Source organism: Paraburkholderia aspalathi, from assembly GCF_905220735.1.
GTDB lineage: Bacteria > Pseudomonadota > Gammaproteobacteria > Burkholderiales > Burkholderiaceae > Paraburkholderia > Paraburkholderia aspalathi.
The window spans coordinates 115344-173014 of sequence record NZ_CAJNBA010000006.1; the positions used below are offsets into that span (position 1 = coordinate 115344).

Genomic DNA, 57671 nt, shown 5'->3' on the forward strand with positions numbered 1-57671 from the left:
CGCCGCCGTGTGCGCTATGGTCACTGCGCGGTTTGCTGGGCGCGGCGCCAGTCGGCAATGTCTGGTTGGTATCGCTCATCGCAAATGCCCCGAGGAAGTTGAGGTGCGTCGGCGCGGGATTTTTGAGTTTTGCCTGAAGGTGCGCCGATTCGGCGAAATATAGGCGAGCGGTGGCGCAAAACGAAACGACCATTCGCTCTATGAATATGACTTAAAGGAGTAATGCCGCGAAGCTGTCGCAAAGCGGCCGGCAGCGGGCGTCAGATGTCGAGGGGATCGACTTCGAGATTCCAGCGCAGCACGCCTTTCAGGCCGCGCAGCATCGGCTGCCAGGCGCGCAAAGTGGCCTGCAACGCGGCCCGCGACGCGCTTTCGATCAGCAATTGCGCCCGATGCACGTGCATCACCTTGACGATGGTGAGCGGCACGGCGTCATAGACCGTCACACGCGCGGCGGCCGGGATCTCCGTCAGCGCGGCAGCCGCCTGTTGCAGGAAAGCGAGCGCGGCTTCGAGCGTGCGGCCTTCGGCGCGCAGCAAAGCCTGATAGGCGAACGGCGGCAGATGAGCGTCGCGCCGCTCGGCCAGCGTCGAATTGGCAAAGCCGACGTAGTCATGCCGCCCCAGCGCGTGATACAGCGCATGGCGCGGATAGCGCGTCTGCACCAGCACTTCGCCCGGCAAACCGGCGCGGCCCGCGCGGCCGCTCACTTGCATCAATTGCGCGAAGAGGCGTTCGCTCGCGCGGAAATCGTGTGAAAACAAGGCAGTGTCGGCGTTCAGCACGCCGACCAACGACACGCGCTGGAAGTCGTGGCCCTTTGCAATCATCTGCGTGCCGACGAGGATGTCGACCTCGCCGGCGTGGACATCGGAAAACAGCGCCTGCGCGCTGCCTTTGCGGCGTGTGCTGTCAGCGTCGATGCGTAGCACGCGGGCGCCGGGCACCGCGCTCGCCAGCGTTTCTTCGACGCGTTGCGTGCCGCGCCCCATCGGCGCGATGTCGACATTGCCGCACTCCGGGCACGAGCGCGGAATGCGCGATTCCCAGCCGCAGTGGTGGCAACGCAGCGCGCGCTCAGGTTTGTGCAACACGACGTAGGCGCTGCAACGCGGGCAACCAGCCACCCAGCCGCAAGCGTCGCAGGAAAGCTGTGGTGCGTAGCCGCGCCGGTTCAGGAACACGAGACTTTGCTCGCCGCGCTCGAGCCGCACCTTCAACGCCGCGATCAACGGCCCGGACAAACCCTCCACCGAGGCCCGCCCGCGCCGCCGCTCTTCTTCGAGATCGATCAACCTGACGGTCGGCAGGACGGCCTCGGCAACTGCACGGCGCGACAGCGTGAGACGCTTATAGCGCCCCTGATCCGCCTGCCACCAGCTTTCCAGCGACGGCGTAGCCGAGCCGAGCACAACCGGCAAACCGAGTTGCTTGCCGCGGTAGATCGCCAGATCGCGTGCCGAATAGCGCAAGCCTTCTTGTTGCTTGTAGGCCGGATCGTGTTCCTCGTCGACGACGATGATCGCGAGTTTCGGCAGCGAGGCAAGCACCGCCAGCCGCGTGCCAAGCACGATGCGTGCGCGCCCGGTGTGCGCCGCGAACCAGTTGCGGGCGCGTTCGCCTTCCGCGAGGCCGCTGTGCAACGTGACGATCGAGGTGCCTTCGAGCGCGGCAAAGCGCGCACGGAAGGCCGACTCGAACTGTGGCGTCAGATTGATTTCAGGGACGAGGACGAGGGCCTGCGCGTCGGGCTTCGCCGCCAGAATCTCGGCGAGCGCGCGCAGATACACCTCGGTTTTGCCGCTACCAGTCACACCGTGCAGCAGGAAGGGCGCGAAGCCGTTCGCGTCGCGGATCGCTTCGACCGCAGTCGCCTGCTCGTCTGTGAGCGTGGGCAGGATGGGTGCGGGGGTATCTGGCGATGCGGGGGTGGCGAGCACCTCGGCGGCTTCGATCACCTCAAGCGCGATCCAGCCTTCGGCCAGCCATGCGTCCAGAGTTGCCATGGCTTTGGGATGCAGCGCGCGAGCGTCGGCGGCGCTCAGAAACTCGGCTTCCGCTAGCGCTTGGGCAAGCTTGCGCAATGCGCTTGCACGCGCCGGCAATGTTTCCGGCAACGCGGCGCGACCCTCGGCGGTCAGGCTGTAGCGCTCCTCGGGTGCGAACAGGCGCGACCAGCGCGCTGCGTCGCGCAGGGCTTGCGGCAAAGCGGGCAGGGCCACTTCCCCGAGGCCGCGTTGATAGTAGTCCGCGGCGAAGGCTGCGAGCCGCAGCCATTCAGTCGACACGGGCGGGCAGGCGGTACAGACATGGGTGACCGCTCGCAGGCGGTCAGCGGGTACGTCACTGTGAGTGGTCACTTCGCACACAAGTCCCACCACGTGACGCTTGCCGAACGGCACGCTCACCATCATGCCCGGCGCGACACTTTCGGGCGTGTCGCAGCGGTAGTCGAACAAAGTCGGCAGCGGATGATCCAGCGCGACGCGGACGAATACTTCGCTCACGCGGCGGTGTGAATCGGGTGAATGGATGCGGCATGACGCCGCGTCACGGTGCACATTGAGCAAACGGCGAACCCATCGAAGTTAAAGTAAAACTTCAATTTCGGCGCTAAGTTTTGGATTCGGCTGAACAATTGCAATCGGTCCGCTTGCCTGTGGATAACTTTGTTGAGAACTTCGTTCAGATGGGCCGGGAACCGCGCTGCAGCGGCCTTCTGTGGGTTTCCGCACATTTTGCCGTGAACCCTTGAAACCCTTGCCAGACAAGGCTTAGATCAAATGCGCCTGCAATGTGCAAGGGCTAGGGCACGACGAAAGCTTCTACCGCGCCGCAGCGTGATTAATGTGCATAAGTCAAGTCTTGACTTTCACAGGACCGCCATCTGACGGCCTGCCGACTACAAATATTCCCTTAGAGCGAGAGCCCAGTTCGCTGCATTGCAACAAAAATGGCAACGTTTTCGGCGTCAGCTTGGTGCATGCGCGCCGCTGCGAATCGCCCGGCTATGACGATGGACTTCATCCACGAGTTCAGCAACATTCTCCGGCGGCGTGAACTGCGAAATGCCGTGGCCGAGATTGAAAACGTGGCCGGGATGATTACCGAAGCTGTCGAGCACCGCGCGCGCTTCCATGCGGATTGCGGCCGGCGGCGCAAACAGCACCGAAGGATCGATATTGCCTTGCAGCGCCACCTTGCTACCTACGCGCTCGCGCGCCTTGCTCAGGTTCACGGTCCAATCGAGACCCACCGCATCCACACCGATATCGGCGATCTCGTCGAGCCACAACCCGCCGCCCTTCGTGAAGGTGATCACCGGCACTTTTTCTCCGTCATGATCGCGCTTCAGCTGGCTCACGACCTGCCGGATGTACTGCAACGAGAAGCGTTGGTAGATGCCGTCAGCGAGCGCCCCACCCCATGTGTCGAAGATCATCACAGCTTGGGCGCCGGCTTCGATCTGCGCATTCAGGTACGCCGCAACCGACTTCGCGTTGACGTCGAGAATGCGGTGCATCAGGTCCGGACGCGCGTACAGCATCGATTTGACGGTGCGGAAGTCCGCTGAACCGCCGCCTTCCACCATGTAGCACGCCAGTGTCCACGGGCTGCCCGAAAAGCCGATCAGCGGCACGCGCTGACGGCCTTGCGCGTCGGTCAGCGCGGTGCGGATTTCGCGCACGGCGTCGGTCACGTAGCGCAGCGTGGCGTCGATATCGGGGACGGCGAGGCGCGCCACATCGTCTTCCGTACGTACCGGGCGAACGAATTTCGGGCCTTCGCCGGCGACGAACTCGAGACCCAGGCCCATGGCGTCAGGCACGGTGAGGATATCGGAGAACAGGATCGCGGCGTCGAGCGGATAGCGCTCGAGCGGCTGCAGCGTGACTTCCGTTGCGTACGCCGGGTTCTTCGCCAGACCGAGGAAACTGCCCGCGCGACCCCGCGTGGCGTTGTATTCCGGCAGGTAGCGGCCAGCCTGCCGCATCAGCCAGATCGGCGTGTAGTCGGTCGGCTGGCGCAGCAGCGCGCGCAGGAAAGTGTCGTTCAGGAGTTTATGGGCCACGTTGCGTACGACTGAAGGCAAAGGAGCATTTTACCGGACCCGGCTGCCCGCATCGCGCTTGATGCGGGCAATAACTGTGGCGCACCTTGTTTGCGGCCGGCTATTTTGCTGCCCGGTGCGGCGCCATGACTCAGCTGAACGGCCAATGTTCAAGCGTGAATTGCCGGGCTATCATCCGACGGCCTTACCAAACAATTACGCGCAACCAAGGAGACTCGATGAACAAGGCAGCACTCGCACTGCTCGGCGTTTTGACCGGTGTTTTGGTGCATGCAGGCGTGGCTCGGGCGCAGACCGCTGCCACCGCCGCGGCGCCCTCGCGGCTTGACGAAATCCTCGCGCGCGGCACGCTGCGCGCCTGTACGACCGGCGATTACAAGCCGTACTCGTTCTACAAGGCAGACGGCCAGTTCGAAGGTATCGATATCGACATGACCGAGTCGCTCGCCAAATCGCTCGGCGTGAAGACAGAATTCGTCAAGACGTCCTGGTCGAACCTGATGAACGACTTCGTGGCGAAATGCGACGTCGGCGTGGGCGGCGTTTCGCCGACGCTCGAGCGCCAGAAGCGCGCGTTTTTCACGCAGGCGTACATGATTGACGGCAAGACGCCGATCGTCCGGTGTGACGACGTCAACAAGTATCAAACGGTGGCGCAGATCGACCAGCCGGCAACTCGGGTGATCGTCAATCCGGGCGGCACCAACGAGCGTTTCGCCAAGCAGTATTTCCCGCATGCGAACCTGACTGTCTATCCGGACAACGTAACGATCTTCAAGCAGATCCTCGCCGGCAAGGCCGACGTGATGGTGACCGATGCGTCGGAGACCTTGCTGCAACAAAAGCTGAATCCGGGCCTTTGCTCGGTGCATCCGGACAAGCCTTTCCAGTATGGCGAGAAGGCGTGGCTGCTACCGCGCGGCGATGCGGCGTTCCAGCAATACGTGGATCAGTGGTTGCACCTTGCGCGAGCGACCGGCGAATATCAGGCGATCTCGGATAAGTGGCTGAAGTAAGTTGCACGGGCCGGCTGCGTCCCGCTCAATCGGAAAAGCGAAGTAGTTCGATTGATTAATAGGTCCGCATGGCCGGCACAATCATGTAACCAGACCCCAAGGTACTACGCAAAACTCGAACAATGCGGTTGAACAAGGGTCCAACGAACCGGCTGCTTACATGTCGGTTACCCGAGCGCGGGGTGTTGCAGCGCAGCGCACGTGTTCATCCAGGAATCGAGGGAGTTCGTAACGCTGGAAAAGCGCCTGTAATACAGCCGATCCGTCCAGAAAAAGATGCGCATGCAACTATTTCATGCGGAATCGACTGAACGGATTACGCCGCAGTATGCGTCGCGAATAGCATCAATCAAGCGTATGAAATTGCGTAACAGTCATCGGTAAAAATTACGTTTAAAACGTTTCGGATTGGAAATAAGTCCCGCAGCGCCTTATCTGGCGGGCGTTACAACCTGAAACACTTTGTTACCGCGCTCGTAGGTTAATTCGCCCACAATGCCCTCAACGGTTTCAACACGGATGTGGCTGGGTGCGTGGTGTGAGCGGATACGATGCACTTGCCGGTCGGCGTTTGCCGAAGCCCTGTGAAGGGGCATCCCTGCTGGGGCCGTAGTCGACGCAGGGTCGTCGTCTCAGTTGGTTCCATCTTTGGTCTCCTCGCGCTAACCCCGTAGCGTGTGGTTTTTAGCGGGCTCCAGGCCCGCTTTTTTTTCGTCTGGTTAAACGTTTGCGAGCTTCCCGACGGGTCGATTTTCGGCCCACGGGTTCATTCGATGGCAAACGGTTTTCCCCAATATGCCGGCCGGCGCTGCGCGAAAAATCGCGCAGCGCCGAACCCGCTTCGCCATCAGGCTGTCTTGTCTGCCTGAATCTTCAATTCGCTGATCATCCGTTCGCGCATGACGAATTTCTGCACCTTGCCGGTCACCGTCATTGGCAATTCGTCGACGAAGCGGATGTACTTCGGCACCTTGTAGTGTGCGATCTGGCCCTGGCAGAACTGCTGGATTTCCTCAGCTGTGGCCTGCTCCCCTGAGCGCAATACGATCCACGCACACACTTCCTCGCCGTACTTTGCATCCGGCACGCCGAAGACCTGCACGCTCTGGATTTTCGGGTGGCGGAACAAAAACTCTTCGATCTCGCGCGGGTAGATGTTTTCACCGCCGCGAATCAGCATGTCCTTCAGGCGGCCGACGATGTTGCAATAGCCTTCGGCATCGATCGTCGCCAGGTCGCCGGTATGCATCCAGCCGTCGACGATGCTTTCCCGCGTCTTCGCTTCGTCCCCCCAATAACCCTGCATCACCGAATAGCCCTTGGTGCACAGTTCGCCCGTCTCACCGACCGGCACGATCGCGCCGAGCGGGTCGACGATCTTCACCTCCAGATGCGGCTGGATACGGCCGACCGTCGTGGTGCGTTTGTCGAGCGGATCGGTGGTCGAACTCTGGAAGGACACAGGGCTGGTCTCGGTCATGCCGTATGCGATCGTGATCTCGTTCAGATGCATCTTCGAGACGACCTTCTTCATCGTCTCGATCGGGCACGGCGAACCAGCCATGATTCCGGTGCGCAGGCGCGAGAAGTCATAAGTGGCGAAGCTCGGATGATCGAGTTCGGCGATGAACATGGTCGGCACCCCGTGCAGTGCGGTGCACTGCTCTTCGGCGACTGCCGCCAGCGTGGCGGCTGGATCGAAGCCCTCACCCGGGAACACCATATTCGCGCCGACCGATACGCAGGCCAGCACCGCCAGCACCATGCCGAAGCAGTGATAGAGCGGGACGGGAATGCACAGGCCGTCCTGCTCCGATAAACGCATTGCCATCGCGATATAGCGCGCGTTGTTGACGACGTTCCTGTGGGTAAGCGTCGCGCCCTTCGGATTGCCTGTCGTGCCGCTGGTGAACTGAATGTTGATCGGGTCGTGCGAGGAGAGTGTCGCACCGATGGCGTCGAGCCTGGCGATGTCGAGTGTTGCGCGGCCCTGCTCGATCACGTCCGAGAAGCTCAGCATGCCGGGCGTTTCCGTGTCGCACATACGGATCACGTAGCGCAGATCGGGCAAGCGCGCGGCGCGCAGTTCGCCCGGCGTCTGGGTCGCCAGTTCCGGTGCGAGCTCCTGCAGCATCTCGAGGTACATCGACGCCTTGAAACGCTCTGCGGCGATGATCGCCTTGCAGCCCACCTTGTTCAAGGCGTACTCGAGTTCCGCGAGCCGGTAAGCCGGGTTGATATTGACGAGCACGGCGCCGATGCGTGCCGTAGCGAACTGGGTAAGCAGCCATTCCACCCGGTTCGGCGACCAGATGCCGACGCGGTCGCCCTTCTCGATGCCGAGTGCGAGAAGACCGGCCGCCAGCACGTCGATTTCCTCGGCGAACTCCTTCCATGTCCAGCTGATTCCCTGCTCACGAAACACCACGGCTGGGCGCTCAGGGAAACGCGCCGCAGTGTCGCGCAGAAACTGGCCTACCGGGGCTTCGCTCAACGGAATCTCGGTCGACCCGCGAACATACGACAGATTGTCTTTGGGTTCGATGAGTGCGCCTTCGCCTGACATGTGAGTTGCCATGGTGTTGTCTCCGTGAGCAGAAGCTCGCCCAGTCTATTGAAATGAAATTGAAATCGATTGTGCCACCGGCGTGTGTCCGTACGGCATCAAGTCTTACCCGCAGCGCACTTTCTGCCATGGCTGGAGCCTGTGCTAATAGCACACGTCGCGTCGCCTGTCGGCTTACGCAGCGCGGCCACTGCCACGAGTTGCGGACAGCGGGCCGTGAGCGTTAAGAACAAAAACCGAATTTCTCTTACCTTTCCGTAAACGTCAAGTTAAGGTCAAAAAAAAGCAGCCGCAAGGGCTGCTTTCTCTCTGATACGTGATGCTTAATTCTGACCGCGCAGCTTGCGCAGACGCTGGATCGCAGCGAGCTGAGCCGTCGCGTACGCCAGTTCCGCTTGCGCGGTGGCGTATTCGAGGTTCGAACCCGTGTTCTGCAGCGCTTCTTCTGCGCGCTTGCGTGCATCTTCGGCCTTGGCTTCGTCGAGATCCTTACCGCGGATCGCCGTGTCGGCGAGAACCGTCACAGCGCCAGGCTGGATTTCGAGGATACCGCCGGCGACGAACACAAACTCTTCTTCGCCGTTTTCAGCTTCGATGCGCACTGCACCCGGACGAATCCGCGTGATGAGCGGCGTGTGGCCCGGCAGAATGCCGAGCTCACCTGCTTCGCCCGGCAGCGCGACGAACTTCGCCTGGCCCGAGAAGATCTGCTCTTCCGCGCTGACGACGTCTACTTTAATGGTTGCCATATCGACTCCTGTGGCGACCCAAATTAGCGCTTTGGCGCTTACTCGGGTCCCATGCAAGGCTGGATTGAGTGTAGTAAGAGGCGCCGGTTCTACGTTCCAATACTGCTTGGGTATCGCTACGCGCGAGCGGCGCCCGCTTCGTTACACCCGACCTTTACTGGATCTTCTTGGCCTTTTCGAAGGCTTCGTCGATCGTGCCGACCATGTAGAACGCTTGTTCCGGCAGATGGTCGCACTCGCCTTCAACGATCATCTTGAAGCCACGAATGGTTTCCTTCAGCGGCACGTACTTGCCCGGCGAACCCGTGAACACTTCAGCGACGTGGAACGGCTGCGACAGGAAACGCTGGATCTTACGAGCGCGCGCCACGGCGAGCTTGTCTTCCGGCGCCAGTTCGTCCATACCCAGAATCGCGATAATGTCGCGCAATTCCTTGTAGCGCTGCAGCGTTTGCTGCACGCCGCGCGTGATTGCGTAGTGCTCTTCGCCGATCACGTTCGGGTCGATCTGACGCGAGGTCGAATCGAGCGGGTCCACTGCCGGGTAGATACCCAGCGAAGCGATGTCACGCGACAACACGACGGTTGCGTCCAGGTGGCCGAAAGTCGTAGCCGGCGACGGGTCGGTCAAGTCATCCGCAGGGACGTACACGGCCTGAACCGACGTGATCGAGCCGGTCTTGGTCGACGTAATACGCTCTTGCAGCTTACCCATTTCTTCAGCCAGCGTCGGCTGATAGCCCACTGCCGACGGCATACGGCCGAGCAGTGCCGACACTTCCGTGCCTGCCAGCGTGAAACGGTAGATGTTGTCGACGAAGAACAGCACGTCGAGGCCTTCGTCACGGAAGTGCTCAGCCATCGTCAGACCGGTCAGCGCGACGCGCAGACGGTTGCCCGGCGGCTCGTTCATCTGGCCGTACACCAGCGCGACCTTGTCGAGAACGTTCGAGTCCTTCATTTCGTGATAGAAGTCGTTCCCTTCGCGGGTACGCTCGCCAACACCGGCGAACACGGAGTAACCACCGTGTTCCTTAGCGATGTTGTTGATCAGTTCCATCATGTTCACGGTCTTGCCCACACCGGCGCCACCGAACAGGCCAACCTTACCGCCCTTGGCGAACGGGCAGATCAGGTCGATAACCTTGATGCCGGTTTCGAGCAGTTCCGTCGACGGCGACAGTTCGTCGAACGCCGGAGCCTTCTGGTGAATACCGCGAACCACGTCCGAGTTGATCGGGCCGGCTTCGTCGATCGGGCGACCCAGCACGTCCATGATCCGGCCGAGGGTCGGCTTGCCAACCGGCACGCTGATCGGCTTGCCGGTGTTCTTCACCGTCGTACCACGGCGCAGACCGTCCGAGGCACCCAGACAGATGGTGCGGACGACGCCGTCGCCCAGCTGTTGCTGGACTTCGAGGGTCAGTTCCGAACCGTCGAGAATGAGCGCGTCGTAAATCTTCGGCATGTGGTCACGCGGGAATTCCACGTCGATCACCGCGCCGATGCACTGTACGATCTTGCCTTCTACCAAAGCAGTAGTACTCATCGCTTTTCCTTTAGATACTCAATTCTTCACTCGCGCAAAGGCGCAGTTTCGGTGGGTGCGCCGCGAAGGGCGCACACGAAGCGGCGTACCTGACCTTTATGGTCAGACTGCCGCCGCGCCACCGACGATTTCCGACAGTTCTTTCGTGATCGCGGCCTGACGGCTCTTGTTGTACACGAGCTGCAGTTCGTTGATGACCGTCTTCGCATTGTCCGAAGCGGCCTTCATTGCGACCATCCGTGCCGACTGCTCCGATGCCATGTTTTCCGCGACGGCCTGATAGACCAGCGCTTCGACATAACGCACCAGCAGTTCGTCCACCACTGCCTGTGCATCCGGCTCGTAGATGTAGTCCCACTGCGTGCTCGGCGTCGTGCCGTCTTCGTCCTTGCGCTCGAACTGGTCTGCCGACAGCGGCAGCAGTTGCTCGATCACCGGCTCCTGCTTCATCGTATTGACGAAGCGCGTGTACGCGAGGTACACCGCCGAAACCTTGCCTTCCGAGTACAGGTCGAGCTGCACCTTCACCGCGCCGATCAGTTTTTCCAAGTGCGGCGTGTCGCCCAGATGCACGACATTCGACACCACCTTGGCGCGCAGACGATTCAGGAAACCCAGACCCTTGGTACCGATCGCAGTCGCTTCGATCGTCTTGCCCTGGCCTTCCAGTTCCTTGAACTTCTGCAGCGACGCACGCAGCACGTTGGTGTTCATCCCGCCGCACAGACCTTTATCGGTCGTGACGAGGATGATGCCGGCCGCTTTCGCGCCTTCGTTCGACACCATGAACGGGTGACGATACTCCGGGTTCGCACGGCTCATGTGCGCAGCGATATCTCGGACCTTATCGGCATACGGGCGAGCAGCGCGCATGCGCTCCTGAGCGCGGCGCATCTTCGATGCGGCCACCATCTCCATCGCTTTCGTGATCTTGCGCGTGTTTTGCACGCTCTTGATCTTGCCGCGAATTTCCTTCATTCCAGCCATTGCTTGCTCCTTGATCGAAGCAGCGCGGGTTCAGTTGCCTGCGGCCCGCGCCGCTTCAAGGTCCGTTTATGCCTTGCGGATCATTCGCGGATCAATAAGCGCCGGACTTCTTGAAGTCTTTGAGAGCCGTATGCAGCAGGGCTTCGTCGTCCTTCGAGAGTTCCTTGGTATCTTCGATGCGCTTGATCAGGTCAGCGTGCTTCGACTTCAGGTAATCGCGCAGGCCCTTTTCGAACGGCAGCACTTGCGCGACTTCGAGGTCGTCGAGGTAACCGTTGTTCGCAGCGAACAGCGCGACAGCCAGTTCCCACACTTGCAGCGGCTGATACTGCGGCTGCTTCAGCAGTTCCGTCACGCGGCGGCCGCGCTCCAGCTGCTTGCGGGTTGCTTCGTCGAGGTCCGATGCGAACTGCGCAAACGCTGCGAGTTCACGGTACTGCGCGAGGTCGGTACGGATACCGCCCGACAGCTTCTTCACGACCTTGGTTTGAGCCGCACCACCCACGCGCGAGACCGACACACCGGCGTTAATTGCCGGGCGGATACCTGCGTTGAAGAGGTCGGTTTCCAGGAAGATCTGGCCGTCGGTGATCGAGATCACGTTCGTCGGAACGAATGCGGTCACGTCGCCTGCTTGCGTTTCAATGACCGGCAGCGCCGTCAGCGAACCGCTCTTGCCCTTCACTTCGCCGTTCGTGAACTTCTCGACGTACTCTTCCGAGACGCGAGCAGCACGTTCCAGCAGACGCGAGTGCAGATAGAACACGTCACCCGGGTAAGCTTCACGGCCCGGCGGGCGGCGCAGCAGCAGCGAGATCTGGCGGTATGCCCAGGCTTGCTTGGTCAAATCGTCATAAACGATCAGGGCGTCTTGACCGCGGTCGCGGAAGTATTCGCCCATCGTGCAGCCGGCGTACGGTGCGAGGTACTGCATCGCAGCCGATTCCGAAGCCGAAGCGGCCACGACGATCGTGTATTCCAGCGCGCCGGTTTCTTCCAGCTTGCGCACCACGTTCATGATCGACGAAGCTTTCTGGCCGATCGCGACGTAGATACAGAAGAGGTTCTTGCCCTTCTGGTTGATGATCGCGTCGACTGCGACTGCGGTCTTGCCGCACTGGCGGTCACCGATGATCAGCTCACGCTGGCCACGGCCAACCGGCACCATCGCGTCGATCGACTTCAGACCGGTTTGAACCGGTTCCGAAACCGACTTACGCCAGATCACGCCCGGAGCGATCTTTTCGATTGCGTCGGTTTTCTTCGCGTTGATCGGGCCCTTGCCGTCGATCGGGTTGCCGAGTGCATCGACCACGCGGCCGAGCAGCTCCGGACCCACCGGCACTTCGAGAATGCGGCCCGTCGTCTTGACGATGTCGCCTTCCGAAATGTGTTCGTACTCACCCAGAATCACGGCGCCGACCGAGTCGCGCTCGAGGTTCAGTGCGAGACCGAAGGTGTTGCCCGGGAATTCGAGCATTTCGCCCTGCATCACTTCCGACAGGCCGTGGATACGCACGATACCGTCGGTCACGGAGATCACGGTGCCCTGGTTGCGAACGTCTGCGCTCGCTTCAAGGCCCTGGATCCTGCTCTTGATCAGCTCGCTGATCTCAGAGGGATTGAGTTGCATTATTCGCTCCTGATAGTCAATTCTGTTGCGTGCCAGCCGCTTCAGCGCTTACGAAGCGCTTCAGGCCGTCAGAGCCGTCTGCATGCTGGCAAGCCGCGCGCGGACCGAGGTATCGAGCACTTCGTCACCGACCGTCACGCGCACGCCGCCGATGAGCGACGAGTCGACTTCGACCGTCGGCTTCAGCTTGCGCTTGAATTTGCGTTCGAGACCTGCGACGAGTTCGTTCAACTGCGCGCCTTCGAGCGGGAATGCGCTGACGATCAGCACATCTGCCGCCCCTTCGCGGGCGTTCTTCAACTCTTCGAACTGCGTGGCGATTTCCGGCAGCAATTGCAGGCGATGGTTATCGACCAGCATTTGCACCAGATTCTTCGCTTGCACATTGTCCTTGAGCGGCGACTTGACCGCGGACAGCAGCAGATCGCTGACCTGTGCGCGGCTCACTTTCGGGCTCGAGGCGATCGACAGCACTTCGGGCAGACGCGCAACCTGTGCCAGCTCCTGCACGAGCGTGGACCAGGCGGCGATGTCACCAGCTTCGGCCACGCCAAACAGCGCTTCTGCGTACGGACGGGCGATGGTTGCAAGTTCGGCCATGATCAGAGCTCGGCTTTCAGTTGATTCAGCAGGTCAGCGTGAGCTGCCTGGTCGACTTCGCGCTTCAGGATCTGTTCAGCGCCCTTCACTGCCAGTGCAGCAACTTCGCCGCGCAGCGTTTCGCGGGCTTTCACGACTTGCTGTTCCGCGTCGGCCTTCGCTTGCGCGATGATGCGAGCGGCTTCAGCTTGTGCTTGAGCCTTGATTTCGTCGGCGACTGTCACTGCGCGCTTTTCTGCGTCAGCAATACGTTGCTGACCGTCGTTGCGGGCCTGAGCCAGTTCCTGGTCGACGCGCTTGTGGGCGGCTTCGAGTTCAGCCTTGCCCTTTTCAGCGGCAGACAAACCGTCAGCAATCTTCTTTGAGCGCTCGTCGAGGGCGTTGATCAACGGCGGCCACACGAACTTCATCGTGAACCACGCGAGGATCAGGAACACGACCATTTGCGCAAACAGGGTTGCGTTGAGATTCACGGTGTTTCCTTAAACGTTGCTAGTTCGGAAAGTGAAACGGCAAGGCGCTCATCGATTCTGTATTCGATCAGCGCCCAAGTGCCCGTTCCGCCCTGCGCCTTTACCAGTTATAGCTCAGGCGCAAACTTCCGAGGAACCTCAGCCTGCCAGCTTCGACAGCAGCGGGTTCGCGAACGCGAACAGCATTGCCACACCAACGCCAATCAGGAACGCAGCATCGATCAGACCAGCCAGCAGGAACATCTTGGTTTGCAGCGGGTTCATCAGTTCCGGTTGACGAGCACATGCTTCGATGTACTTGCCACCCATCAGGCCGATACCGATACAGGCGCCGATTGCACCCAGGCCGATGATGATGCCGATACCGATGGCGGTCAGACCCTGGATGTTGGCGATGAAAGCTTGCATGATCACTCCTTTGTGAAAAGTCTTTTAGAACTGGTTGGAACTGGGATTTAATAAAAACAAAACTAAAACAATTCGTCGTTCGACACGCCGTGATTAGTGGCTGTCGTGTGCCTGTCCGATGTACACCAGCGTCAGCATCATGAAAATGAACGCTTGCAGCAGAACGATCAGGATGTGGAAGATCGCCCAGACCGTGCCTGCAATGACGTGGCCGATAAAGCCGAGCACTGACGCGTCCGCGCCGAAACCCCACATGCTGCCGAGGAGAGCAATCAGCAGGAACAACAGCTCGCCCGCGTACATGTTGCCGAACAGCCGCATGCCGAGCGAAACCGTCTTTGCGACGAACTCGATGATGTTCAATGCAAGGTTCGGGATCCACAGCAGCGGATGCGCGCCGAACGGAGCCGACAGCAGTTCATGCACGAAGCCGCCTGCGCCCTTGATCTTGAAGTTGTAGTAAATCATCAGCGCGAACACGCCGAGTGCGATACCGAGCGTACCGTTCAGGTCGGCCGTCGGCACGATGCGATGGTGGGGGATGGCTTCCGACAAACCCAGCCAGCCGATTACGCGGCCCGGCAGGTCGACGGGGATGAAGTCGAGCGAGTTCATCAGCGCGACCCAGACGAACACGGTCAGTGCCAGCGGTGCGATGAAGGTACGCGAGCCGTGGATCATCGACTTCGATTGATCTTCGACCATCTCGACCAGCATTTCGATCGCGCACTGGAAACGACCCGGCACACCGGACGTTGCCTTACGAGCCGCCAGATGCAGGATGGCGATCGTGGCCAGACCGCAAACGATCGACCAGAAAAGGGTGTCCAGATTCCACACGTGAATGTCGAAAATCGACGTCTGGTGCGCGGTGGAAAAGTTCTGCAAGTGGTGCGCGATGTACTCGGACGGATCCAGAGCGCGCGTGCCTTCGCTAGCTGCCATATCGTTAATGCCACCCAAATTGTCGAAAATCGTCTTAGGCCGTTCCCGCCGCAATTCTCTATTGCGGGAACACGCCGGGTGCGGATCGTGTCATATCCGCACTCCTTACGCCAGCGCTGCGCGCCGGCCTGAATTTTGTGTTGCTACTCTCTGCTCCTACCTTAGCGCCACGCGAGGGCGATCCAGTATGTCTTGAGCGCGATGAGGTAAGTCACGAGCAGCGGCACCCAGCGTACGTCGTGATACCAGAAGGCGATGGCTACAAACATCGCGATCGTTGTCCCCATCTTGAGCGCTTCGCCGATCATCCAGCTCATCACTGTTTCGGCGCCGCTCAGCGTTCTAAGTCGTGCCGCGAACAACGCGCCCGGCACCCAGCAGATCGCTCCCCCCAGGAACGCGGACAGCGCAGCAGCGCCCGGCGGCTTGTAGAACAGCCACCACACCAGCGTAGCACCCAGGGACAAAACCATTTGCGCCACCACGACCTTGAAAGGCGTGACGCGCGATGGACGACTCACATTCGGACCAAACAGCTTTTCAGCCTCAGCCCGCGTGAGCGGAACGATATTGTTATCTTGTTGCTCGACATCCCACGCATCGTCAGTTGTAACGTGCTGACCGGTGGACGCAACGGAAACGGTGCGTTCAGCGCGGTGGTCGTCACGCCCATTCTTCGGCGCTTGATTCGACGTTTTAACCGCCATCGCAGTGTTCCGAAAGTCTTGTTCCAGCCCGCGAGCTTACGCTGCGCTTACGGGGTTGCCGTGCAATTAAATCCGGGCGATTGTAAGCGATAGTTGCAGGCAATTCAAGACTTTAGGCCGTTCAATAACCAGCATGAAAACGGCCGCCACGATGCGGGAACGCGAACTCGGGCGGTGTGTACACGGCAAATGTAAGGCGGCCGGGGGATGGCAAAACATGCGCGCTGAGTCAGGCCGCTTGAAGCGCTCGGATGCATCGTTTCGACGCTGCTACGGACGTCTCAAAAATGCAACAGACGATGTTTTTTGCCACGTTTGGTAGACATGGAGGACGGCGCCGGGTAGATGCGCGACGGCGACTGCAGGCCTGGTCCCTCCCATGGCGAACAAACATCGCCGGAGGTTCACCCTCTGTCAGGACGGTCGACCCAACGTGCAGTCAGGCGCCTGCAACGTCATCCCGACCCCGCCCTGCCCTCGCACCTTAACAATCCCCGCGTCGGCACCCAACACCCGCTGCCGAATCCCAGCACGTGAGGACGGAGCATGCAGAACCCGTTGCAATGCCGCAGCAATATGGCTAAGCCTGCGCGAGCAGCTCAAATCGCAGCGCAACCCGGCCACATCTGCGTCACCACGAAAATATCCGCGCAGGCCGATAAATCGCAATCCTTATTATTAAACGCGACATATAGTTAGGTATCCAACTGATATCCAAGCAGGTTATCGATCGAGCAGAGAGACCATCAAACGAGCGATGCGAGGGACAAATACGACCACTGCCCCACCGCTTCCGCCGAAAAACACACCAGGCGCGCCAAACAGCTTGCGAGCGAGAACCGGGAATCAGCCCACAAGCATGCCCGACATCCTTCCCATTCAACCCGCCACGATCAGGCCGTAGCGTTACCGCGCAACCGGACGAGAATCCCTTCTAACGCGTCCAGATCGCCGAAGTCCACCAACACCTGGCCACGGCCGCGTCGGCCGAGCTTGATCTTTACCGTTGCGGCGAGCAGATCCGACAATTCCTCCTCAAGCCGTCGCGTATCGCGGCCGCCGTCCTGATTCGCTCGCGCCTTGACCGCAGGCGCAACTTTAGTCGTCGTCGTCACCAGCTTTTCGGTTTCGCGTACCGACATGCGCTTGTTGACGACCTGGTTGGCCAACGTGATCTGCGTCGCGGCGTCGACGGCCAGAAGCGCGCGTGCATGCCCCATGTCGAGATCGCCGGCCAGCAGCATCGTCTGCACCGGCGACGCCAGGTTCAGCAAACGCAGCAAGTTCGACACAGCACTGCGCGAACGGCCAACCGATTCGGCCGCCTGCTCGTGCGTGAAATTGAACTCGTCGAGCAAGCGCTGAATACCCTGCGCTTCTTCCAGCGGATTCAGATCTTCGCGCTGAATATTCTCAATCAGCGCCATCGCAGCGGCCGCCTGGTCCGGCACGTCCCTCACCAGCACCGGCACCTCATTGAGACCGGCGATACGTGCCGCACGGAAGCGCCGCTCGCCGGCGATGATCTCGTACTTATCCGCCGACACCGGCCGCACCAGGATCGGCTGCATGAGCCCCTGAGCACGGATGCTGGCGGCCAATTCCTGCAACGCGCCCTCGTCCATGCGCGTACGCGGCTGGTACTTGCCGGCCTGCAGCTTACTGAGCGGCAGCACGTTCGGTGCACCCTCGATCACGACGGCCTCGGTAATATCCGCACTGCCACCCAGCAATGCTTCCAAACCGCGACCCAACCCTTTCTTTCTTGCTACTGCGTTCATCGTGCTTCCTCGATCCGCTTAGGACGCCTGGGGCGCGTCATTCAACGTGCGCACCCGCTCAATCATCTCTGCACCGAACTGCACATACGCCTGCGCACCGCGCGAGGCCTTATCGAACACGACGCCCGGCAACCCATAGCTCGGTGCCTCGGCAAGGCGTACGTTGCGCGGGATCACCACGTCGAACACCTTGTCGCCAAAGTGCTCTTTCAGTTGATCCGAAACTTGTTGTTGCAAGGTGATGCGTGGATCGAACATCACGCGCAGTAGGCCGATCACCTTCAGGTCGCGATTCAGGTTCGCGTGCACCTGCTTGATCGTGTTGACCAGGTCGGACAGTCCCTCAAGCGCGAAGTACTCGCATTGCATCGGGATCACTACGCCATGGGCGGCGCACAGACCATTGAGTGTCAACAGCGACAGAGCCGGGGGGCAGTCGATCAGGACGAATTCATATTCGCTCTCGACCTCCGCCAACGCGACTTTCAGTTGACGCTCGCGGTGCTGCACGCTGACCAATTCGACTTCGGCACCCGCCAGTTCACGGTTCGCGGGCAGCACGTCATAACCGACGGCTTCCGGACGCACCCGCGCATCCGCCACGGCTACGCCATCCACAAGCACTTCGTAGACGGTGTTCGCACACGCAGCCTTGTCGACACCGCTGCCCATCGTGGCGTTGCCCTGCGGGTCCAGATCGATGAGAAGGACTCGCTGTCCCTGCGCTGCCAGGCTCGCGGCCAGATTGACTGCCGTCGTCGTCTTGCCGACGCCGCCCTTCTGGTTCGCAACGCAGAAGATTTTTGCCATCGTTGGTGTGTCCCTTTTGCTGCTTGAATAAAGTAGAAAGCGCTCGTGGTATGCGGTGCGTGCCTGGCACCTACTGGTGGCGGCCCTCACCTACGCTCGTCCACCCGCACCTTGATCAGATGCCGCTCAGCGTCGAGCGACGGCACATTCAGCCGGATGATCTGCTCCACATGGGCACCCGCCGGCAGGCGCTCGATCTCACCATCCGGACGCACCCCCTTCATCGCCCAGATCGCACCGTGCTCTGCAACGAGATGACGGGCCAGTGTAACGAAATCCGCGAGCTCTGCGAATGCACGCGACACGATTACGTCGAACTTTGCCGGTACTTCGGCGCCCGACCGCAAAGTCTCGACGCGGCCCGTGACAACCGACAGATTCGCAAGGCCGAGCTCGGCTTTGGCCTGGGCCTGAAAAGCCGTCTTCTTGTGCACGATGTCGTTCACGGTGACGGTCCACTCAGGCAGGACGATGGCCAGCACGATACCAGGCAAGCCGCCACCGGAGCCCACGTCCAGCACCGAAGACGCGCCGCGCGTAGCGAGATGGGGCACGATCGAAAGCGAATCCAGGATGTGCTGGATCAGCATCTGCCGCGGATCGCGAATCGCCGTCAGGTTGTAGACGGCATTCCATTTGGACAGCAGCGCAACGTAGTCGAGCAGTTTGTCGAGTTGCGCGTCGCTGAGAGCGAGGCCGAGCTCGCGGACGCCGTCCGCTAGCAGCGGCGCCAATGCCTCATTACCGCTTCCCTTCTGACTCACCGTCATTGCACCACCGGCGTGCTCTCCGCGCCGGGTTCGGCGGGTTTCGTCGAACGGCGTCCCAAGCCACGCTTGAGGTGAACCATCAGCAGGGAGATCGCCGCCGGCGTAATGCCGGAGATACGCGATGCCTGGCCGATAGTTTCAGGGCGGAATTGCGTCAGCTTCTGACGCGCTTCAAACGATAGCCCTCTTACCTCGGCGTAGTCCAACCCCTCCGGCAAACGCGTGTTTTCGTGCGACTCATTCCGCTCGATCTCATCGGCCTGGCGGTCGATATAGCCCTGATACTTGATGCCGATCTCGATCTGTTCCTTGATCTGGGCGAGCAGAACGTCGTCTTCGGCTAGCGTCTCAGGCGCAGCACATGCACCCTCGCGCAAACCGCAGACACCGTCGTAAGTCACACCCGGACGGCGCAGCAGATCCGCCAAACTGTATTCGTGGTCGATCGGCTTGCCGAGCAATGCCGTCGCTTCTTCGGCCGGCAGCGTCTTGGGGTTGACCCACGTCGTGCGAAGACGCTCTGTTTCACGTGAAACAGCATCCCTCTTGCGGCTGAATGCGTCCCAACGGACGTCATCGACCACGCCGAGTTCGCGGCCGATCTCCGTCAGACGCATATCGGCGTTGTCTTCGCGCAGGCTCAGACGGTATTCGGCGCGGCTCGTGAACATGCGATACGGCTCGGACACCCCTTGCGTCACCAGATCGTCGACCAGAACACCCAGGTAGGCCTGATCGCGGCGCGGACACCATGCGTCCTTGCCCTGTACGTGCAAGCCGGCGTTGATCCCCGCCAGCAAGCCTTGTGCAGCCGCTTCCTCGTAGCCGGTCGTGCCATTGATCTGTCCCGCAAAGAACAACCCGCTAATCACCTTGGTTTCCAGCGATGCCTTCAACCCACGCGGATCGAAGTAATCGTATTCGATCGCGTAGCCCGGCCGCAGAATATGCGCGTGCTCCAGGCCACGCATCGAACGCACGAGTTCCAGTTGCACGTCGAACGGCAGGCTGGTGGAAATCCCGTTGGGATAGAACTCGTTCGTCGTCAGCCCTTCTGGCTCGAGGAAGATCTGATGCGATTCCTTCGACGCGAAACGGTGAATCTTGTCTTCGATCGACGGGCAGTAGCGCGGCCCCACCCCTTCGATTACGCCGGTGTACATCGGTGAGCGGTCGAGACCACCACGGATGATGTCGTGCGTCCGCTCATTCGTATGCGTGACCCAGCACGGCACTTGACGCGGATGCTGCTCGACGCGCCCCAGAAACGAGAAAACCGGCACCGGATCCAGATCGCCCGGCTGTTCTTCGAGTTTCGAAAAGTCGATCGTCCGACCGTCGATGCGCGGCGGCGTCCCGGTCTTGAGGCGGCCTTGCGGCAGCTTCAACTCCTTTAGACGACCGGACAGCGACACCGCTGCCGGATCGCCGGCACGGCCACCGGTGTAGTTGTTCAAACCCACGTGAATCTTGCCGTCGAGGAACGTCCCAGCCGTCAGCACGACTGCGCGCGAGCGGAAACGAATCCCCACCTGCGTCACCGCACCGACCACCCGGTCGCCTTCCACCATCAGATCGTCGACCGCTTGCTGGAACAGCCACAGGTTCGGCTGATTCTCCAGCCGATGCCGGATCGCCTGCTTGTACAGCAGACGGTCCGCCTGCGCGCGCGTCGCGCGAACGGCAGGCCCCTTCGACGAATTGAGGATGCGGAACTGGATCCCGCCCTCATCCGTCGCAGCCGCCATCGCACCGCCGAGCGCATCGACTTCCTTCACCAGATGGCCTTTGCCAATGCCGCCGATGGACGGATTGCAGCTCATCTGACCGAGGGTTTCGATGTTATGCGTCAGCAGGAGCGTCGTATTGCCCATGCGTGCTGAGGCCAAGGCGGCCTCAGTGCCAGCATGACCGCCGCCGACGACGATTACGTCAAATTCTGTGGGAAAAAGCATCGCGGATCTCACGCCAGATCGTCGCGTGAGCCTTTCAAAGGAAAATGTATGGGCGAATTATAACGGGTTCGGTTTAGGCCCGAATTTCGTCCGAATGGCCAGGCAAGAAAAAAGCGGTGTGTTTCACGTGAAACACACCGCTTTGAACCGCAGCGATCCGACCGAAAATGAAGAACTAAGCCACTTTCTTAGCCAGCCCCAGATATGTCTCGATCACGCGCGGATTCTGCGCCAGATCCGCGGCCGGCCCTTCCAGCGCCAGTTCACCCGTTTCAAGCACATAGCCGTAGTCAGAGATCTGGAGCGCGGCGCGTGCATTCTGCTCGATCAGCAGCGTCGCCACGCCGGTCTGCCGCAGCGCACTAATAATGTGGAAAATTTCTTTCACGATCAGCGGCGCGAGGCCGAGGCTCGGCTCATCGAGCATCAACAGATCGGGTTTGCCCATCAACGCACGGCCCACCGCAAGCATCTGGCGTTCGCCACCGGACAACGTCCCGGCCGCCTGCTTCCGCCGCTCTTTCAAGCGAGGAAAAAGCGTAAAGACCGGCTCGAGCTGATCGAGAAAATTGCGCTCCCCTGCCCGCTTACGCCGATACGCGCCGAGAACCAGATTGTCTTCAACAGTCATCGACGCAAACAGTTCGCGCTTTTCCGGCACCAGACACATGCCGCGCGCGACCCGCTTTTCAACCGGCACCGCGCTGACGTCTTCACCCTGATAGAGGACCGCGCCTTTCGCATGACCCGTGGTCGGCAATGCGCCCATGATCGCGTTCAGCAACGTGGACTTGCCCGCCCCGTTCGGACCAATCACCGAGACGATCTGACCAGGCCGCACCTTAATTGCCGCGCCGTGCAGCGCTTCGACCTTGCCATAGCGGACCGACAAACCGTTCACGTCGAGAATCGGCGCAGCATCATTCATCGTGTTCTCCATCACTCCACCCCGCCCAGATAGGCTTCGAGCACAGCCGGGTCTTGCTGGACATCCTGCGGCAAGCCTTCGGCGATGCGCGTGCCAAACTCCATCACCACCAGCCGATCCGTGAGATTCATCACGAAATCCATATCGTGTTCGACCAGCAGCACGCTCATGCCTTCGGCTTTAAGGCGGCGCAGCAAGTCCGCCAATTGCAGTTTTTCCTGATACCGCAGACCGGCGGCAGGTTCGTCGAGCAGCAACAGGGTCGGGTCACAGCACAGCGCACGGGCAATTTCGAGAATCCGCTGCTGCCCCAGTGCCAGGCTACCGGCCTCGTCGTACATATGCTGTTCAAGTCCGACGCGACGAATCTGGCGAGCAGCTTCCGCCATCAAGCGCGCTTCTTCCCCACCGTTCAGGCGTGCGACGCTGCGCCAGACACCGGCCTGCCCACGCAGATGCGCGCCGATCGCTACGTTCTCCAACACCGTCATGCCCGGCAGCAGCTTGACGTGCTGGAACGTTCGGCCAATGCCACGTTTGACGATTTCACGTGAACTCAGCGAATCGATACGCTCGCCGCAAAACGTGATTTCGCCGCTCGTTGCCTGCAGCACACCCGTGACCAGATTGAAGGTGGTCGACTTGCCAGCGCCGTTCGGCCCGATCAAACCGATGATCTGCCCGGCTTTCACCTCGAAGCTGACGTCGTTCACCGCGACCAGCCCGCCGAACTGCTTGCGCGCCTTGTTCACCGTTAGCAGGCTTTCGCCCGCCGCCGGCTTGCTGCGCTGCGGCAACGGCTCCGCATGATCCGACAGATGCGCACGCGGCCCCTTCGGGAAAAACCGCGCGACAAATGGCCAGACACCCTGGCGAGCGTATTGCAGCAACAGCACCATCAAGATGCCGAACACGATCACTTCGAAGTTGCCGTTCTCGCCGAGCAGCTTCGGCAACAGGGTTTGCAGATAATCCTGCAGCACGGTCAGGATTGCCGCACCGAGCACAGCGCCCCAGACATGCGACACGCCCCCCACCACCGCCATGAACAGAAACTCGATGCCGTGGTTCAGACCAAAGGGCGTCGGATTCACCGCGCGTTGCAGGTGCGCGTACAGGAAGCCTGAAATCGACGCCAACACCGCGGCGTAGACAAAGATCACTACACGCATCCAGCCCGTATTGACGCCCATCGCTTCGGCCATCATGCCGCCGCCGCGCAAAGCACGGATCGCCCGCCCCGGCCTGCTATTAAGCAGATTTTGAACAGAAATCACCGCGCCGAGCACCACCACCCAGATCAGGTAATAGATATGACGGCCGGACTCCAGGTTGATACCAAAAACATTCAGCACCGGAATCCCATTGATGCCGTCGTACTTGCCGAGCATCTCCAGGTTGCCAAACAGATAGAACAGCGCGAGCCCCCAAGCAATCGTGCCGAGCGGCAGAAAGTGACCCGAAAGCCGCATCGTCACGAGCCCGAGCATCAGCGCGATCAGCGCCGTTACCACCACGCCCGCGATCAGCGCGAGCCAAGGCGACACACCGTACGCCGTCGTCAGATACGCGGTCGCATACGCGCCGATGCCGACGAACGCCGCCTGCCCGAAGCTCGTCATCCCGCCGATACCCGTCAGCAGCACGAGACCGATCGCGACGATCGAATAAAGGCCGATGTAGTTGAGCAACGTCACCCAGTACTCGGGCACATGAATCGGATGCGGCAGCACCGGCAACGCGAACAGCACGACGAGGAACAACCAGAAGAACTTGTTTTGCATGATCCGTTTCATCGTGTCACTCCTCTTCCTCTTCCGAGTGCGGGCTGGCCAGACTCCGCCACAACAGCACCGGGATGATCAGCGTGAACACGATCACTTCCTTATAGGCGCTCGCCCAGAACGACGAATACGACTCCAGAAGACCAACGAGGATCGAACCGGCGGCTGCCAGCGGATAGCTGACCAGCCCGCCGATAATTGCCCCTACAAAACCCTTCAAACCGATCAGGAAACCCGAGTCGTAGTAGATGGTGGTCAAGGGTGCGACAAGGATGCCGCACAGCGCACCGAGGCCCGCCGCGAGCGTGAACGCGAGGCGCCCTGCCTGCGTCGTGCCGATGCCGACGAGCCGCGCGCCGAGCCGGTTCACGGACGTTGCGCGCAAAGCCTTGCCGGAGATCGAGCGATCGAAATACAGATACAGCCCGCCGATCAGCACCACCGCCGTGCCGACCACCCACAGGCTTTGCCCGGAAATCGACAGCGTGCCGAGGTTGAAGGTCGCATCGGAGAACGCCGTGGTGCGCGAGCCTTCCGCACCGAACATCACGAGCCCGAGGCCGACCATCGCAAAGTGCACCGCCACCGCGACGATCAACAGCAGCAGCGTGGTCGCCTCCGCGATCGGCTCGTACGCGAGCCGGTAGACGAAAGGCCCCATCGGAATCACGATCAGCAGCGTCAGCGCGATCTGCGCGATCATCGGCAGCGGATGCAGGAAAACACCCTGCGTGAGCGCGTACACCGCAATCGGAAACAGCAGATATTTGCCGACCAGCATCACCAGTGTGCGCGCCGCATGCCGGCGTCTTTCGGGATGCCGCACCAGCCCCGCTATCTCGACGACAAAGCATGCCGCGCCCATCGCCATCAACAACCAGCACGTGGCCGGAAATTTTTGTGTTTGCAGTGCGGCGAGCGTCAGCGCGCCGTACGAAACAAACTCGCCCTGCGGGATGAAGATCACCCGCGTGACGGAGAACACCAGCACTAGCGCAAGCGCGAGCAGCGCGTAGATCGCGCCGGTGGTGATGCCGTCCTGTGCGAGGATCGCCGCAATTGATAGATCCATACTTCCTCGTCCTGAAGCGTCGAAGTCAAAACCGGGAACAGTCGTGGCGGCAGAACTCGCGGCCGGCCACTAACCAGCGATGCCTGAAAAAGCGACCGCCGCGCCGGAATACGGCGCAGCGGTCGTTGCCATTGTCATCGAACAGAATGGCAATGCGGCGTCTTGCGCCGCATGCTGCGCGAGAGGCGCGTATCGTTTTTGTTGTTAGTCGTTCAGCAGCTTCCACTTGCCGTCGACGATCTGCACGATCACGCGTGCGCGCTTGTCGAGGCCGTTGTGGTCGGTCGTCGTGGTGTTCATGATGCCGTGCGAAACCGGCAGCTCCTTGATGTTTTCAAGCGCGCTGCGCAGTGCCATGCGGAACGCTTCGCTGCCCGGTTGAGCGGTCTTCAGCGCGACCGGAATCGCAGCTTGCAGCATCTGGCCGGCGTCCCATGCGTGACCGCCGAAGGTCGCCACCGAGCCCGCGCCATACGCTTTCTCATACGCGTCCTTGTAGGCTTCCGACGACTTCTTCACCGGATTCGAATCCGGCAGCTGATCGGCTACGAGGATCGGACCAGCCGGCAGGAGTTCGCCTTCGCAATCCTTGCCGCACACGCGCAGGAAGTCGTTGTTGGCGACGCCGTGCGTCTGGTAGACCTTGCCCTTGTAGCCACGCTCCTTGAGCGTCTTGGCCGGCAGCGCCGACGGCGTACCCGCGCCCGCGATCAACACCGCATCCGGGTTCGCGCCCATCGTCTTCAGCACCTGGCCGGTCACCGAGGCATCGGTGCGGTTAAAGCGTTCATTGGAGACGATCTTCAGATGATGCGCGGCGGCGGCCGCGGTGAAGACGTTGTTCCAGCCGTCACCGTACGCATCCGCGAAGCCGATGAAGCCAACCGTCTTCACGCCGTGACGCTCCATGTAGTCGGCGATCGCGTCAGCCATCAGGCTGTCGTTTTGCGGTGGTTTGAAGGCCCATGCGCGCTTGGCGTCCATCGGCGAAATGATCGCAGCCGATGCCGCCAGCGAGATCATCGGCGTCTTGCCTTCGGCCGCTGCGTCGAGCATCGCCAGCGAATTCGGCGTGACGGTCGAACCGACGATGGCGTCGACGTGGTCTTCGTCGATCAGCTTGCGCGTGTTCTGCACGGCCTTGCCGGTGTCCGATCCATCATCGAGGATGATGTATTGCACGGTCTTGCCGCCGATCTCTTTCGGCAGCAGCGCGATCGTGTTCTTTTCAGGAATCCCGAGCGATGCAGCCGGCCCCGTGGTGGACAGCGTGACGCCGATTTTCACCTGCGCGAACGCAGCGCCCGCGCCACACATCAACGCCATCGCGATACCGGTGCGTACCCATTGCTTTGTCTTTTTCATGCAAGTCTCCAAACGCTTTGAAGCGCGTATCTGTAATCCGGCGCACGGGCCGGGTGTCTGAATCTAGTTATAGGGTTCTGGCATGCCAAGCATGGTTTTCCCTGCTCAGCATCAACGCCGTCGCCGTTCTGGTGCCACTCCCCTGCTGCGAACCACTACTGCGATTTCTAATGCGCGAAACACTAACATGTTAGTAGTATTGCGTTCTGCATCATTCACGGTCAATAGACTGTCGCCCGAATGCGGGTTTGTCCTGAAACGGGCCGCTTAGGCCGCGCTTCGACCATGTTTCATCTCCGATCCTTCGCCTGTCCAACGCACTTCAAGCTCCACCAGTCATCAAATGCGGGCAATAAAAAAGACGCGGCAACTGCACGCGTCTTTTTTGAGTAGGTCCCGTATCGCTTCGCCTTCGCTCAGTCGCCGGACAGCTTCCACTTGCCGCCGGCGATCTCCACCATCACACGCGCCCGCTGGTCGAGACCAGCGTGGTCGTTCGCGCTCATGTTGAAGATGCCGTGGGAAGCGGGCATGTCTTTCGTGTTTTCGAGTGCCGCACGTAGCGCTTCGCGGAACGCAGGCGTGCCCGGCTGACCTTTCTTCAGCGCAAGCGGGATCGCGCGTTGCAACAGCAAGCCTGCATCCCAAGCGTGACCGCCGAATGTCGAGACCGAACCGGCGCCGTACGCCGCTTCATACGCATGCTTGTAGGCGAGCGCGGACTTCTTCACCGGGTTCGAATCGGGCAATTGGTCAGCGACCAGCAGCGGACCAGCCGGCAGATAGGTGCCTTCGCAATCCTTGCCGCACACGCGCAGGAAGTCGTTATTGGCGACGCCGTGCGTCTGATAGTACTTGCCCTTGTAGCCGCGTTCCTTGAGGGTTTTCTGCGGCAATGCGGCCGGTGTGCCCGCACCGGCGATCAGCACCGCATCCGGATTCTGCGACATGATCTTCAGCACCTGGCCGGTCACCGAAGCATCGTTGCGCGCGAAGCGTTCGTTCCCGACGATCTTGATCTTCGCGAGATCGGCCGCCTTGCCGAACTCCTTGAACCAGCTCTCGCCGTACGCATCCGCGAAGCCGATAAAACCGACCGTCTTCACACCGTGATTCGACATATGCTGCGCGATCGCGGTGGCCATCAGAATGTCGTTTTGCGGTGTCTTGAAGACCCACGCGCGCTTCGCATCCATCGGTTCCACGATGCTCGCCGCGGCGGCCATGGAGATCATCGGTGTGGTGCTTTCGGAGGCGACGTCGATCATGGCCAGCGAGTTCGGCACGACGGTCGAGCCGATCAACGCATCCACATGATCTTCGCTGATGAGCTTACGTGCGTTCTTGACGGCCTGGGTTGAATCCGTGGCGTCGTCGAGCACGATGTAGTCAATCTTCTGCCCTGCCACTTCTTTAGGCAGCAGCGCGATCGTGTTCTTTTCCGGAATACCAAGCGACGCAGCCGGCCCTGTTGCCGACACCGTGACGCCGATTTTCACGTCCGCGAATGCCTGGCCACTCCATGCCGCGGATACCCCGGTGGCGACCAATGCCGCGCTCATCCAACGCAATGCCGACTTCATCCCGCTCCTCTGTCTACCCCGTTATTCATTTGAATCCAAATCCGCAGACTTGAATCACCGACCGCTCGGTCGGTGAATGGCAAGTTTAGCGGACGAAAGCCCCGCGCTGCAAGCATTTTGCAGGGTAAGGGCAGATGAAATCGGGGGTGGCTCGGTGAATAAAAAAGGGTCACCGAATTAGCGGAGAGATTGAATGGCGAATAACGAAAAGCACAAATAAAAAGCGCTGTTGGATATCAATCCAACAGCGCTTTCGTCTGGGCACTGAGTGCCTCATTGTCTCCTCGTTCTCCACCTGCAAAATTCGTGGTGCATCAGAACTGCATGAAGATTAAACGAGCACCCTCCCCCTTACAACTAGCAATTACCCTAGTGGTGCACTGCGGCACAAATGTGGGGCACGTTTTGTTCCGATTTAGCGCGAGGCCGGCCTGCGCGCAACGCAAGATCCAGCCTGACCGATTTCACGAGCGCCGAATTATATCGGATGCCAAAGCAATTTGAAATTCATTGCCGCCTCATTGCCGCCTCATTGCCGCTTCAGGCCCGCAATGGCCGCACTCTCGCGATGATCTCGCCGACAATACCGCGCCGGAACGCCAGCACGCAGGCAATAAAAATCACGCCCGTTACGATGGTCACGGATTCGCCCAGCGAGCGGAACCATTCGACGCCTGTCGACGAAGCCAGCGCCGTGCCGATATCGCCGAGCCGGTCTTCGAGCGCAACGATCAGCGCCGCGCCGAGCAGCGGCCCGAACAGCGTTCCCATGCCACCCACCAGCGTCATCAGGATCACGAGACCCGACATGGTCCAGTACGCGTCGCTCAGCGTCTCGAAGCCCTGCACCAGTACCTTGAGCGAGCCCGCCAGACCGGCGATCCCAGCAGACAGAATGAACGCCAGCAGTTTGAAGCGATCGGTATCGTAACCCAGCGACACGGCGCGCGGCTCGTTCTCCTTGATCGCGACCAGCACCTGCCCGAACGGCGAGTGCACGATCCGCACGATCAGCAGGAATGCCAGCACCATCACGGCCAGCACGACAAAGTACAGCGTCACGTCCGACGACAGATCCAGCAAGCCGAACAGTTTGCCGCGCGGCACGCCTTGCAGGCCGTCCTCGCCGTGCGTGAACGGCGCTTGCAGGAACACGAAGTAGACCATCTGCGCGAGCGCCAGCGTCACCATCGCAAAGTAGATGCCCTGCCGGCGAATCGCGAACAGGCCGACCACCAGCCCAAGCAACGTCGCCGTGGCGGTGCCCGCCAGCACACCGAGCTCCGGAGAGAAGCCGAGCGTCTGCATCGCATAGCCGGTGACGTAACCGGCCGACGCGAGAAACATTGCGTGACCGAACGAGAGCAGCCCCGTGTATCCAATCAGCAAATTGAAGGCCGCGGCGAACAACGCGAAGCACAGCACCTTCATGACGAAGAGCGGATAGATGCCGAGCACCGGCACCGCGAGAAGCGCGATCAGCAGCAGACCGTAGAGCACTTTTCTCTGCATCATTTTTCCTTGCCGAAGAGACCCGCCGGGCGCACCAGCAACACGAGCGCCATGATCACGAAGACGACGGTCGCCGACGCTTCCGGGTAAAACACACGCGTCAGCCCTTCGATCACGCCAAGCAGCAGGCCGGTCAGGATCGAGCCCATGATCGAACCCATGCCGCCGATCACGACCACCGCGAACACGGTGATGATCATCGGCTGGCCCATCAACGGCGAGACCTGAATCACCGGCGCGGCCAGCACGCCGGCGAACGCGGCCAGCGCGACGCCGAAGCCATAGGTGAGCGTGATCATCAACGGCACGTTGACACCGAACGCCTCGACCAGTTTCGGATTCTCGGTGCCCGCGCGCAGGTAGGCGCCAAGGCGCGTCTTCTCAATCACGAACCACGTGGCGAAGCAGACCACGAGCGACGCCACCACTACCCACGCGCGATAGTTCGGCAGGAACATGAAGCCGAGATCGGTCGCACCGGAGAGCGCCGACGGCACGTCGTATGGCTGGCCGGACGACCCGTAAATCGAGCGGAACACGCCTTCGACAACCAGCGTGAGCCCGAAAGTGAGCAGCAGCCCATAGAGGTGATCAAGCTTGTACAGCCAGCGCAGCATCGAGCGTTCGATCACGATGCCGAACACGCCGACGATCAGCGGCGCGAGCACCAGCATCACCCAGTACGGCAGGCCGAAATACGACAGGCCCATCCACGCGAGCATTGCGCCGAGCATGAACAACGCGCCGTGCGCGAAATTGATCACGTTAAGCAAGCCGAAGATCACCGCCAGACCCAGGCTGAGAATCGCATAGAACGAGCCGTTCACGAGCCCCAGCAGCAACTGGCTCAGCATCGCCGGTAGCGGAACGCCAAAGATTTCCATTGAAGCCTTAATCCCTTAAGCCAACGTCAGGGTGAGATCGGTTACGTATGATCCCGCCGGCGCGCGGCCGGCGAGCCATCCGCTCGATCGCGCGCGGCACATGAAGCAGCTGACCATCAGTCTGTGTACCAAAACGGCGCTATATATTTCCCGCCAGAAACGGCTGACAGACGGTCAACTGGTTATCAACCTACGCTTATTTCCACATCGCGCAGCGCGTTTCAGCCTTGGTCGTGAACGCCTGTTCGCCGGGAATCGTCGCAGTGATCTTGTAGTAGTCCCACGGCTCTTTGGATTCGGCCGGCGTCTTCACCTGCATCAGGTACATATCGTGGATCATGCTGCCGTCCTGACGGATGTAGCCCTTCGCGTAGAAGTCGTCGATCTTGGCCTTCTTCAGTTGCGCCATTACCTTGTCGGAGTCGGTCGAGCCGACCGTCTGCACGGCCTTCAGGTAGGTCATGGTCGCGGAGTAGTCGGCAGCCTGCAGGCTCGACGGCATCTTCTTCATCTTGTCGAAGTAGCGCCGCGCCCACGCGCGCGTAGTGGCGTCCTTGTTCCAGTACCAGCTGTCCGTCAGCACCAGGCCCTGGGTCGTTTCCAGACCCAGACTGTGGACGTCGTCGATAAACATCAGCAGTGCGGCCAGCTTCATCGTCTTCGTGATGCCGAATTCCTTGGCGGCCTTGATCGAGTTGATCGTGTCGCCGCCCGCGTTAGCGAGGCCGAGGATCTGCGCCTTCGACGCTTGCGCCTGCAACAGGAAAGACGAGAAATCCGATGCCGAAAGCGGATGACGCACAGCGCCCAGCACCTGGCCGCCGTTGGCCTTCACGACGTCCGACGTATTCTTTTCGAGTGCCTTGCCGAACGCATAGTCAGCGGTCAGGAAGTACCAGGTCTTGCCGCCCTGCTTCGTCACCGCCGAGCCCGTGCCCTTGGCGAGCGCCGTCGTGTCGTACGCGTAGTGGATCGTGTACGGTGTGCACTGCTCGTTGGTCAGGGTGTCGGCGCCCGCGCCGATGCTGATATAAACCTTGTGCTTCTCACCAGCCACCGTGTTCATCGACAGCCCGGTTGCCGAATTCGTGCCGCCGATCAGCAGATCGACGCCATCCCGATCGAACCATTCGCGCGCCCGCGACGCCGCGATGTCGGCCTTGTTCTGGTGATCGGCATAGACCACCGAGATCGGCTTGCCATTGACCTTGCCGCCGAAGTCGGCCACGGCCATGCGGATCGCTTCGAGACCGCCCTGGCCATCAATATCCGCATACAGACCCGACATGTCGGTGATGAAGCCGATCTTCACGGCATCGTCAGCGGCCTGCGCGCTGCCCATCGTCAACGCGGCGCCGGCGGCAACCGCGAAACAGAGTGTGGCAAGCCGCGCGAGTGGGTTCTTTTTCATTCCTGTCTCCTGGTTTCTTCGCTTGTGGTTATCAGAGGCAATCGGACGTTTCTCGTTACTTCCTGTCTATACGCCCAGTAAGTCGTGCAGCACCGGCATCTTGCTTTCAAGCTCGCCGGCCTCGAAGTGTTCGACGATCGCACCATGCTCCATCACATAGAAGCGATCGGCGAGTGGCGCGGCAAAGCGGAAATTCTGTTCGACCATCACAACCGTGTAGCCGCGCGCCTTGAGCGTCATGATCATGCGGGCCAGCGCCTGCACGATGACTGGCGCCAGGCCCTCCGAGATTTCGTCGAGCAGCAACAAACTCGCGCCGGTGCGCAGAATGCGTGCGACCGCCAGCATCTGCTGCTCGCCACCCGAGAGCCGCGTGCCCTGGCTCATGCGGCGTTCCTGCAGATTCGGGAACATCGAATAGATTTCTTCGAGCGACATCATGTGCGCCTTGTCGCCGACGGGCGGCGGCAACAGCAGGTTTTCCTCACACGAGAGGCTCGAAAAAATCCCACGCTCTTCCGGGCAGTAACCGATGCCGCAGTGAGCGATGCGATGTGTGGGCAGGTTGATGGTTTCGCGGCCACTAATGCGGATCGAGCCGGTGCGCCGGCCGGTCAGCCCCATGATCGCGCGCAGTGTGGTGGTGCGCCCCGCGCCGTTACGGCCCAGCAGCGTGACGACTTCGCCGCGGTTCACCGTCAGATCGACGCCATGCAGGATATGGGACTCCCCGTACCATGCCTGCAAACCCGTGATCTCCAGCGCGGGGGCACCGCCAGCCGTGTCGCTCACTTCGAGACTTTCGCGCTCCGCAATCGTATTCATGCGTGGGCTCCGGCGAGCGCCGCGTCGGCGCTGCCCATATAGGCTTGCATCACGAGCGGATTCTTCGACACTTCGGCATAGCTGCCTTCCGCGAGCACCTCGCCTCGTTGCAGCACGGTGATGGTGTCGGAGATGCCGGCGATCACGTTCATGTTGTGTTCGACCATCAGGATCGTGCGGCCGCTCGATACCTTCTTGATCAAGGCCGTGACGCGATCGACGTCTTCATGGCCCATGCCTTGTGTTGGTTCGTCGAGCAGCATCAACTCGGGCTCCATCGCGAGCGTGGTGGCGATTTCGAGCGCGCGCTTGCGGCCGTAGGACAGTTCTACCGTGAGCACGTCGGCGAAATCGGTCAATCCGACCTGGGTGAGCAAGTCCATGGCCCGATCGTCGAGCTGACGCAGCGTGCGTTCGCTCTTCCAGAAATGAAATGCCGTGCCGAGCACACGCTGCAAACCGATGCGCACATTCTGCAATGCTGTCAGATGCGGAAATACAGCAGAAATTTGAAACGAGCGGATGATGCCGCGCCGGGCGATTTGCGCCGGGCGTTCACTGGTGATGTCGATTCCGTTGAAGACGATCTGGCCCGCGGTCGGTTCAAGGAATTTGGTGAGCAGATTGAAGCAGGTGGTCTTGCCTGCCCCATTAGGGCCGATCAGCGCATGGATCGAGCCACGGCGCACGCGCAGGTTCACCCCGTTCACGGCGATGAAGCCTTTGAACTCGCGGGTGAGGCCGCGCGTTTCGAGAATCGTATCGCCGAGAATCATGTTCCCTTCCATACGGAGTAAGGCGAAGCATTACGATCTTCCGCGCGAACGGCTGCGCGACTTTTATGTGTGACGGCGGCACCCCGTGCCGCTCGTTGGCGTACTGCACCAATCCGGACGGTAATCCATGGGCGGCACGCAGCATGGCTGCCATTGTCGCGCCAATGATGCAGCGCATTCATTGGGATTTGCACTTAGTGGATGACGACTGTTTGAAGCGGGCCCGAGGCGTGCTCAAGCGGCACGCCACCCTTACTCGGGGCGCCTGAAGGATGCGCACGCGATGCGTCAACCTTGCTCGGCAGGCGCCAGGGGGATCCGCGAGCGCTGCTTCCATCACGCTCGAGGCATGCCAGGCAAAGTCCGAGGCACGCACCGCGGCTTCGGCTCCCACAGTCACGCCGAGTGTCACACGGCTGACATGGACGGCGCACCGCTAGTCTGAACCAGCACATTGCCGCCCGAGCGTGCGCGACGGTCTTCGCGGATCATGTCGCTGGCGCGCTCGGCGATCATCAGTGTCGGCGAGTTGGTGTTGCCCGAGGTGATGGACGGCATGATTGATGCGTCGACCACCCGTAAACCGTCAACCCCGATAACTCGTAGGCGATTGTCGACGACCGCGGCGGGATCGTCGGCGGTGCCCATCCGGCAAGTGCCGACCGGATGAAAGATGGTGGTACCGACCGCGCCCGCGGCCTGCTGAAGTTCTTCTTCGGTCTGATACTGGATACCGGGCAGAATCTCTTGCGGCCGATAGGGCGCGAGCGCAGGCGCCGCGGCAATGCGGCGCGTCAGACGCAATGCGTTGGCAGCGACGTGCCGGTCGTAATCGGTGGACAGATAGTTTGGTGCGATCAACGGCGGCGCCGACGCATCGGGCGATCCGACGTGAATACTGCCACGCGAGGTTGGCCGCAACTGACACACCGACGCGGTAAATGCATTGAAGCGATGCAACGGTTCCCCGAAGCGATCGAGTGAGAGCGGCTGCACGTGATACTCGAGATCGGGACGCGTGAGCGAGCGGTCATTCGGATCGGACTTGGCGAACGCGCCGAGTTGCGATGGTGACATCGACATGGGGCCGCTTTGAAAGAACGCGTACTGCATGCCGATCATCAGCTTGCCCCACCAATGCGCGGAAGCGGTATTGAGCGTACGCACGCCGTCGACTTTATAGGCCATGCGCAACTGCAGATGGTCCTGCAGATTTTCGCCGACGCCGCACAGATCCTTCACAACCTCGATACCGAGATTCTGGAGGCGCGCACCATTACCGATACCGGAGAGTTCGAGCAATTGCGGCGAGTTGACCGCACCGGAACTGAGGATCACTTCGCAACGGGCTTTGGCGAGATAGTCCGTGTTGTCGCCGCGATATTCGACGCCGGTGCAGCGACGTCCCTCGAACACGACGCGCTGTGTATGGGCACCGGTGATAACGGTGAGATTGGGTCGCCTAAGCGCCGGACGCAGAAAGGCTTTCGACGCGTTCCAACGGATGCCGCGTTTCTGATTGACGTCGAAGTAACCGACACCGGTGTTGTCACCGCGATTGAAGTCATCGGTAGCGGGTATGCCGGTTTGTTGTGCGGCTTGTGAAAACTCTTCGAGGATCTTCCATTTCAGGCGTTGTTTTTCGACGCGCCATGGGCCGCCTGCTCCATGCGATTCGGACGCGCCGGCGTGGTGATCTTCGCTGCGTTTGAAGATGGGGAGGACAGAGTTCCAGGACCAGGAGGCGTCATTGGTGACGCGAGCCCATTCATCGTAGTCCTCGCGTTGGCCGCGCATGTAGATCATGCCGTTGATGGAGGAGCTGCCGCCTAGTACTCTGCCCCGCGGGTATGAGAGGGAGCGGCCGTTCAGGCCGGGTTCTGACTGGGTTTTGTAGAGCCAATCTGTGCGGGGATTGCCAATGCAGTAGAGGTAGCCTACCGGTACGTGGATCCAGTGGTAGTCGTCTTTGCCGCCGGCTTCCAGCAGGAGGACCTGCACCTCTGGATCTTCCGATAGGCGGTTGGCGAGGACGCAACCTGCTGTGCCGGCGCCGACTATGATGTAGTCGAATTCGCCTTCCAGGCGGCGGGTTTTTGTTTGTGTGTTTTCTGGGGTGTTCATCGTTTTGTCTCCTAAGCTTTTTTGCTTTCGCGGCGCTTATTGTCTGTGTTCTTACGGCGTTGGCCTTTCCTTGTTCTGGCTTTGGTGCCTTTCCTTGCTTTGTTAGTGGTCTATTAGCGTTGCCCCTGTGCGGGGCGGCACCTACTTCTCTTTGCTGCTGCAAAGAGAAGTAGGCAAGAGAAAGCAGCTCAAACCGCTAATGCTAAGTGGGCACCGTGGTCTGCAACGGGTAGTGGTGCGACTGGAATCTGGGTTCGTGCCGCTGCACGTGCTTGTGACAAGGGAGTCATACTTCCGGCGGCGCTACGCGCGCCGAAGAGTAGTTCATAAAACCATCCGTTCACTCAGGCCTACCCCACTCGCAATCGCTGCCTTCACATCGAGCGCCTAGCACGCGCCACTAACTAATCAAGCACCTCGCCGAGGCGAAGCCGACGGCCCCCACAAACCTCAACCGAAGCCCGTGGTTTCCCATGCATACCCGTCCGCGACGCACGTAGTGCGGAGTGGGAGCTGATGACTCCTTTGTCACTAACGCGGACTGTGCGAGAACACGGATTCCAGTCGCACCACTACCCGCAGCAGACCACCGTGCCCGCTTAGCAGGGGCTTCTAGCCGCTTTCTTTTGCCTACTTTTCTTTGCGGCGGCAAAGAAAAGTAGGTGCCCCCCCGCACAGGGGGAACGCTAATAAACCAAAAGCAAATCAAGGAAAGGCCAAAGCCCCAAGAACCCTGACAAAAAGCGCCGCAAAGGCAAAAAAAGTCTACTTCGCTACTGGCATAGTGAACTCAGCCCCCTTCCCGATGCTATCGGGCCACCTCTGCATGATGCTTTTATAGCGAGTATAGAAGCGCACGCCTTCTTCCCCATACGCATGGTGATCCCCGAAGAGGGACTTCTTCCACCCACCAAAAGAATGCCAAGCCATCGGCACAGGAATCGGCACATTAATCCCCACCATCCCAATCTGGATCTGCCGCGAAAACGCCCGAGCCACACCACCATCAGAGGTGAACAACGACACCCCATTAGCAAACTCGTTAGCGTTAATCAGCTCAACAGCAGAAGCAAAATCCGGCACCCGCACAACACACAACACCGGACCGAAAATCTCCTCGCGATAAATCTTCATATCGGTCGAGACATCATCAAACAACGTGCCGCCGAGAAAGAATCCCTTCTCATGCCCAGCCACCTGATGGCCACGCCCATCGACCACCAGCTTCGCACCCGCCGCAACGCCGGCATCGATATAACCGGCCACTTTCTCGCGATGCGCCGCCGTCACCAACGGCCCCATCTCGGCTTCCGATTCCATGCCGTTCAGAATCTTCAGGCTCTTCACGCGCGGTGTCAGTCGCTCGATCAGTTCATCGGCAATATGTCCGACCGCAACCGCCACCGAAATCGCCATGCACCGCTCGCCGGCGGAACCGTACGCCGCGCCAATCAACGCATCGACCGCCTGATCGAGATCCGCGTCCGGCATCACCACGAGGTGATTCTTCGCCCCGCCCAAAGCCTGCACGCGCTTGCCGTGCTTCGTGCCTTCCGTATAGATGTATTCGGCAATCGGCGTCGAACCGACAAACGACAACGCGCTCACCTCGGGATGCACGAGCAACGCATCCACCGCCACCTTGTCGCCATGCACGACGTTGAACACGCCGTCCGGCAACCCGGCTTCCTTGAACAATTCAGCAAGACGGTTCGATGCCGACGGATCACGCTCCGATGGCTTCAGCACGAACGTGTTGCCGCATGCGATCGCCACCGGGAACATCCAGCACGGCACCATCATCGGGAAATTGAACGGCGTAATGCCGGCAACCACGCCCAGCGGCTGACGCAGATTCCAGTTGTCGATGCCGCCGCCGATCTGGTCGGTGAAGTCGGTCTTCAGCAGATTCGGAATGCCGCACGCAAACTCGACGATCTCGATGCCGCGCATCACCTCGCCCTTCGCATCGGAAAACACCTTGCCGTGCTCGCGCGTGATCAATTCCGCCAGTTCGTCATGGTGACGGTCGAGCAATTCCTTGAACTTGAACAGCACGCGCGCCCGCTTGATCGGCGCGGTTTCGCTCCATGCAGGAAACGCAGCACTGGCGGCAGCGACCGCCGCATCCACCTCAGCGACACTCGCCAGCGGCACGCGTGCGCTCACGCTGCCAAGCGCGGGATTGAAGACGTCAGCGAAGCGGCCGCTCGTTCCCTCGACCATCTTGCCGTTGATGAAATGGGTCAGCGCGCGTGCGCTCGTCTCGCTCCGGACAGCCTCGTCCTGATATGTCTCGCTCATGTTCTTGTCCTCTTCCTATGAAGGTCTTCCGCCCACCGCGAACGGCGTGATGAACGCAAGCGTACGGCGCTTCGGGGCGACAAATCCAATGAGTAATGCTCAACTGCGCTATAAGGCGAGCTAATATCAGGATATGGATCTGACTCTGCTACGGGCGTTCGTCACCGTGGCACGCGAGGGCAACCTCACGCGTGCCGCAGTGCAGCTTCACCTGACCCAACCCGCCGTCAGCCTGCAAATCAAGCATTTGCAGGAGACGCTCGGCGTGACGCTGTTCACGCGGACCTCGCACGGGCTTTCGCTGACCCGCGACGGTCAGGCCCTGTTGCCCCACGCCGAACGTGCGCTGGGCGCCGCGAGCGACGTGCAGCGAGCGGCGGCGTCGCTGCGCCACGAAGTGCGCGGTCGTTTGCGGATCGGCACGATTCTCGATCCGGCGTTTCTGCGCCTCGGCGGCTTTCTCAAGCAACTGGTGGAAACCTGGCCGCGCATCGAAACGGCCTTGCGCCACGGGATGTCGGGCTGGGTGCTCGAACAGGTTCGTGCCGGTGAACTGGATGTGGGTTACTACATCGGCCTACCATCCGATGACGATGCCCGCGACGGCGCTGCCTTTCATGCCGTCACGCTCACGCACTTCCAGTACCGCGTGCTGGCGCCGGCGGGCTGGAAAGATCGCGTGAAGGGCGCGCGCGACTGGCGTTCGCTCGCCGCACTGCCATGGATCTGGACGCCGCCTGCGTCCGCGCACAACAGGTTGTTGTCGCGCTGCTTCGGTGAGGCCGGCGTCAAACCGGTTAAGGTGGCGGAAGTGGATCAGGAGCCGTCGATGCTCGATCTGGTCAAGTCAGGCGTCGGTCTGACGCTCGCGCGCGATGCCACCGCAATTGCCGAAGCACATGCACACGCGTTGACCATTGTTGAAGGCGTCACCGTGCCGACCCAGCTCAGCTTCATCACGCTCGCCGAGCGCAAGGACGAACCAGCGATCGCCGCGGCGTTGAAGCTGATCGAGCAGCAATGGGCGACTTGAGGACGGCGTCAAGGCCGGCGCGGACCCACGCCTGAGGGCACCACGGCCGCAAGGGCGATATGAGCTGCTCTCATGACAGCCGCGCACCATGCGACCGATTGTCATCTCTCCGCGTGCCCTCGCAGACCGCTTTCGGCTGGTGGCGTAAGCAGAGCAAGCTCGCAGGCGGTCAATCGAGGTTCGCCTCGAAGCCCGGCTTTGCTGGCCCCGTCATCTGAAACCACACCGTCACGCACTTTTTGTTAGATTGAGGGTTCGCGCTCACGCGCCGGCCCCGCATCGTTTCTGTTCCGTCTGACTTCGTCCTTCCCGGCAGCTTCGCCCCGGCACCACCGGAAGCTGCCGACCACGCCATCCTTCGACAGGAGCCTGACATGGCACGCAACATTGAAATCAAAGCCCGCGCCCAGCATTTCGAACAACTGCGTGAACGCGCCGCGAAGCTTGCGCCGGATGCGCCGCTGATCTTCCGTCAGCAGGACTTTTTCTACGACGTGCCGCGTGGCCGCCTGAAGCTGCGCCAGTTCGACGACGGCACGCCAGCCGAACTGATCTTCTACCAGCGCGACGACCGCGACGGTCCGAAGGCGTCGTATTACACGCGTAGCCCGGTGACCAACCCTGAGGCGATGCACGCGCTGCTCGCCACGGCGCTGACCACGCGTGGCATCGTCACGAAGGAACGTCACGTTTATCTGACGGGACGTACGCGGATCCATCTGGATCGCGTTGACGGGCTCGGCGACTTCGTCGAACTCGAAGTGCTGCTGGCTCAGGACGACGACGAAGAAGGCGGTCACGCCGAAGCACACGCGATGTTCCAGACCCTCGGCGTACCGGAATCGGACCTTGTGGCGGTGGCCTATGTGGATTTGTTGAGCCCGGACACCGAGCCGAAGCAGGCTGCGTAAAACTTAAGCATCAAGGGTCGCGGTGAGGTCAATCCAGGAACCGCGCCCCTTCGTAACCTCCCTCAACACCAGAAACCCCGGACAGCCCCGCATCAAGCGGCGGCCGCCCCCGGCGACAGATGGCCGAGCGGCAACGGCCCATTACGCTTGAAGGTGGTCAACACGATATTGGAGCGCACGCTGTCGACGCCCGGCACACGCATCAATTTCTTCATCACGAACGTCGACAGATAGTTCAGATCGGGCGCGACAATGCGCAGCAGATAGTCGGCGTCGCCGACCACCGCGTGGCATTCCAGTACTTCCGGCAGCACCTCGATCTGTTGCTGGAATTGCTCGATGATCGAGTCGCCGTGATGCTTCAACTTCAGACTCGTAAACGCCGTCACGCCGAGCCCGAGTTTTTCCGGGCGCAGCACGACGCGGTAGCCGTCCACCACACCCACCTGCTCCAGGCGCTGCAAGCGCCGCCCAATCTGCGACGGTGACAGCGGCACCTGCTCAGCCAATTGCTGATGCGTGGCCCGGCCGAAGCGCTGAAGCACGTCCAGCAGCGCGAGATCGAAGTGATCGAGTTCTAACATGATTGATATCCGCATTGAATCGGCAATTGATGCATGATTATTGCATATTGACACGCCATAACGCCAACATTGCGCCCATTCCGCACGCCTGCCGCTCTACACTTGCATCACCGTTTCAACCCGCAGACACCGTAGAGCGCGCAGCATCATGTCCACCGCCAACACCGCCAAACTCAAAGAGCAATTCGACGCCGGCCTCGAAACCCGCGCCGACTTCACCATCGACCAGCCGACCGAGCGCTACGGCGCGGTCGACCACGCTGTATGGCAGCAGCTTTATGCACGCCAGACAGCGTTGCTCAAGGGCCGTGTGTGCGACGAGTTTCTGGCAGGTGTCGACTGTATCGGCATGCCGCACGACCGTGTGCCCTCATTCGACGAAATCAACGCCAGGCTGACGCCCGCGACGGGCTGGCAAATCGTCGCCGTGCCCGGACTCGTGCCCGACCAGGTGTTCTTCGAGCATCTGGCGAACCGCCGCTTTCCCGTGACATGGTGGATGCGCCGCCCCGACCAACTCGATTATCTGCAGGAACCGGACTGTTTTCACGATCTGTTCGGCCACGTACCGCTGCTGATCAATCCGGTGTTCGCGGACTACATGCACGCGTACGGCCGCGCGGCGCTTGCCGCCAATGATGCCGGCGCCCTGCCGCTGCTCGCCCGGCTCTACTGGTACACCGTCGAGTTCGGCCTGATCCGCGACGCGGCGAGTCCGAACGGCGTGAAGATCTACGGTGCCGGCATCGTCTCGAGCAAAGGCGAGACGCTCTACAGCCAGCAAAGCGCGGCGCCGAACCGGCTCGGCTTCGACCTCGAACGCGTGATGCGCACGCGCTATCGCATCGACACGTTCCAGAAAACCTACTTCGTGATCGACGACTTCGCGCAGTTGTTCGGCGTCACGCAGACCGACTTCGCCCCGCTGCTGGCCAAGCTGGCCGCAGAGCCGGCGTTCGCGGCAGGCGACGTGCTCGAAGACGATAGCGTGATCACGCGCGGCTCGCAGGAAGGCTGGCAAGCCGACGGCGATATCTGACAACGCAGCCTGAGCAGGCCGACAGCAGACTGATGCCATCCGTGAAAAAATAGCGGATACGCACGCCTGCCGGCGCGCCTGTTCAGATCAACGAGGTAGCACCATGATTAGCAAACTGACTTCCGAAGAACGCGCCACGCAAGTGGCTGAACTGCACGGCTGGCAAGCCGTGGCGGGCCGCGACGCGATCCAGCGCCACTTCAAGTTCGCCGACTTCAACGAAGCATTCGGCTTCATGACGCGCGTGGCGATCAAGGCGCAGGAAATGGATCACCATCCGGAATGGTTCAACGTGTACAACAAGGTGGAAATCACCTTGTCGACGCACGAAGCCAATGGCTTGACCGAGCGAGACATTAAATTGGCACGATTTATCGACAGTATTACTGCGTAATACAAGCGATCAGATGCCTCGATGCACCCCGCATCGCGCGATTTGACGGTAATGAAAGGGCATTGCAGGCAATCCGGCGCCCAAACCTTCAGTTCTACAGGCTATTATTAAGGCGCACGTAAGAATCCCACGCTTGCCTCGCAAACCCGTCTAAACGATCCGGTGATAGCGTGTGCTGACGCTGTACAATCATCAGCGCATACGGCTTGGAGAGCGCGCTTGCCTCCTTGCACAGAACGAGTTCGTCGCCGCTCGAAGGTGAGCGGGCGCGCCAGAAGTTGATCGCGGCTTCCAGTTCGTGGATCGTTATCTCGGACATGACTTCGTGGTCGCTCAGTGGCTGCTTGATGGCTACTTCATGGCTGCTCGATAGCTGTTTCGTGGCTGCCTGGTGCCAGTTTGGCACGGCCACGCGGCACGCTGCCTGTGCAGCAGGCGCCCCGGCGAACCGCTTGCCCAAACGCCTAAAACCATTGTACTTGAGCGAAATCCATGCGACTCCTTCTGATCGAAGATGACCGCCCCATCGCACGCGGCATCCAAAGTAGTCTCGAACAAGCCGGCTTCACCGTCGACATGGTCCATGACGGCATTTTCGCCGAACAGGCCCTCACCCAAAACCGCCACGAACTGGTGATTCTCGATCTGGGCCTGCCCGGTATCGACGGCATGACGCTGCTCGCGCGCTTTCGTCAGAGCAATCGTCACACGCCGGTGATCATCCTCACCGCGCGCGACGAGTTGAACGACCGCGTGCAAGGCCTGAATTCCGGCGCGGACGACTACATGCTGAAGCCGTTCGAACCCACCGAACTCGAAGCGCGCATCCGCGCCGTGATGCGCCGCAGCGGCCCGCATGGCGACATGCCGCGTCCGGAAGTGTCGTTGGGCGGTGTGCGTCTGTCGGGCGTCGATCGCCGCATTTTCAACGATGACAAGCCGCTCGAACTGTCGCCGCGCGAATTCGCGGTGCTCGAAATGCTGCTGCTGCGCCACGGCCGCGTGGTCAGCAAGGCGCAGTTGCAAGACCATCTGACGCACTTCGGCGGCGATCTCGGCGATACCGCGATCGAAGTCTATGTGCACCGGGTGCGCAAAAAGCTCGAAAACTGCCGTGTCGAAATCGTCACGGTGCGTGGCTTCGGTTACCTGTTGCAGGAAATCCGTCAGGCCGCATAATCGTTGCAAGGGCCGCAATCTGAATTGCGGCCTGACAGCGCCGGGCCGGCGCCGCGCACTCGGTGCGCAATTCGCCGGCGTCCGGCGAATTTTCACGGTGCTACGGTGCTCTACGCCGTTGCTCCTTTCCCGCGCGTTCGATCATGCCCCAGCCGGCCGCCAATAGTCTGCGCCGCACGCTGCTGCGGCGCCTCGCTGCTCCCCTTTCGCTGCTCGCCCTGATGAGCGGCCTGATCGCTTACTGGCTGGCGTGGCAGTACACGCAGCATGTGGTCGACCGCTCGCTCGCCGATCTCGCCACCGCGATCTCCAAACAGATCCAGATTGCCGGCCCCGACGCCAAGGTGACGGTGCCGCCGCTCGCGCAGGCCATGTTCTCCGATCCGGTCGAACAACTCGTCTATCGGATCAGCAACGGCGAAACCGAAATCGCCGGCGACCACAACCTGCCGCTGCAAGGCACCAGCGTGCGGCGCATGCATTACGCGTACGTTTTCGAAACGCAGCACCAAGGCGTGACGGTGCGCGTGGCCCAGGTGCGCGTCGATCAGCCCACCGGCAATCCAATCGTCGTCGAAGTGGGTCAGCCGGTACATCACCGGTTTCAGATCGCCGCCGAGTTTCTGGTCGCCATCATGATGCCACTGCTGTTGCTGCTGCTGGCGGGCTGGGTCATCGTGTGGCGGGTCGTCAATCAGCAGCTCAATCCACTCACCGATCTCGCTGATTCGCTCAACCGGCAGACCCACACGTCGCTCGAACCGGTGGACGAGACCTATGTTCCGGTTGAGATCCGGCCGCTCACCGGCGCGTTGAACGCGCTGCTCGATCGTCTGAAAACTGCCCTCGACGGCCAGCGCAAATTCATCGCCGACGCCGCGCATCAGCTGCGCACGCCGCTCACCGCCGTCAAGCTGCACGCGGAACAGGCCGCGGTCGCGCGCGATCCGCAACAAACGCTCGCCGCGGTCCGTGAACTACGCGCGGCGGCCGACCGCGCCGTGCGGCTGTCGAACCAGTTGCTTTCGCTGGCGCGCGCGGAGCCGGGTGAACAGGCGGCACGTTTTGTCACCGTGGATATGGCCGCGCTCGCTTTCGATACAGGTGCGGAATGGGTGCCTCGTGCGTTGACTTTCCACGTCGACCTCGGCTTCCAGCGCCTCGACGATCCGGGCAACGATCAACCGCTGATGGCGCGCGGCAATCCCGTGCTGCTGCACGAAGTGATCGCCAATCTGCTGGATAACGCGCTCAAGTACGTGCCGCCTTCGCGTTTCGATGGCGGCCGCATCACCGTAACGGTGTCGCAAACCGTGATCGACAATCTGCGCATGGCCGAGATCGTCGTCGAAGATAACGGGCCGGGCGTGCCGCTCACACAGCAAGCCGATCTGTTCAAACGATTCTTCCGCGGCGACGGTCAGAGCGACGCCGGTGTGGACAGCGGCGCCGGCCTCGGTCTCGCGATCGTTCACGACATCATGGTGCTGCATCACGGCAGCGTGCATTACGAAGATGCGCCGGACGGCGGTGCGCGCTTTATTGTGCGCATTCCGCTGATACCGATCAGCGTGCAGCACGAAGTCGAACCCGAGGTGCGGCGTCCGGCAAAAAAATCGGCGCACTCGGCGCCGATCGATATCTGACTTTGTAGTCGGTTGATGTACTGCCACGGGCTGCCTTGAGTTCACTTACGTTCAACTCAGGCAGCCCGCGTTTCATTTCTTCTTCGCTTTTTTCGCGGACGTCTTCACCTTCTTCACCGTCTTGTCGGATTTCTCTTTCTCCGCCGGCGCCAGCATCGTGCCGCGGCACTTGCGCGCGCCGCAACGGCATTCATATTCCTTCTTGAGCTTCTTGGTCTGGCGCGCGTCGATGACGAGGCCGTAGTCGTAAAAGACTTCCTCGCCCTCGGCTATGTCGCGCAGCGCGTGCACGTACACGTGACCGTCGATCTCTTCGGCTTCGCAGTTCGGCGCGCACGAATGGTTGATCCAGCGCGCGCTGTTGCCGTCCACTTTGCCGTCGATCACCTTGCCACTGTCGAGCGCGAAGTAGAACGTGTGATTCGGTTCGTCCGGATTGTGCGGATGACGGCGCAACGCTTCTTTCCAGGAGATCCGCTCACCCTTGTATTCGATCAGCCGTTCGCCGGCCGCAATCGGCTCGGTGGCAAACACGCCTTTGCCGTGCACACCCGAACGGCGCACGGCGATCCTGCGTGAACTCATTGAATGAATCCTTGTGAAGAACTAGGGGTGAAGATCCGGCAGCCGTCAGAAATGCCCGCGTCTAACGCGCTGCTTTTTCCGACGCGGATAGCAAACGCGGCGCCTTGCGAGCGCCGCGTCGACCTGCGACGCTCATGCGCCACATCCGGCATCCTACACGCTCAAGACGGCTTCGTTCAACCGTCAATAAGACGTGCGCGCACAAGGCACGTTGGCTGGTTCACCGTTGTCCGAACGAAATATCGCCGAACAGCGCTTTTTGCTCGCGCGGTTGCGAACGCCAGTACTGCGGCGGCGCTTCGACCGTCGCGCCGAGCTGCGCCGCGGCATGCCACGGCCAACGCGGGTTGTAGAGCAACGCGCGAGCCATTGCGATCAGATCCGCATCGCCTTCTTCAATGAGTTGTTCGGCATGCAACGGATCGGTAATCAGGCCCACGCCGATAGTAGTCAGGCCCGTTGCGTGTTTAACGGCCCTCGCGAAAGGAATCTGATAGCCCGGCTCAAGCGGGATCTTCTGCAAAGGCGAAACACCGCCGGACGACACGTCGATCCAGTCGCAGCCGCGCTTTTTCAATTCCTGCGCGAACGCGATCGTGTCCTCGAGCGTCCAGCCGCCTTCGACCCAGTCGGTCGCCGAGACGCGCACGCCAACCGGTTTGTCCGCGGGAAACGCGGCGCGCACGATGTCGAAAATTTCGAGCGGAAAGCGCATCCGGTTTTCGAGCGAACCGCCGTAATCGTCGCTGCGTTGATTGGCGAGCGGCGACAGGAACTGGTGCAGCAGATAGCCATGTGCCGCGTGCACTTCGAGAGCATCGATGCCGAGGCGCGCGGCGCGACGCGCGGAGGCCGCGAAGGCTTCGCGGATCCGGTTCAGTGCGGGCGTGTCGAGGGAGAGCGGTGGCTCTTCACCCGCCTTGTGCGGCAATGCCGACGGTGCATGCGGCAGCCAGCCGCCTTGCGACACCGGAATCAGTTGGCCGCCTTCCCAGGGCACATGGCTCGACGCCTTGCGCCCTGCGTGCGACAACTGCATGGTGACGCGAATCGGCGAATGCTTGCGGATCGCGGCCAGGACCGGCTTCAGCGCGGCTTCGGTAGCGTCGTCCCACAGTCCGAGATCGCCGGGCGTGATGCGGCCATCCGGTTCGACGGAGGTCGCCTCGATGCACAACATGCCGGCGCCCGATAACGCGAGACTGCCGAGATGGATCATGTGCCATGCCGTCGCCTCGCCACGTTCGGCGGAATACTGGCACATCGGGGAGACGACGATACGATTGGGAAGCGTCACGCTACGCAGCGTGAGCGGGGAAAAAAGCGCGCTCATGGATTACGCCCAGTAGAAACCCGAGAGCGATCGAGCATAGCACCGCGGATGATTGTCTGCAGGCGCGCGCCGATCAGGGTTTCGGCTCGACCTGATCGAGCCACTCACCGAACATCCGGCGTGCGGCGACTTCCAGCGGCGGACCGAACTGTGCGGTCTCGGCCCGCAACTGCCGCGCATCGATGCCGTGGCCGGCAATTTCACCGGCATTGCCGATCAACCAGGGTTCGAACCGGTCAGCGCGAATCTCCGGATGACATTGCAGACCCAGCACATGGCCGCCCCACGCGAACGCCTGATTTTCGCAGGCGGGCGTCGAGGCGAGACGTGTGGCGCTGTCGGGCAGATCGAAGGTGTCGCCGTGCCAGTGCAGCATCGACGTGTGGGCGCCGTCCAGATGACGCACCGGCGACGCACGGCCCGCATCGGTGAGCGTAAGCGGTGTCCAGCCGAGTTCGGTATGGCCCGCGGGGTAGACGCGTGCACCGAGCGCACGCGCGATCAATTGCGCGCCGAGGCAGATGCCAAGCGTCGGCAAACCGGCGGCGATGCGCTTTTCGATCATGGACAGCAGCGGGATAAGCGTGGGGTAAAGCGCGTCGTCAGTTGCACTGATCGGGCCGCCGAGCACGACCATGAGCGATGCGGCAAACGGGTCCGGCGCTTCGATACGGGCGACGCCAACGTCGAGATAGCGCACCGGGCGCCCGCGCTCGCCGAGCTCCAGCTCAAGACTGCCCAGATCCTCGAAGTGCACGTGGCGAATGGCCAGAACTTCCCGATTCATCAGCCTGTCCCACCTTAAGGTTGCCTAAAGACTTGCCGCTACACGGCGCGAACCAGCCGGCGGACGGTATTCACCGCCCGCGGGCACACGGCTTCGCAGTGTAGCGGATTGTCCCAGGAGAAGCCGCCTTATTGGGCGAAGATCTTCCAGGTCTTCTTTTGGGTAGCGACGTCGGCCACTTCGTACACCGAGCAATCGAGACGCAGATCCGTGTCCGACATCTTCATGTCGAGCAGCGCGCAGTGGTGCGGCGTCTTCTTCGGATTCTTGCTCGGCTCGAAGTGCGAGCAGCTCAGGCACATGCGGTGCGGCGGAATCGTGCCTTGCGCTTCCAGCTGATGGATGGTCTTGAGCAGCGTGCGATAGAAGAGCGTCTGCTCTTCGTCGCGCAGCGTGCCGACCGCTTTGGCCAGGAAGTCCGGCCATTGCGCAGCGCGCTTCGCGGCGGTGCGGCCACGCGCCGTCAGACGGACCGCGAGGGCGCGGCCGTCGTCGAGGGCACGGCGCTTTTCGACCAGGCCTTTGGTCTCGAGCGTGCTCACGGCATCGCTGGTAGTCGCGGCGGTCAGGGCCGTTTCGCGGGCAATTTCACCAAGACGCATCGGGCCCTTGCGTTGCATCAGCAAGACCAGGATTTCGCCCTGGGTCGGCGTAAGGCCTGCGCCTTCCGCCCATTCCCAAGCCTGGCTCCGCATGGCCGTGCTCAATCGCAATAGGCTGTGGGTCACTCGCCCGGTTGCCTGTTCTCCGTATACGCCTTCGCTCATAATCTTCGTTTGGTTTATTAGCTTGCGAGCGATGTCGGCAAACCGCTGCCGAACACGCCCGTAGCCTGTGTGGGGTAGCCTCGCCGTAAAGCAGACGAGACGGTTTCTACTATCTCAAAAATTTACCGCCTTGCAAGCCAAAGGCAGATGAAACGACATTCTATGCGAGACCGGCCAATCGTACAGCTAAGTTATCCAACGCAAGCTGTGGATAACCATGGGAAAACACAGGGGATGGCGTGTGTGCCGATTCTTGATAAGTAACTTGCCCCCTCTTTCCTTACTAAAGTTGTCCTCGTTTACCGCCCTCGATGCGCCCCGGATCAGCCTGGTTATGGTTTACGTAGCACTTTGACTTTTCAGGGAATTATTCAGTTGTCCACAGGCAGATGCAATGCTTGTTAACTACTACTACGTTTGTATACGTAAACTTTAGAAAAACCTGAAGGCCCCCGAGCTGGAAATTTATTTACGAAAAAAAACCCGCACGAGGCGGGTCTTCCTTACGGTTTAACGTAAGCAATCCTCTATCTAGCTAGGCTCGCCACTGCAGACACTGCTGTCGGACAGCTTCATGCAAGGACTTTTCCTGATCGAAGACGCCCCGCAGCCACGTCGCATCGTTGACCTGGCCGCGCGCAATCGCACCGATTTCGGCGAGCGCGTTGCCTGAACCCAATGCTTCGGCGTGCGGTGCAATCAGATCCAGCGTTTCGAGGATATCTTCGGAAATCGTCTTGCGTTCGCTTGTTTGCGGGTTGATGCAGTTGCCGGCCAGACCGAAGCGGCATGCTTCGAAGCGGTTGAACGTGTAGACGAGATAATCGTCTTCCTTCGGCACGATCGGCTTGTCGAGCAGCAGATGGCGGGCAAGCGTCTGGATGTAGCAGGCAATCGCCGCGGCGCGATCCACTGAGAACGGCGTATCCATCACGCGTACTTCGATCGTGCCGAAACCGGGCTTCGGCCGGATGTCCCAGTAAAAATCCTTCATGCTGTTGACCACGCCGGTGTGGACCATCTTCGAGAAATATTCCTCGAAACTGTCCCACGTCAACACGAACGGCGCGCGGCCCGAGAGCGGGAACGCGAACACGGAATTCAGTCGTGCCGAATGAAAACCGGTGTCGACACCTTGCACGAACGGTGACGAAGCGGACAACGCGATGAAATGCGGGATGAAGCGCGACATCGAATGCAGCAGATACAGCGCGCTGTTCGGATCCGGACAGCCGATGTGCACATGCTGGCCGAACACCGTGAACTGCTTGGCAAGATAACCGTACAACTCGGAAAGATACTGAAAGCGTGGCGTATCGACGATTTGCCTTTCACTCCATTGCTGGAATGCGTGCGTGCCGCCGCCGCACAAGCCGACGTTCAGACGGTCGGCCGCCGACACCAGCGTGTCACGGATCGTGCGCAAATCGGTGACAGCCTGTTCATGCGTCGTGCAGATACCGGTCGACAGCTCGATCATGCTTTCGGTGATTTCCGGCGTGATGTTGCCGGGAATCTTTTCGTCCTTGATGAGGCGCATCAGATCCGAGCCGGCTTTGGTCAGATCATAGTCATGCGTATTGACGATCTGCATCTCGAGTTCGACACCGAAAGTGAACGGTTTCGAATCGATGAAGGGTTCGAGTGACATAGCGTCCCCTGAGTCAGGTCGGCCGATGTGTGTCACATGTCTGTGTCACACATCCGGCCGTTTTTGAATCGAATAAGTTGGATAAAGCGCGCAAATCAGGCGCATGAAGCATTGGACAGCGCATCGGACAGCGGCGTGCCCTTGCCGTGCGCTTACTCTTCGCGCCGTTCAGCCACCAGCGCCAGGCTGCGATACACGAGCCACGGCCCGAGAATCTGCAGCACGAAAATCGAACACATCACGATCGCGCGCAGTTGCGGATCGAAATTCGGATAGAGGTTGTAGGTATCGTCGACGAGCAGATACGCGAGCGCCGACATGGGCGATAACGACAAACCGAGCGCCATGCCCTGCTTCCAGTTCAAGCCGCTTGGCTTGGCGAAAGCCATCACGCCCACCAGTTTCGCAACCAGACGCGCAACAATCAGACCCAGCGCCGCGACACCGCCAAGCGCGATGTCTTTCCATTCGAACGACGTCAGCGTCAGCACAAACAGAATCACCGTCAATAACCAGCCGGCCGTGCCGAAATGTTCCGGCCACAACTGCGGGCGAGCTTCAAGATTCTTCACGATGATGCCCGCGGCCAGCAACGCGAGAATGGTGGAAAGCTTGAACACATGCGCCACCGCAATGGCGAGCAGCACGAGGCCGAACAGCGCGACGAACGAATGCTCGTCCTGCATGTTCAGACGACGATAAAAAAACGTGCAGGTGCGCGCCAGCAGATAGGCCAGCACGAGTGAGCCGACCAGCAGATACAGCGGCTGCAGAATCGTGGCGTAGACGTTGCCGTAAATCTCCTGATGCAACCAGCTCGAGACAAGCTTTTCGACCACCACCGCATACATGCTGTTCAATGCGGTAAGGGTCAACAGACGTTGGGTCACCTGACCTTCCGCGCGTAGCTCCGTTTTGAGCTGGATCACCATAGCCGGTGAAGTCGCCATGGCAATTGCGGCAAGCACCGTCGCTACGATCAGCGGCACTTTCAGGAATAACAAAACCGGTAAAACCAGCGCGAACGTCAGCGTGGCTTCCGCGATGCTCGACAGAATCAGCCAGGGATTGCGGCGAATCCAGCGCAGATCGAGCCGGCTACCCAGTTCGAATAACAACAAACCGAGCGCTACGTCGAGCAATGGCCGCGCGGCGCTCGCGGAATCGGCGTCGATCACGCCGAAACCGGCTGCGCCGGCTACCAGACCAATGACCGCATATCCGGAAATGCGCGGCAAACGCCATGCGCGATAGCACAGTTCACCGCACAGACCCGCGGCGAGCAATGCAAGACCAGCCCAAAAAATGGCGTCGGGTGTGAGTGGCCAGGCTGGGAAAAATGAAAACGCCGACTTCATCGTGATGGGTTCTCCTTGGCAGCAACGGCAGACAACACGAACCGGCGCAAACACCGGCGAGCGGATGAACGCATGAGGCGCTCACTGTCGCGATCGCTTCGCGTGACCCGCGTTGCGAGTTTTCAACGATCGGATGATCTGAATGTGCCGCTGCCGCAAGGGGCGCAGCGCATTCTGGGGGCGGCCGTAGCTACCGGCCCGGCACGGTGAAAGAACGCCGTCGACTTTGAATCAGATTCTGATTGCGCGGCACCGTTCCATTGCAGCGTGTGCGGCCAGCGGCGAGGCACGACGCGGAAAAGAACGGCGATTGTGCCATAGCTTTTTCAGACTTGACCGAAAAGACAGGAACATGCAGGCAAAACGGTAAAAACGTACGTTATCTTCGCGAGATGAGGAAAAAGCGACCGTTTTAAAACCGGGTCGGGCTCCCATAGCGTACAGATCTGACGTTGCAGATGTGTTTCCTGGGACACGGCCGGAGGCGTTTTCCTCCAACTTTCGACGCTTCGGGCTCAACGATTGCGCTCGATCCCGGCACGGCCTTTCTGTTTACAGGTTTACCGTATGTATACGTAGTAACAGTTAACAAGCTGACTCGTTTTCTGTGGATAACCCCGGTTTACCGAATCGATTCATCGGCTTGCCGCTCGCATAACAGGATGCACAGCGTGTGCGGGAGCGGCGGGTATACAAGGGTAACTTTTCGCGATTTTCGGACGCGGCGGAGTTACCCCGTTTACGTCCACAATGGTTCCACATGAGTTGCGCCGGTAAACGGCGCGGTTATCCACAAGTTTCGGTGGATAACTTTTCTTCACGCTGATGTTCGGTGTGTACGGTTAACTACGGGTTAACTCACCGTTCCCTGGCGCAACGCACGCAAGAGGAAGCGGGCTGGATCGATGTCTTCGGCTAAATCCCGTTCGAGCGGCCACGGCTCACCTTCGATCTGCGAGGCGATCAGCTCCGCTCCAAGTGCCGCCCATACCAGACCGCGAGAACCGTAAGCGAAGGCGCCGTACAAGCCGTCGACGCGTGGCAGATCGAGCGGCCATGCGCCACGCAGGCGTTGGGCGTCGCGTGCCGAGGCGGTTTCATCGGCGAAGTTGCCGATCATCGGCATCCGGTCACTCGTGACGGAGCGAAACGCGACGCGTCCGGCGAGCGCAGCCGCTTGTGCCGGGTCGACGATGCCGTGAAAGGTCGGCAGCATCTGCGCGACACGCTCGATGTTTTCCCGATGACCGTCCGGTCGCAACGCGGTATCGGGGTCGTCGAGCTCGTAGGTAGCGCCGATCAGCGTAACGCCGTCGGCGAGTGGGACGGCGTAGCCTTCGCCTATAACCGGCATTTCGAGTGTTGGCACCGTGCCCGGCGGCAGCAAAGTCAACTGGCCGCGGATGCTGCGGGTCGATGCGTACTGCAAACCGGCGAGCCGCGCGGCGTCGTGCGCGCTCGCGACGATGACCACGGGCGCATGCGCGATGGCTTGCCCCGCTGTGTCGAAGACGATCCATTGATTGCCTGATCGCTCGAGACGCGCTACGTCTACTCCAAAGCGGCGTTCGAGCAACCCGCCAGCAGCTGCGCACTGCGCGGCGCAAAGCGACGCCGGGTCGATCCAGCCGCCTTGGGGAAAGAGCCAGCCGCTTTGCGCGAGTGGCATGCCGGCAAGCCTTTGTGCTTGGCTCAGCGAAACCGGCGTCACATATTCCGCCGGGTAACCGAACGCGGCGATTGCCTCGCTCATCGAGCGTGCTTCTTCATCGTCCGCGGCGATCTGCAACAGCCCTGGCGCGCCGCGCAATGGACGGAAACCAAGCCGTTCGAGCGCGGCCCAGCGTCTGAGCGTGTACAGAAAGCCCGCCCGCGTGACGCGTGACGCGACGCTGTCGTCGCGCGAGATCATAGGATGGAACACGCCGGCCGGATTGCCCGAGGCGTCCTGAGCCACCGACGCGTGCCGTTCCAGCGACGTGACGCGCCAGCCGCGTGCGGCCAGACGCTCGATCGCTGCGCAACCCGCGAGCCCGGTGCCGATCACGATCGCATGCCGTTCATCGACTTCAAGCGGCGCGGGCGGCTCATAACGGCGCACGCGCCAGCGTGGGGCGAAATGGCCAACCAGCATCGCGCGCTTCCAGCCGAAGCCGTCGACTTTTTGGTACACAAAGCCGTTTTGGGTCAGCGCGCGTTTGATGTCGCCGGCACTGCTGTAGGTTGCGAACGTGGCGTTCTCACCGGCCATCCGGGCGAGCGCCTTGAAGATTGCGGGTGTCCACATTTCGGGGTTTCTCGCCGGCGCGAAGCCGTCGAGATAGAACGCATCGGCGCGCAACCTCAATGCTGGCAGGCTTTGTGCGGCGTCGGCGAACACTAGCGTCAACGTGATTCGCCCGCCCGCGAATTCGAGCCGGTGCGTGCCGGGGACAAGCATCGGCCATTCGGCGGCCAGCGTTTCCGCCAGCGCGGCGATCTCCGGATCTGAAATCGTCTTTGCATAGACGCTGCGCAAATCGGTCTGAGTAAACGGATGCTTCTCAGTCGAGACGAAGTGCAAACGTTCGCAACGCGCCGGATCGGCACGCCAGGCAGCCCATGTCATCAGGAAGTTGATCCCCATGCCGAAGCCGGTTTCGAGCACGGTGAACACGCGGCGGCCCTGCCATCGTTGCGGCAGTCCATTGCCGCGGAGGAAGACGTATTCAGCCTGCTCGAGACCGCCGACAGCGCTGTGATAGATGTCGTCGTAGAACGGCGAAAAAGGCGTGCCGTTGTCGCGAAAAGCGAGGACGGCGGGGATCAGCGGATCGGTCATGCACGGCAGAAATGACGCTCGAAAGAGCGGGTCAGACGTTACCGCCAGCGCGCGCAACTCGCCAGGCGGCGAAAAAGACGTGCTGCAACGTTGGCAAAAACCAACGCTAAGCCCCGTCCATGCTGGGTTTCAGCCTTCAATTGGGCTCTGCGAGGAGGAAAAGGAAGGGTTTCCCCTCGATATCCGCCCCAGAACCGCTTAAATCTTCGAAACCCTTATCCTGATTGGGTTTGCGCTGCGCTATCATAGCAAGCGCCGCGAAGGGAGCGGCAGCACGGCCGACGGGCAGTCACTGCCCGGCGCTAATTGTCCGGAGGGGATCCGGAGCCGCAGCTGCTCGACGGCGCGGCCCGCGCACGTATAATCGGCGCGTTCGCGCTGTTCGTGTCAACCTAAACTCAGAAAGGAACCTTAATGAACAAACAGGAACTGATCGACGCCGTCGCAGGACAAACTGGCGCCAGCAAGGCTCAAACCGGTGAGACGCTGGACACGTTGCTTGAAGTGATCAAGAAGTCTGTGTCGAAGGGTGACGCGGTCCAGTTGATCGGCTTTGGCAGCTTCGGTTCGGGCAAGCGCGCAGCACGTACGGGTCGTAACCCCAAGACCGGCGAAACTATCAAGATCCCGGCCGCCAAGACCGTGAAGTTCACGGCTGGTAAGGCGTTCAAGGACGCAGTCAACAAGCGCTAAGCAGATTACTGCCTGGCAGTTGACACCCGCCAACGGCGGGTTTTTTTTCGCCTGCGATTTCTGTTTAGCCGCGACGGGCATCGCGGCTAAACAGTCCGCATCAGGCGGAAAGGCCGCTCGAACTCAATCGTGGCGATGCACGATTTCGCCGTGGCCATGACCGTCGTGGTCGTGGTGATCGTGGTCATGATCATGGTCGTCTTCGTCGAAGTCCCATGCCGGGAACGGATCGGCGAATTGTTGCCACGCTTCTGGTCCCGCCGCGTATTCCTCATCGGTCAGCAGGCACGCGTCGAACTTCGCTTGCCAGACCGCCGGGTCGATGCCGACGCCGATCATCACCAGTTCCTGGCGGCGATCTCCGATGCTCAGATCGTCCGGATCGCCGTACCAGTCGGCGGCAATTTCGGCCGCCAGTTCGTCATCGCCGTCCGGCCATTCGCTGCGATCCTGCGCGGCCCACCACATTCCCGCCGGACCATGCCGGCAAGCGCCGCCCGCTTGCGACAGCGAACCGGCAATGTCATTGCGCGTTGCGAGCCAGAAGAAGCCCTTGCTGCGCAAGACGCCCTTCCATTCCTGATGCAGGAGCGCCCACAGGCGTTCCGGGTGAAACGGCCGCCGCGCGCGGTAAATGAAATTGCCGATGCCGAATTCGTCCGCTTCACCGTGATGGGCATGGCCGTGTTCGTGGTCGTGCCCATGCTCGTCGTTAAGCGACGCCAGCCAGCCCGGTGCGCTCGATGCCTCATCGAAATCGAAGCGCCCAGTGTTCAGCACTTCGGCCAGCGGCACTTCGCCGAAACGGCTCACCACCTGCACGGCACGCGGATTGATGCGGGCGAGGATACGCTGCAAACGCGTGAGCTCATCCGCGCTCACCAGATCGGCCTTGTTCACCACCAGCACGTCGCAGAATTCAATCTGCTCGATCAGCAATTCGACCAGCGTCCGATCGTCCTCTTCGGTTGCGGCGATGCCCCGCTCGGAAAGCGCGTCGGCCGAACCGTAGTCGCGCAGGAAGTTGAATGCATCGACCACCGTCACCATCGTATCAAGCTGCGCGACGTCGGACAGCGATGCGCCGTCGTCGTCGACGAAGGTGAAGGTTTCGGCGATCGGCATCGGCTCGGCTACACCGGTCGATTCGATCAGGATCGCATCGAAGCGCTTTTCACCCGCAAGCCGCTTGATCTCGACCAGCAAGTCATCACGCAACGTGCAGCAGATGCAGCCGTTCGACAGTTCGACGAGCTGCTCTTCGACATGCGAGAGCGCCGCGGCGTCGCGCACGAGCGTTGCATCGATATTGACGGCGGCCAGGTCGTTGACGATCACGGCGACGCGCAAACCGGCGCGATTCGCGAGGATGTGGTTCAGGAGCGTGGTCTTGCCGGCGCCCAGAAAACCGGAGAGCACGGTGACGGGCAATAGCGGCTGGTTCATCGCAGTACGGGAAAACAAGAGGATTGGAAGGCGTGCCGGGTTGGGGTCGCATGACTCCGGGGCCGGAAGACGGCCGAACACCGACGGCAGCACGAAGCCGCATTGTGCATCAAACGGGGAGCGGCCGCGTGACGGGCCGGATCGGGACGTGCGTGAGTCAGCGTGCAGCAGCCGGCATTAGATTCCACTTGCGCAGGATCGCAGCGATCTGCATCGCATACTTGTCACGCAGTGCCGGCGTCTCGGAGTGATATGCGCCGACCGCCTGCCAGGTATTGCCGTACTTGTTCATCTGGCGGCGCAGATGCCACGCCGCGATGTAGACGTTCTTGCAAGGCTCCATGAGCGTGCCCTGCGAAATGCCGTACTGCGCGAGAACGGGCAGATGGATCGAGTTGATCTGCATCACGCCGTAGTCGGTCGAGCCGTTGGCGTTCTTATGCTGCGCGTCCGGCCGATTGTGTGACTCCTGCCACGCAATTGCGCGCAGAATCAAGGGGTTGACCTTCTGATACTTCGCCGCTTCGTCAAAGCAATCGGCGCGCGCCTGCCCTGCTGCGATCAGCACGGCAAGTCCTGCGGCGACGGTGACGAAGGTTCGTTTCATCAGTCAAGACGACTAATCAAATCGCAAGGGTAAGGTTTGGTAAGGCCAGGCATCGGCCATACTTCAGTCTCTGGAAGCCGGTGAGGCGTGCTGGCCGGGCCTTCGTCGGCCATCGGGGAAAACCCGCGTTGCCAAGTCACAACCAGTACCTCGAACGGCTCGTATCATACCGGCAGACTTACATGCGTCAAGTTAGCTAACCGACATAATCAAGCGTAAAACGAAGTGCTTCTGCGGTTCGCCGCACATAAGCTCGTTTGCTTTCAATTGTTTGACAGTCAGCGACGGTCTTTAGAGTAATCGCACGGAGCCGTTCGTTTTGTGACAAATCCGACATGAAAAACTGTTACTGTTCCTTTTTTTCGGGCATTGGAAGTAAGGCGTCCATGGCGTTGATCGCCTGTGAAGCCGGCTGGCAGACCGACAGGGCGGCGGCCTGCTCCAATGTTCGCACTGCATGACCGTTGGCGGCTGTTGCCGTCGACATCGATCCCATATTCCATGAGAAGAAATCGTATGGCATTGCGTCGCGTCGCAACGGCGCTGCTGGTGGCTGGATTGATCACCGCGCAGACAGCACAGGCACAGGTGACACTCAACTTCGTGAACGCCGATATCGACCAGGTGGCCAAGGCGATCGGCGCGGCGACCGGCAAAACGATCATCGTCGACCCACGCGTGAAGGGTCAGCTGAACCTCGTGTCGGAGAATGCAGTGCCTGAAGATCAGGCGCTCAAGACCTTGCAATCTGCTTTGCGGATGCAGGGCTTCGCGCTGGTCCAGGACCACGGCGTGCTGAAGGTCGTACCCGAGGCCGATGCCAAGCTGCAAGGCGTGCCGACCTACGTCGGCAATACGCCGGTGGCGCGAGGCGACCAGGTGGTCACGCAGGTGTTCGTGCTGAAGAACGAATCGGCCAATAACCTGCTGCCGGTGTTGCGTCCGCTGATCTCGCCGAACAATACCGTGGCGGCCTACCCTGCCAACAACTCGATTGTCGTGACCGATTACGCCGACAACGTGCGGCGTATCGCGCAGATCATCGCGGGTGTCGATACGGCTGCGGGCCAGTCGGTAGCGGTCGTGCAGTTGAGGAACGCCAACGCGATCGACATCGCCACGCAGTTGACCAAGATGCTCGACCCCGGCGCGATCGGCAGCACCGACGCAACGTTGAAGGTGTCGATCACCGCGGATCCGCGCACCAACTCGCTGCTGATTCGCGCGTCGAACGGCGGCCGGCTCGCA

50 protein-coding genes (2 of these 50 cut by a window edge) are annotated in these 57671 nt (G+C 60.8%); 9 read left to right on the top strand and 41 right to left on the bottom strand.

All coding sequences use genetic code 11. From position 1 onward, the window contains the following. From KHO30_RS29730 to hemE, 3 genes are all read right to left on the bottom strand, one after another. Positions 1-79, bottom strand: the 5' end (the start) of a protein-coding gene (locus tag KHO30_RS29730; RefSeq protein WP_093634670.1) for a YeiH family protein. The gene continues 1352 nt to the left of window position 1, outside the view; the window shows 79 of its 1431 coding nt (coding positions 1-79); the start codon lies at positions 77-79; its stop codon lies off the left edge, out of view. A gap of 181 nt (positions 80-260) precedes the next feature. Further along, complete coding sequence (locus KHO30_RS29735; RefSeq protein WP_211703100.1) at positions 261-2507, bottom strand: primosomal protein N'; 2247 nt, start codon at positions 2505-2507, stop codon at positions 261-263. Between the two features lie 464 nt (positions 2508-2971). Next, positions 2972-4072, bottom strand: a complete 1101-nt coding sequence (hemE, locus tag KHO30_RS29740) for a uroporphyrinogen decarboxylase (RefSeq protein WP_211703101.1) — start codon at positions 4070-4072, stop codon at positions 2972-2974. Positions 4073-4290: 218 nt separating this feature from the next. On the opposite strand from hemE, the gene KHO30_RS29745 reads away from it, so the two are divergent. Then, positions 4291-5088 carry a transporter substrate-binding domain-containing protein gene (locus KHO30_RS29745; RefSeq protein WP_211703102.1) on the top strand — a complete coding sequence of 266 codons (798 nt, stop codon included), beginning with the start codon at positions 4291-4293 and terminating at the stop codon, positions 5086-5088. Between the two features lie 847 nt (positions 5089-5935). Here the strand turns inward: KHO30_RS29745 and KHO30_RS29750 are convergent. The 26 genes from KHO30_RS29750 to KHO30_RS29875 form a co-directional block, all read right to left on the bottom strand. Beyond that, on the bottom strand, positions 5936-7666 hold the full coding sequence (locus KHO30_RS29750; protein WP_211703103.1) for an AMP-binding protein: 1731 nt from the start codon (positions 7664-7666) through the stop codon (positions 5936-5938). Positions 7667-7977: 311 nt separating this feature from the next. After that, positions 7978-8403, bottom strand: coding sequence for a F0F1 ATP synthase subunit epsilon (locus tag KHO30_RS29755; protein WP_012434800.1), 426 nt, complete (start codon positions 8401-8403; stop codon positions 7978-7980). 154 nt (positions 8404-8557) lie between these two features. Next, positions 8558-9952 (bottom strand): F0F1 ATP synthase subunit beta, encoded by a 1395-nt coding sequence (gene atpD / locus KHO30_RS29760; RefSeq protein WP_054038568.1) that lies wholly within the window; start codon positions 9950-9952, stop codon positions 8558-8560. A 102-nt stretch (positions 9953-10054) separates the two neighbouring features. Beyond that, positions 10055-10939 (bottom strand): F0F1 ATP synthase subunit gamma, encoded by an 885-nt coding sequence (gene atpG / locus KHO30_RS29765; protein ID WP_054038570.1) that lies wholly within the window; start codon positions 10937-10939, stop codon positions 10055-10057. A gap of 91 nt (positions 10940-11030) precedes the next feature. After that, positions 11031-12572 carry a F0F1 ATP synthase subunit alpha gene (gene atpA / locus KHO30_RS29770; RefSeq protein ID WP_054038572.1) on the bottom strand — a complete coding sequence of 514 codons (1542 nt, stop codon included), beginning with the start codon at positions 12570-12572 and terminating at the stop codon, positions 11031-11033. A 60-nt stretch (positions 12573-12632) separates the two neighbouring features. Next, entirely contained in the window at positions 12633-13172 is a 540-nt protein-coding gene (locus KHO30_RS29775; protein ID WP_211703104.1) for a F0F1 ATP synthase subunit delta, read from the bottom strand. A gap of 2 nt (positions 13173-13174) precedes the next feature. Next, a complete protein-coding gene (locus KHO30_RS29780) occupies positions 13175-13645 on the bottom strand; it encodes a F0F1 ATP synthase subunit B (RefSeq protein ID WP_054038575.1) in 471 nt (156 codons plus the stop codon). Between the two features lie 138 nt (positions 13646-13783). After that, positions 13784-14053: a F0F1 ATP synthase subunit C gene (gene atpE, locus KHO30_RS29785; RefSeq protein WP_007180033.1), complete on the bottom strand. Its 270-nt coding sequence runs from the start codon at positions 14051-14053 to the stop codon at positions 13784-13786. Between the two features lie 93 nt (positions 14054-14146). Then, the gene (gene atpB / locus KHO30_RS29790; RefSeq protein ID WP_054038577.1) at positions 14147-14998 is read right to left on the bottom strand and encodes a F0F1 ATP synthase subunit A; all 852 of its coding nucleotides are present in this window, start codon (positions 14996-14998) and stop codon (positions 14147-14149) included. A 161-nt stretch (positions 14999-15159) separates the two neighbouring features. Beyond that, positions 15160-15705, bottom strand: a complete 546-nt coding sequence (locus KHO30_RS29795) for an ATP synthase subunit I (protein ID WP_054038579.1) — start codon at positions 15703-15705, stop codon at positions 15160-15162. 893 nt (positions 15706-16598) lie between these two features. Next, positions 16599-17486, bottom strand: coding sequence for a ParB/RepB/Spo0J family partition protein (locus tag KHO30_RS29800; RefSeq protein ID WP_093634488.1), 888 nt, complete (start codon positions 17484-17486; stop codon positions 16599-16601). Positions 17487-17504: 18 nt separating this feature from the next. Then, positions 17505-18296, bottom strand: coding sequence for a ParA family protein (locus KHO30_RS29805; protein WP_093634489.1), 792 nt, complete (start codon positions 18294-18296; stop codon positions 17505-17507). A gap of 86 nt (positions 18297-18382) precedes the next feature. Continuing rightward, entirely contained in the window at positions 18383-19066 is a 684-nt protein-coding gene (rsmG, locus tag KHO30_RS29810) for a 16S rRNA (guanine(527)-N(7))-methyltransferase RsmG (RefSeq protein ID WP_211703105.1), read from the bottom strand. Continuing rightward, complete coding sequence (gene mnmG, locus KHO30_RS29815; RefSeq protein WP_211703106.1) at positions 19063-21021, bottom strand: tRNA uridine-5-carboxymethylaminomethyl(34) synthesis enzyme MnmG; 1959 nt, start codon at positions 21019-21021, stop codon at positions 19063-19065. The genes rsmG and mnmG overlap by 4 nt, the downstream gene beginning before the upstream one ends. Before the next feature lie 175 nt (positions 21022-21196). Beyond that, positions 21197-21949 carry an ABC transporter ATP-binding protein gene (locus tag KHO30_RS29820; RefSeq protein ID WP_200565600.1) on the bottom strand — a complete coding sequence of 251 codons (753 nt, stop codon included), beginning with the start codon at positions 21947-21949 and terminating at the stop codon, positions 21197-21199. 11 nt (positions 21950-21960) lie between these two features. Next, positions 21961-23745, bottom strand: a complete 1785-nt coding sequence (locus KHO30_RS29825) for a branched-chain amino acid ABC transporter ATP-binding protein/permease (protein ID WP_200622321.1) — start codon at positions 23743-23745, stop codon at positions 21961-21963. A gap of 4 nt (positions 23746-23749) precedes the next feature. After that, complete coding sequence (locus tag KHO30_RS29830) at positions 23750-24805, bottom strand: branched-chain amino acid ABC transporter permease (protein WP_054038592.1); 1056 nt, start codon at positions 24803-24805, stop codon at positions 23750-23752. A 204-nt stretch (positions 24806-25009) separates the two neighbouring features. Further along, positions 25010-26170 carry an ABC transporter substrate-binding protein gene (locus KHO30_RS29835; RefSeq protein ID WP_093634495.1) on the bottom strand — a complete coding sequence of 387 codons (1161 nt, stop codon included), beginning with the start codon at positions 26168-26170 and terminating at the stop codon, positions 25010-25012. A 416-nt stretch (positions 26171-26586) separates the two neighbouring features. Further along, positions 26587-27753 carry an ABC transporter substrate-binding protein gene (locus tag KHO30_RS29840; protein WP_211703107.1) on the bottom strand — a complete coding sequence of 389 codons (1167 nt, stop codon included), beginning with the start codon at positions 27751-27753 and terminating at the stop codon, positions 26587-26589. A gap of 540 nt (positions 27754-28293) precedes the next feature. Beyond that, entirely contained in the window at positions 28294-29265 is a 972-nt protein-coding gene (locus KHO30_RS29845) for a branched-chain amino acid ABC transporter permease (RefSeq protein WP_167378384.1), read from the bottom strand. Continuing rightward, positions 29265-30149 carry a branched-chain amino acid ABC transporter permease gene (locus tag KHO30_RS29850; RefSeq protein WP_054038594.1) on the bottom strand — a complete coding sequence of 295 codons (885 nt, stop codon included), beginning with the start codon at positions 30147-30149 and terminating at the stop codon, positions 29265-29267. Before KHO30_RS29850 ends, KHO30_RS29845 begins: the two co-directional genes overlap by 1 nt. A 196-nt stretch (positions 30150-30345) precedes the next feature. Then, positions 30346-31560, bottom strand: a complete 1215-nt coding sequence (locus tag KHO30_RS29855) for an ABC transporter substrate-binding protein (RefSeq protein ID WP_093634498.1) — start codon at positions 31558-31560, stop codon at positions 30346-30348. A gap of 66 nt (positions 31561-31626) precedes the next feature. Further along, positions 31627-32385 carry an ABC transporter ATP-binding protein gene (locus KHO30_RS29860; protein WP_054038596.1) on the bottom strand — a complete coding sequence of 253 codons (759 nt, stop codon included), beginning with the start codon at positions 32383-32385 and terminating at the stop codon, positions 31627-31629. Then, on the bottom strand, positions 32382-33161 hold the full coding sequence (locus KHO30_RS29865) for an ABC transporter ATP-binding protein (RefSeq protein WP_054038612.1): 780 nt from the start codon (positions 33159-33161) through the stop codon (positions 32382-32384). Before KHO30_RS29865 ends, KHO30_RS29860 begins: the two co-directional genes overlap by 4 nt. A 408-nt stretch (positions 33162-33569) precedes the next feature. Beyond that, a complete protein-coding gene (locus KHO30_RS29870; protein WP_211703108.1) occupies positions 33570-35285 on the bottom strand; it encodes a GMC family oxidoreductase in 1716 nt (571 codons plus the stop codon). A 765-nt stretch (positions 35286-36050) separates the two neighbouring features. Then, positions 36051-37589 carry a CoA-acylating methylmalonate-semialdehyde dehydrogenase gene (locus KHO30_RS29875; protein WP_093634500.1) on the bottom strand — a complete coding sequence of 513 codons (1539 nt, stop codon included), beginning with the start codon at positions 37587-37589 and terminating at the stop codon, positions 36051-36053. Between the two features lie 133 nt (positions 37590-37722). Between KHO30_RS29875 and KHO30_RS29880 the strand changes: the two genes are divergently transcribed. Continuing rightward, entirely contained in the window at positions 37723-38622 is a 900-nt protein-coding gene (locus KHO30_RS29880) for a LysR family transcriptional regulator (protein WP_211703109.1), read from the top strand. Between the two features lie 374 nt (positions 38623-38996). Next, on the top strand, positions 38997-39533 hold the full coding sequence (locus KHO30_RS29885) for a class IV adenylate cyclase (protein ID WP_097390774.1): 537 nt from the start codon (positions 38997-38999) through the stop codon (positions 39531-39533). A gap of 92 nt (positions 39534-39625) precedes the next feature. Here KHO30_RS29885 and KHO30_RS29890 read toward each other — a convergent pair whose 3' ends face one another. After that, the gene (locus tag KHO30_RS29890) at positions 39626-40117 is read right to left on the bottom strand and encodes an Lrp/AsnC family transcriptional regulator (RefSeq protein ID WP_054042727.1); all 492 of its coding nucleotides are present in this window, start codon (positions 40115-40117) and stop codon (positions 39626-39628) included. A 148-nt stretch (positions 40118-40265) separates the two neighbouring features. Here KHO30_RS29890 and phhA point away from each other — a divergent pair, with 148 nt between their 5' ends. Next, entirely contained in the window at positions 40266-41156 is an 891-nt protein-coding gene (gene phhA / locus KHO30_RS29895; protein WP_244864162.1) for a phenylalanine 4-monooxygenase, read from the top strand. 49 nt (positions 41157-41205) lie between these two features. Next, positions 41206-41550 (top strand): 4a-hydroxytetrahydrobiopterin dehydratase, encoded by a 345-nt coding sequence (locus KHO30_RS29900; RefSeq protein WP_266211416.1) that lies wholly within the window; start codon positions 41206-41208, stop codon positions 41548-41550. 94 nt (positions 41551-41644) lie between these two features. Here the strand turns inward: KHO30_RS29900 and KHO30_RS29905 are convergent, their stop codons facing one another. Then, positions 41645-41869, bottom strand: coding sequence for a DUF3717 domain-containing protein (locus KHO30_RS29905; RefSeq protein ID WP_211703219.1), 225 nt, complete (start codon positions 41867-41869; stop codon positions 41645-41647). A gap of 173 nt (positions 41870-42042) precedes the next feature. Here KHO30_RS29905 and KHO30_RS29910 point away from each other — a divergent pair, with 173 nt between their 5' ends. Together KHO30_RS29910 and KHO30_RS29915 are read left to right on the top strand one after the other, a co-directional pair. Further along, positions 42043-42729 (top strand): response regulator transcription factor, encoded by a 687-nt coding sequence (locus KHO30_RS29910; protein ID WP_028197606.1) that lies wholly within the window; start codon positions 42043-42045, stop codon positions 42727-42729. 143 nt (positions 42730-42872) lie between these two features. After that, positions 42873-44375, top strand: a complete 1503-nt coding sequence (locus KHO30_RS29915; RefSeq protein WP_211703110.1) for a sensor histidine kinase — start codon at positions 42873-42875, stop codon at positions 44373-44375. Positions 44376-44447: 72 nt separating this feature from the next. On the opposite strand, the gene KHO30_RS29920 is transcribed toward KHO30_RS29915, so the two are convergent. From KHO30_RS29920 to mnmC, 7 genes are all read right to left on the bottom strand, one after another. After that, a complete protein-coding gene (locus KHO30_RS29920) occupies positions 44448-44960 on the bottom strand; it encodes an SET domain-containing protein (RefSeq protein ID WP_093634507.1) in 513 nt (170 codons plus the stop codon). Between the two features lie 220 nt (positions 44961-45180). Next, positions 45181-46293, bottom strand: coding sequence for an NADH:flavin oxidoreductase/NADH oxidase (locus KHO30_RS29925; protein WP_211703111.1), 1113 nt, complete (start codon positions 46291-46293; stop codon positions 45181-45183). A 73-nt stretch (positions 46294-46366) separates the two neighbouring features. Continuing rightward, positions 46367-47080 carry a glutamine amidotransferase gene (locus KHO30_RS29930; protein WP_211703112.1) on the bottom strand — a complete coding sequence of 238 codons (714 nt, stop codon included), beginning with the start codon at positions 47078-47080 and terminating at the stop codon, positions 46367-46369. 128 nt (positions 47081-47208) lie between these two features. Next, the gene (locus KHO30_RS29935; protein WP_054042738.1) at positions 47209-47847 is read right to left on the bottom strand and encodes a MarR family winged helix-turn-helix transcriptional regulator; all 639 of its coding nucleotides are present in this window, start codon (positions 47845-47847) and stop codon (positions 47209-47211) included. 535 nt (positions 47848-48382) lie between these two features. Next, positions 48383-49498: a YbdK family carboxylate-amine ligase gene (locus KHO30_RS29940; protein WP_200651938.1), complete on the bottom strand. Its 1116-nt coding sequence runs from the start codon at positions 49496-49498 to the stop codon at positions 48383-48385. Positions 49499-49650: 152 nt separating this feature from the next. Continuing rightward, positions 49651-50856, bottom strand: coding sequence for a cation:proton antiporter (locus KHO30_RS29945; RefSeq protein ID WP_211703113.1), 1206 nt, complete (start codon positions 50854-50856; stop codon positions 49651-49653). Positions 50857-51709: 853 nt separating this feature from the next. Continuing rightward, positions 51710-53677: a bifunctional tRNA (5-methylaminomethyl-2-thiouridine)(34)-methyltransferase MnmC2/FAD-dependent 5-carboxymethylaminomethyl-2-thiouridine(34) oxidoreductase MnmC1 gene (gene mnmC / locus KHO30_RS29950; RefSeq protein WP_211703114.1), complete on the bottom strand. Its 1968-nt coding sequence runs from the start codon at positions 53675-53677 to the stop codon at positions 51710-51712. Positions 53678-54091: 414 nt separating this feature from the next. Here mnmC and KHO30_RS29955 point away from each other — a divergent pair, with 414 nt between their 5' ends. Next, positions 54092-54370, top strand: coding sequence for an HU family DNA-binding protein (locus tag KHO30_RS29955; RefSeq protein ID WP_006050811.1), 279 nt, complete (start codon positions 54092-54094; stop codon positions 54368-54370). Positions 54371-54493: 123 nt separating this feature from the next. Here the strand turns inward: KHO30_RS29955 and KHO30_RS29960 are convergent, their stop codons facing one another. The 3 genes from KHO30_RS29960 to KHO30_RS29970 all read right to left on the bottom strand — a co-directional run bounded on the left by KHO30_RS29960 (position 54494) and on the right by KHO30_RS29970 (position 56946). Beyond that, positions 54494-55816 carry a GTP-binding protein gene (locus KHO30_RS29960; protein WP_211703115.1) on the bottom strand — a complete coding sequence of 441 codons (1323 nt, stop codon included), beginning with the start codon at positions 55814-55816 and terminating at the stop codon, positions 54494-54496. Between the two features lie 157 nt (positions 55817-55973). Next, positions 55974-56423, bottom strand: a complete 450-nt coding sequence (locus tag KHO30_RS29965) for a lytic transglycosylase domain-containing protein (RefSeq protein WP_093634514.1) — start codon at positions 56421-56423, stop codon at positions 55974-55976. A gap of 346 nt (positions 56424-56769) precedes the next feature. Beyond that, entirely contained in the window at positions 56770-56946 is a 177-nt protein-coding gene (locus KHO30_RS29970) for a hypothetical protein (protein ID WP_211703116.1), read from the bottom strand. Here KHO30_RS29970 and gspD point away from each other — a divergent pair. Beyond that, positions 56940-57671 carry the 5' portion of a type II secretion system secretin GspD gene (gene gspD / locus KHO30_RS29975; protein ID WP_211703117.1) on the top strand. The gene runs 1602 nt beyond the window's last position, so only the first 732 of its 2334 coding nucleotides appear in the window; its start codon is at positions 56940-56942; its stop codon lies off the right edge, out of view. The two genes, KHO30_RS29970 and gspD, sit on opposite strands and share 7 nt — an antisense overlap.

Bases quoted from the DNA above. Each gene is read 5' to 3' on its own strand.
- KHO30_RS29870 (WP_211703108.1), bottom strand. From the start codon at position 35,285: ATGAACACCCCAGAAAACACACAAACAAAAACCCGCCGCCTGGAAGGC.
- KHO30_RS29930 (WP_211703112.1), bottom strand. From the start codon at position 47,080: ATGAATCGGGAAGTTCTGGCCATTCGCCACGTGCACTTCGAGGATCTG.
- KHO30_RS29955 (WP_006050811.1), top strand. From the start codon at position 54,092: ATGAACAAACAGGAACTGATCGACGCCGTCGCAGGACAAACTGGCGCC.
- phhA (WP_244864162.1), top strand. From the start codon at position 40,266: ATGTCCACCGCCAACACCGCCAAACTCAAAGAGCAATTCGACGCCGGC.
- atpA (WP_054038572.1), bottom strand. From the start codon at position 12,572: ATGCAACTCAATCCCTCTGAGATCAGCGAGCTGATCAAGAGCAGGATC.
- KHO30_RS29935 (WP_054042738.1), bottom strand. From the start codon at position 47,847: ATGAGCGAAGGCGTATACGGAGAACAGGCAACCGGGCGAGTGACCCAC.
- atpB (WP_054038577.1), bottom strand. From the start codon at position 14,998: ATGGCAGCTAGCGAAGGCACGCGCGCTCTGGATCCGTCCGAGTACATC.
- KHO30_RS29880 (WP_211703109.1), top strand. From the start codon at position 37,723: ATGGATCTGACTCTGCTACGGGCGTTCGTCACCGTGGCACGCGAGGGC.
- KHO30_RS29805 (WP_093634489.1), bottom strand. From the start codon at position 18,296: ATGGCAAAAATCTTCTGCGTTGCGAACCAGAAGGGCGGCGTCGGCAAG.
- KHO30_RS29865 (WP_054038612.1), bottom strand. From the start codon at position 33,161: ATGATTCTCGGCGATACGATTCTCGAAACGCGCGGCCTCACCCGCGAG.
- KHO30_RS29885 (WP_097390774.1), top strand. From the start codon at position 38,997: ATGGCACGCAACATTGAAATCAAAGCCCGCGCCCAGCATTTCGAACAA.
- KHO30_RS29850 (WP_054038594.1), bottom strand. From the start codon at position 30,149: ATGGAAATCTTTGGCGTTCCGCTACCGGCGATGCTGAGCCAGTTGCTG.
- KHO30_RS29905 (WP_211703219.1), bottom strand. From the start codon at position 41,869: ATGTCCGAGATAACGATCCACGAACTGGAAGCCGCGATCAACTTCTGG.
- KHO30_RS29845 (WP_167378384.1), bottom strand. From the start codon at position 29,265: ATGCAGAGAAAAGTGCTCTACGGTCTGCTGCTGATCGCGCTTCTCGCG.
- rsmG (WP_211703105.1), bottom strand. From the start codon at position 19,066: ATGACGGTGAGTCAGAAGGGAAGCGGTAATGAGGCATTGGCGCCGCTG.
- KHO30_RS29910 (WP_028197606.1), top strand. From the start codon at position 42,043: ATGCGACTCCTTCTGATCGAAGATGACCGCCCCATCGCACGCGGCATC.
- KHO30_RS29855 (WP_093634498.1), bottom strand. From the start codon at position 31,560: ATGAAAAAGAACCCACTCGCGCGGCTTGCCACACTCTGTTTCGCGGTT.
- KHO30_RS29825 (WP_200622321.1), bottom strand. From the start codon at position 23,745: ATGAAACGGATCATGCAAAACAAGTTCTTCTGGTTGTTCCTCGTCGTG.
- KHO30_RS29960 (WP_211703115.1), bottom strand. From the start codon at position 55,816: ATGAACCAGCCGCTATTGCCCGTCACCGTGCTCTCCGGTTTTCTGGGC.
- KHO30_RS29745 (WP_211703102.1), top strand. From the start codon at position 4,291: ATGAACAAGGCAGCACTCGCACTGCTCGGCGTTTTGACCGGTGTTTTG.
- KHO30_RS29915 (WP_211703110.1), top strand. From the start codon at position 42,873: ATGCCCCAGCCGGCCGCCAATAGTCTGCGCCGCACGCTGCTGCGGCGC.
- KHO30_RS29940 (WP_200651938.1), bottom strand. From the start codon at position 49,498: ATGTCACTCGAACCCTTCATCGATTCGAAACCGTTCACTTTCGGTGTC.
- atpD (WP_054038568.1), bottom strand. From the start codon at position 9,952: ATGAGTACTACTGCTTTGGTAGAAGGCAAGATCGTACAGTGCATCGGC.
- KHO30_RS29875 (WP_093634500.1), bottom strand. From the start codon at position 37,589: ATGAGCGAGACATATCAGGACGAGGCTGTCCGGAGCGAGACGAGCGCA.
- KHO30_RS29800 (WP_093634488.1), bottom strand. From the start codon at position 17,486: ATGAACGCAGTAGCAAGAAAGAAAGGGTTGGGTCGCGGTTTGGAAGCA.
- KHO30_RS29965 (WP_093634514.1), bottom strand. From the start codon at position 56,423: ATGAAACGAACCTTCGTCACCGTCGCCGCAGGACTTGCCGTGCTGATC.
- KHO30_RS29755 (WP_012434800.1), bottom strand. From the start codon at position 8,403: ATGGCAACCATTAAAGTAGACGTCGTCAGCGCGGAAGAGCAGATCTTC.
- mnmG (WP_211703106.1), bottom strand. From the start codon at position 21,021: ATGCTTTTTCCCACAGAATTTGACGTAATCGTCGTCGGCGGCGGTCAT.
- KHO30_RS29860 (WP_054038596.1), bottom strand. From the start codon at position 32,385: ATGAATACGATTGCGGAGCGCGAAAGTCTCGAAGTGAGCGACACGGCT.
- KHO30_RS29820 (WP_200565600.1), bottom strand. From the start codon at position 21,949: ATGAATGATGCTGCGCCGATTCTCGACGTGAACGGTTTGTCGGTCCGC.
- KHO30_RS29830 (WP_054038592.1), bottom strand. From the start codon at position 24,805: ATGGATCTATCAATTGCGGCGATCCTCGCACAGGACGGCATCACCACC.
- mnmC (WP_211703114.1), bottom strand. From the start codon at position 53,677: ATGACCGATCCGCTGATCCCCGCCGTCCTCGCTTTTCGCGACAACGGC.
- KHO30_RS29795 (WP_054038579.1), bottom strand. From the start codon at position 15,705: ATGGCGGTTAAAACGTCGAATCAAGCGCCGAAGAATGGGCGTGACGAC.
- atpE (WP_007180033.1), bottom strand. From the start codon at position 14,053: ATGCAAGCTTTCATCGCCAACATCCAGGGTCTGACCGCCATCGGTATC.
- KHO30_RS29835 (WP_093634495.1), bottom strand. From the start codon at position 26,170: ATGAAAAAGACAAAGCAATGGGTACGCACCGGTATCGCGATGGCGTTG.
- KHO30_RS29890 (WP_054042727.1), bottom strand. From the start codon at position 40,117: ATGTTAGAACTCGATCACTTCGATCTCGCGCTGCTGGACGTGCTTCAG.
- atpG (WP_054038570.1), bottom strand. From the start codon at position 10,939: ATGGCTGGAATGAAGGAAATTCGCGGCAAGATCAAGAGCGTGCAAAAC.
- KHO30_RS29840 (WP_211703107.1), bottom strand. From the start codon at position 27,753: ATGAAGTCGGCATTGCGTTGGATGAGCGCGGCATTGGTCGCCACCGGG.
- KHO30_RS29925 (WP_211703111.1), bottom strand. From the start codon at position 46,293: ATGAGCGCGCTTTTTTCCCCGCTCACGCTGCGTAGCGTGACGCTTCCC.
- KHO30_RS29920 (WP_093634507.1), bottom strand. From the start codon at position 44,960: ATGAGTTCACGCAGGATCGCCGTGCGCCGTTCGGGTGTGCACGGCAAA.
- KHO30_RS29750 (WP_211703103.1), bottom strand. From the start codon at position 7,666: ATGGCAACTCACATGTCAGGCGAAGGCGCACTCATCGAACCCAAAGAC.
- KHO30_RS29945 (WP_211703113.1), bottom strand. From the start codon at position 50,856: ATGAAGTCGGCGTTTTCATTTTTCCCAGCCTGGCCACTCACACCCGAC.
- KHO30_RS29970 (WP_211703116.1), bottom strand. From the start codon at position 56,946: ATGCCATACGATTTCTTCTCATGGAATATGGGATCGATGTCGACGGCA.
- KHO30_RS29775 (WP_211703104.1), bottom strand. From the start codon at position 13,172: ATGGCCGAACTTGCAACCATCGCCCGTCCGTACGCAGAAGCGCTGTTT.